Origin of the sequence: Pseudomonas sp. DP-17, from assembly GCF_022380625.1 — a bacterium.
Classification (GTDB): Bacteria; Pseudomonadota; Gammaproteobacteria; order Pseudomonadales; family Pseudomonadaceae; genus Pseudomonas; species Pseudomonas nitroreducens_A.
The window spans coordinates 1,121,467-1,178,372 of the sequence record NZ_JAKSXG010000001.1 but is presented as its reverse complement, the minus strand read 5'-3'; the positions used below and the strand labels follow the sequence as shown (position 1 = coordinate 1,178,372).

Sequence of the window (56,906 nt, the reverse complement as noted above, 5' to 3'; positions counted from 1 at the left end):
GACGGATGAAGGGATCGGTGAAGCCCATAAGCTCAATCCTTTGTTGCGGGCCGGGGTCGGTTGACGACCGGGCCTGTGGGCGCGCGCTGAGTCAGCGCCGCGCCGCCTGTGCGGTTACTGCGGGTCCTTGACGATGGCGACGGCGGTGCCGTTGTCCAGCTTGAGCTGGCCGGAGGTCACCACTTCCTCGCCGGGCTTCAGGCCCTCGAGGATCACCACGCTGCCTTCGCGGCGCTCGCCGGTTTTCACGAAGCGGCGTTCGACTTCCAGCTTCGGTGCCTGGTCGTCGGCCTTGGCGTCTTCCGTCTTTTCGCCGTCCTTCGGCTTATGCGGTACCACCACGTACACCGAGTTGCCATACAGGGTGAAGGCCACGGCGGTCTCGGGGACCACGACGCGCGGGGCACTGTCCGGCAACTGGACTTCGAGGTTGGCGAACATGCCCGGCAGCAACTTGCCGTCGGGGTTGGCCATGCTGGCGCGGACCAGCAGGTTGCGCGTCTGGTTGTCCACGCGCGGGCTGATGGCGTCGATCTGCGCGTCGAAGCTCTGGCCCGGATAGGCCGCCACGCGCACCACCACTTTCTGCCCGCGCTTGAGCAGGGGGAAGTCCTGCTCGGGCAGGAAGAAGTCCACCTGCAGGGTCGAGAGATCCTGCAGGGTGACGATCTCGGTGCCGGGGGACACGTAGTCGCCCACGTCCACCTGGCGGATGCCGATGGTGCCGGAGAAGGGCGCGAGGATGCGCTTCTTGTCCAGGCTCGCCTTGAGCTGGGCGACGGTGGCGGTGGAGCGGTTCAGCTGGGCGGCGAGGCGGTCGTACTCGCTCTTGGAAATGGCCTGGCGGCCCACCAGGCTCTTGCCGCGCTCGTACTCGACCTGGGCCAGCCCGAGGTCCGCCTCGGCGGTGCGCAGGGTGGCCTGCTCGACGTCGGATTCGAGCTGCACCACCGGCTGGCCGACCTTGACCTTCTCGCCGGAGACGAACTGCACTGCGCTGACGGTACCCGAGACTTCGGCGGTCAGGGTCACGCCCTGGATGGCGCGCAGGGTGCCGATGGCTTGCAGGCGGCTCTGCCAGTCGCGTTCTTCGGCCTGGGTGGCGTTCACGCTCACCGGCGGACGCGGCGCCGAGAACATGGCGATCTGTTTCTTGATGGAGAGGTATTTCGAGCCGGCGAGCACCGCAACGATGACGGCAACTACGCCCAGCATGATCAGCATGCGGCGCAACATCTTCCTGTTCCTTGGTACGTGCCTGGCAGCAATCGGGCGCGATCGCTCGCCCACAAATTGCCGGGCGGCCTTCCGTTCGCGCAGATATCGATCAGGCTTTGAAGCCGATACGGGGACGCCCCATTGCGGGGCGGAATTGCGCACCTTATGCCTGAATGCTCGGCGAGTCAAAGGGCTGCGATTACAAGAGGTTTCCCACGAAAAGTAAGGTTGTTTGCGGCAGATATGCGCTGAATCGGTGCAGCAATGGGCAGGGAGGGCGTCGCCACATCCTTGTGGCGGAAGAGGATCAGGCGCTGAGCTTGCGGGTGACGTCCGCCAGTTCGCCGGAGAGGCCGTGCAGGTGGCGGCTGGCGCCCTGGGTGCGCACCACGTTTTCCTCGTTGGTGGCGCCGATGGCGGTGATCTCGGTGAGGTTGCGCGAGATGTCCTCGGCGACCGAGGTCTGTTCTTCGGCGGCGGTAGCGATCTGGCGGTTCATGTCGCGGATTGCCTCCACGGCGTGGGTGATGCTGCGCAGCACTTCGCCGGCCTGGGTGACGCGCTCCACGCCCTGTTCGCTGCGGGTCTGGCCGTTCTCGATGGCGCGCAGGGCGTTCACCGAGCCGGTCTGCACGGTGTCGATGATCTGGTGGATCTCGGCGGTGGACTCGGCGGTGCGTTGCGCCAGGGTGCGGACCTCATCGGCGACCACGGCGAAACCACGGCCGGCTTCACCGGCGCGGGCGGCTTCGATGGCGGCGTTGAGCGCCAGCAGGTTGGTCTGGTCGGCAATGCCGCGAATCACTTCCAGCACCTTGCCGATGCGGCCGCTGTCGCTTTCCAGACGACGGATGACCTCGGCGGTGTTGGCGATCTCGTTGCTCATCTCGGTAATGGTGACGATGGTGGTCTTCATCACTTCGCCGCCTTCCTGGGCGTGTTGGTCGGCATCGTCGGCGGCACGCGCGGCGTCGGAAGCGTGGCGTGCGACTTCCTGGGCGGTGGCGGACATCTCGTGCATCGCCGTGGCCACCTGGTCGGTGCGCGAGAACTGCTCGCGGGTGCCTTCGGCCATCAGGGTGGCGATGGCGTTCAGCTCGCCGCTGGCGGTGTCCAGCTCGGTGGTGCTGTGCTTGAGGCGGGTGAAGGTCTCGGCCAGGAAGTCGCGCAGGGTGTTGGCGGCGCGTGCCAGGCGGCCCAGTTCGTCGCGGCGGCTGGCGTCGACGCGCTCGCCGAAATTACCTTCGCTGAGCTGGGCGATGTGCTCGATCAGGCGGGCGATCGGGCCGATCAGGTTGCGGTTGACCAGCCACAGGCTGAGCAGGGCCAATGCCACGCCCGAGATCAGCAGGATCAGGCTGCCACTGAGGACGGTGTTGTCGGCGCTGGCGGAAATATTCCTGGCTTCTTCCAGAGCGCCGCGATGCAGGCTGTCCACCAGGGCGGCCATCTGTTCGCTGGCGTCGCGGTCGATGCCTTTGACGGCGGCGTCACCGGCACGCGGGTCGCTGCCGGCGGCGAGGTAGGCGTCGCGCCCCTTGCGGTAGGCCTGGCCAAGCTGGCGGTGCTCGTCGCGCAGACGAGTCACCTGCATCTTGAGTTGCGCGTCGTCCCCGGCGTTCTGTTCCAGACGCTGCAGGAGCTCCTGCACGGCGCGCTCCTGGTCCTCGAAGCGGGCCCAGTACTGGTTGAGATCAGCCGGCTGCTGGCCGCGCAGGAGGATGTTTTTCCATTCCTGCACCTGGACCTTGAAGGCCAGGTTGGCCTGGTCCACCAGTTGCGAGGATTGCAGCGGGCCGTCAAGCAGGCGCTGGTAGGCGCTGACGCTGCCGGAGAGGAAGTGGAAGCAGGCGAGGGCGATCAGCAGCACGAGCAGCAGGCTGCCGCCCAGCAGCGAAAGGATCTGGGTACGCAGGGAAGTGTGGGGCATCTGGGTTACGCCTCTAAGACGCAGGGTGGGAATCGGTCAGCCTTTTTGTCGGCCAGGTGCGCGGGTTTCTGAGCCCGAGCGGATGAGTGGTAGGGGCAGCAGATGCTCTGGGACGGGCGTTCAGCTGGATGCCACGGGTTGCTGGTGGCGTAGGAGCGGATTTATCCGCGGTGACTATCCGGCCTGCTCGGAGCTGCCGGGAAACGATCGCGGACAAAGTCCGCTCCTACCCTCGCCAGTTATTTCGTTGCCGCAGCCTCACGCCAGGTGCAGGTGGTTGTCCCAGAAGGCCGGGGGCAGGTCCAGCGGGGTGCCGGCGATGCGTTCGCTACGGCAGTCGTAGACGCGGCAGCGGCCCTGGCCGGAGGTGACGACGAAGCCGTCCTTCACCGCACCGACACCGGCGCAGTCGGGCAGCGGTGCGTCCAGTCGAACGGCGCCGGTATCCAGGTTCCAGATGAAGAAGCGGTTGCCGCGCGGAGCGGTGAGCGCTACCAGGCGCAGTTCGTCGTGCACGGCGACGCTGGCGGTGTACTGGGTCATTGCCAGGCGTTGCTCATCGGCCAGCGGGAAGGGCTGGAAAGGCTGGCCGGGGCGCTTGATGGCGAGCAGGTCGGCGCGATCATGAGCATCGCCCATGTACTGCTGGCCGGCGACTATGGTGCCGTCCGCGGCGATGGCCAGGTGGCGCACGCTGTTCATCTGCTGCGGCAGGGTCTCCTTGGAGATCAGCGCGCCGTCACGCTGCATCAGCACCAGGCTCGGTTCCATGGCGTCGAGGTTCATCTCCACGCGGCTTTCGGCTTCGGTACGAATGCCGCCGTTGGCCACCACCAGGGTCTCGCCATCGGGCATCCAGGACACCTGGTGCGGGCCGAGGCCGTGGGTGGAGACTTCGCCGGCGTGGCTCAGGCGCTCGCCATCGAAGCGGTACACGCCGAGCAGCCCGCGGCCGGGATCGGTGGTGTCGTTCTCGGTGGCGTAGAGCCACTCGCCGTCCTTGTGCCACACGCCATGGCCGTAGAAATGCCGGTCGGCCTGCGAATCGACGGTCTGCAGCAGGCGGCCATCGTTGAGATCGATCAGGTAACTGTGTCGGCCCGGCCGGCGAGCGACGAACAGCGCCAGCGGCAGGCTGGGGTGCTGCACCACGTCGTGGCAGCGCAAGCCGACCTCGGTGGCGAAGGCGCAGCTGCCGTCCAGGCGATAGCCCACGGCGTAGTGCTTGCCGTCCGCGTCGTCACGGGCGGACAGCACCAGGGGCTCCTTGCCCTTGCGTGACAGCGTCCAGCCGCCGAAGGTCAGGGCGCCGAGCAGCAGGCTGCCCAGGCCGATCACGTGACGTCGCAACATGGCGTTCACCTCTATCACTTCTGCATTTCATCGATCCTGCGGGCTGGCGCCAGGCGGCGCGCAGCCGATCGAATCAATCCCCGTCGTTGGCGTTGAAGCCCAGCTGCACACCCAGGGCCTTGGCGAGGTCGCTCTCGTGCAGGCGATGGACGACGTTGAGGCTGTCGTACAGCTCGTTGAGTTGCTTGAGGCCGGCTTCGTCCTTGAGCATTTCACTGAGCGGTTGGTTGATAGCCTTCAGCTTGCCGTGAACATCGGCGTAGGCTGCATCGATCTTGCCGGCCAGCTCTTTCTGCTCGGCCGGCAGCAGGGCGCGCAGGCCCTTCTTGTCGGTGCCGTCCCACAGCGCCTGGGCACCGGTCAGGCTGGAGTCCAGGCTGGCCAGGGAGGCGTCGCTGCGCCAGCCTTCGGCCTGGAACGGCTGCGGGATGCCCTTGCTCTGGCGGCCCAGCGGGGTGCCGAGCTTCTTCTTCAGCATGTCCAGCGCAGTGACCTGCACGCGCAGCAGCTCGGCGATGGCCTCGTGGGCATCGGCGTAGCGCTCGTTGGGGAACTTGGAGAGCTGGGCGAGCATGCCGCCGTCCTGCTTCCACTGCGCCAGGATGCTTTCGGCCAGGGCTTGCTGATGCGCGCCGATGGCTTCCAGCAGCGGGCAGTAGCGCGCCTTGGTCTCGGCGTTGGCCAGGTCGATCTTCGCGTCGAAAAGGATGTATTCGTAGGCGGTCAGCCCCTGCACCACGACGCTGGACTTATCCAGGGTCGCCGGGGAGATCGCGTTGCCGCTGCCCAGCAGTTGCTCCACCTGGCGCGCCACGAGGTTCTTCTTGTCCGGCCAGAACTGCACCTGCCAGGAGCGGTTGCCCTCGGCCAGCGGGCCCACCAGCAGCGGCTGCAGCTCGGCCCAGGCCTTCTGTGCGGCCATGAAGTCGGCGCGGGCCTTGGTCAGGTCTTCTTTGCCCTGGCAAAAGGCAAGGGCACTGGCGGCCAGCGCGCGGTCGGCGTCGACCCAGCGGCTGTAGGTCGGCAGGATCACCTGCTGGGCCAGCGTGGCGCTGGTGGTGGCCTGCGGGTCGGTGGGCGAACAGGCGCCCAGGGCGATGGCGAGGCTGGTGATCAGCAGTCGGGGGCGGAACATGGTGGGCTCGGCTCCTTAGAGTGAGTTCAAAAACGCCAGCAGGGCATCGCGCTGCGCGGCGTCGAAGTTCAGTACGCGTTGCCTGGCCGCTTCGGCTTCGCCGCCATGCCAGAGCACGGCTTCGAGCAGGTTGCGGGCGCGGCCGTCATGCAGGAACTGGGTGTGGCCGTTGACCGTCTCGGTCAGGCCGATGCCCCACAGCGGCGCCGTGCGCCAGTCGCGGCCGCTGGCCAGAAATTCCGGGCGATTGTCCGCCAGTCCCTCGCCCATGTCATGCAGCAGCAGGTCGCTGTAGGGGCGGATGACCTGGTTGGCCAGCTCGGGCTCGGCGGCATTCGCGCCGGTGGTGAACTTGGGCGTGTGGCAGCTGGCGCAGCCGCTGTCGAAGAACAGCCCCTTGCCGGTGAGTACCTGCGGGTCGTCGACCTTGCGGCGCGCCGGTACGGCGAGGTTGCGCGCGTAGAAGGCGACCTGGTTGAAGATGTGCTGGCTGACTTCCGGCTTGCCGCCGTCGATGGCGTTCAGGCAGTCGACCTGGGCTTTTGTGCAGTCATCACTGGGCAGCAGGTCGCTGGTCAGTCCCATGTCGCCGGAAAAGGCGTGGGCGTTCTGCTGGGCGACGTCGGGTTGCCCGGCCTTCCAGCCGAAGCGGCCGAGGACGGTCTGCTGTTTCGCATCGTCCCAGACCCGGTTCGGCCGGCCGCGGATGCCGTCGCTGCCCTTGGCCTGGAGTTCGGCATTGGCGAGGATGTCCGCCTCGCTGATGGATTCCAGCAGGCCCAGGCCGATCATTGGCGGGGCGACGCGAGCGGAGAACAGCGTTTGCGGGTGCATCGGTCCGTAGCCCAGGTCGCTGATGCGCAGCTTGGGCTTGCGCAACTCGACCACGGTGCCGTCCTTGAAGGACACCTTTACCGGCTCATAGTCCACCCGCACCTTGCCTTCTGGCGCGACGCCGGGGATCGCCGAGTCCTGGAACTGGCCGCCGTACACCGGCTCGGGCACCACGCCCAGGCGCTCGAGCGTGCGTGCATCCGCGGCGCCGGCGGGAATCGACAGGCGCACCAGCATCGATACCGCATTGACGTCGTCAGGCTCCGGCGGATGGCCGCGGCCGTCCTTGATGTGGCAGTTCTGGCAGGCGTTGGTGTTGAACAGCGGGCCGAGGCCGTCGCGCGCGGTGGTGGTGCTCGGCGCGATCACCCAGGGGTTGCGGAAGAAGCTGTTGCCCACGGCAAAGTCCAGTCGGCGGCTCGGCGTGAGGTTGCCCGAAGGCATGGAATAGGCGTTGCGGTCGCTCTGCTTCACTGTGGTGGCACCGCCGGAAAGCGCTTCGCCAGGTTCGGCCACGGCGTGCTGGGAAGTCTCCGGCTTGCATGCGGCAAGGGCGAGGGCAGACAGCAGCGGCACGAGGCACAGGACGGTACGGCGGCGGAGCATTGGCGGGGTTCCAGAGCGATGTATGGCAGCGCGCCATGGTATCAGGGGCGTCAAATGCAAATATGAAAAATTTGTATTTGAGAACGACATCGTTTGCCGGCGAGAAACGACAAAGCCCCGCAGTGCGGGGCTTTGTCTTGGATTCAAGGCCGCTGCGGCGTGGAGCCGCAGCGCCTTCAACCGTTGAGGACAGGTCGATCAGAACTGGTGATCGGCGTTGTCCGGCTTCAGGTCCTGCACGCCGACAGCGGTGGCGGCCTTCTCGATGGCGCCGGTCTGCTTGACCAGCGAGGCGATGGCGTCGCGGATCTTCTGCTGATCGTCCTTGTCGTCCGGAGCGATCATCTGGTCGAAGTGCACACCGTCCTTCTCGGCACGGTCGACGATGACCTGCATCTTGGCTTCGGTGTTGGCCAGGTCGTTCTTCAGCTCGGTGTCGGCGGCGGCGTCGACCTTGGCGACCAGGTCGGACAGGCTCGGGCCCTTCACGACGCTGCCGTCGGTGCGCTTGTATTCGCCGGTGTAGATGTTGCGAATGCTCTTGGCGTTGAAGAACAGGGTGTTGTGGGTGTTGTCGCTGAAGCAGTCGTGCTCGTCTTCGGTGGAGTTGGCTTCCAGCGCGACCTTCATGCGCTCGCCAGCCAGCTCGCCCAGGGACAGGGAGCCCATGCCGAAGAACATCTTGCGCAGGTTGTTCTGCGCGGTGTCGGCCTCGACCTTGGCGCGATAGTTGTCAGCGACGCCGGACTTGAAGTTGCCGACCATTTCTTCCAGGTCAGCCACCAGCAGGTCGGTGGCGGCCTTCAGGTAGGCGGCGCGACGGTCGCAATGACCATTGGTGCAGTCCTTGCCCTGGGCGTAGTCGGTGTACTTGCGGTCGCCCGCGCCCGGCTTGGTGCCGTTCAGGTCCTGGCCCCACAGCAGGAATTCGATGGCGTGGTAGCCGGTGGCGACGTTGGCTTCGGAACCGCCCAGCTCGTTCAGGCCCTTGAGCTTCTCGCCGGTGATTTCCTTGACGTCGATCTTGTCTTCGCCGACCTGGATCTCGGTGTTGGCGATGATGTTGGCGGAAGCACCGGCGTTGCCTTCGGCGTGCTGGTAGTCCTTGGCGACGTAGTCGATCAGGCCTTCGTCCAGCGGCCAGGCGTTAACCGCGCCTTCCCAGTCGTCGATGATCGAGTTGCCGAAGCGGAAGGCTTCGCTCTGCGAGTAGGACGGGCGGGAAGCGATCCAGGCTTCGCGGGCGGCCTTCAGGGTTTCCTCGCTGGGCTTGGCGATCAGCGCGTCGACGGCGGTCTGCAGGGCCTTGGCAGTGGTCAGGGCGTCGCCGTAGGTGGCTTCGGCGATGTCCAGGTAGTTCTTCACCACGGCCTTGACCGCGGCCTCGTCGACCTTGGCGGCCGCCGGTGCAGCGCTCTGGGTGCTGGGCGCCTGCGCGGCGGCAGGGGCTTCGGCTTTCTTGTCATCGCCGCAGCCGGCGAGGGAGATGGCGATGGCGAGCAGGCTGGCAGTGGCCCAGGGCATACGAGTCATGAAGGGTTCCTTTGCATGGAAAAGAGGCGCACGAAAAAGGACTGCGCAAGAAAATCTGCAACATAATGCGAAAGATTTGCATTTTTGAAAAGAGAGATCGGTGGCGCCGTTTGGTCACGGAGCCAGCAAGTTGCCAGCAGCCGGGGATTTACGTGTAGGGGCAATGGTATTTCTCTGACAGGCCCAGCTCGGGATCGCCCTCTCCCTAGCTCTCTCCCTGAAGGGAGAGGGGACTGGTTCGGCGCCGGCTGAAACCTCAGCGTCAGCTGGAACGGATGGCTCCCTCTCCCTTCAGGGAGAGGGCGGAGAGAGGGGGCGCGGCGCGATATTTCAGGCAGGGGCGGCTGTCAGTGGCGCTCGACGGACCCATTGGGATTGCCGCCGGCCGCTTCGGCCAGGCGCCGGGCCTGCCTGAGGTAGAGCGTCAGCTCGCGCGCCGGCAGCGGCTTGCTGTAGAGGTAGCCCTGACCTTCGTGGCAGCCCTGGGCAATGATATAGGCCTCCTGCTCGACCGTCTCCACGCCCTCGGCGATCACCTGCATCCCCAGGCTCTTGCCGAGCTGGATGATGGCGCGAACGATGGTGGCGTCGTCGTCGTCCAGCAGCAGGTCCTGGACGAAACTCTTGTCGATCTTGATCTTGTCCAGCGGCAGGCTCTTCAGGTAGCTCAGCGAAGAGTAGCCGGTGCCGAAGTCGTCAATGGCGATCAGCGCGCCTGCGCGACGCAGGCTGAGCAGGTGCTGGGCGGCGGTGGAGATGTCCTCCATCAGGCCGGTCTCGGTGACTTCCAGTTCCAGCGAGCGCGGCGGCAGGCGGTGCATCTGCAGGAGGTTGCTGACCACCCGCGGCAGGGCGTTGTGGCGCAGCTGCACGGTGGACAGGTTGACCGCCAGGCGCAGGTCGTCGAAGCCCTGGTCGTGCCATTCGCGCAATTGGCGGCAGGACTGGTCGAGCACCCATTCGCCGATGCTGAAGATGCTGCCGTTCTGTTCCGCCAGCGGGATGAACAGGTCCGGCGCGACCCAGCCCTGGGTCGGGTGCTGCCAGCGCAGCAGCGCCTCGACGCCGACCACTCGGTGATCGCGGTAGTCCACTTGCGGTTGATAGACCAGGTGCAGTTCGTTGCGCGCCAGGGCTTCGCGCAGGTCCTTCTCCAGTTCGCGGCGGCGGCGCATCTCGCTGTCGACGCTGGCGATGTAGAACTGGTAGCGGTTGCGTGAGCGGCTCTTGGCCAGGGTCATGGTCTGCTCGGCTTTCTGCAGCAATTTTTCGGTGGTCTCGCCGTCCTCGGGGAACAGGGTGATGCCGATGGTGGCGCGCAGGTGCACCAGATGCTGGTCGAGCTCGAAGGGGGCTTCCAGATCATCGAGGATCTGCTGGGCCAGTTCCGCCGCTTCGTAGGGCTGTTCGATATCGGCCTGGACCAGGGCGAACTGGTCGCCGCCCAGCCGCGCCAGGGCGCCGAGGTGGGCGCTGCGGGTGCGCAGGCGGTCGGCGAGGGCGATCAGCAACTGGTCGCCGAACTGATAGCTGTACTGCTCGTTGATGCCCTTGAAGTCATCCAGGCCCAGGCAAAGCACGGCGACGCGGCGCTGCAGGCGCGAGGCGCCCTCGAGGATCTGGTCCAGACGCTGTTGCAGCAGCTTGCGGTTGGGCAGGCCGGTGAGAAAGTCGTACTGGGAGATGCGCAGCAGGCTGTCTTCGGCTTCCCGGCGCAGGTGACCGTTGCGCTCGATGGAGGCCAGCAATTGGTTGGCGGTGTTCACCCACAGGCCCAGTTCGTCCTTCTCGTGGCCCTCGGGCATCGGCAGCTTGTGCTGGCTGGGGCGGTCCGGATTGATCGAGGCAAGGTGCTCGATGATCTTCGACAGCGGCTTGGTCAGCGCCCAGTGGTAGACCATGAACAGCACCAGGCTCAGGGCCATGGCGCGCAGGATGCCGGAAATGAAGATGATCACCGAGGTGGCGAGGAAGTCGTCGCCGTAGGGCGCGGTGTCGAGGATGATCTTCAGGTCGCCGTAGTACTCGTTGGAGCCGCCGCGGCCGGCGAGGCGGATGGAGTAGTTCTGCTCGGCGCCCAGGATCGGGTCGGTCAGCCAGCGGGTGCCGGAGTCCAGCAGCGGCCGGGACTTTTCCGCCAGCATCGGTTCTTCGGGGTGGCCGATGGCGGCGTAGCGCACGGCTTCGTGCTGGAACAGGCCTTCCAGGACCTGCATCGCCATGTCGCGGTCGAGGCTGTAGACGGCCTGGGTGGACGGATCGCGGACCATCGCCAGGATGCGCTGTGCGTCGTTGTGCACGGCCTGGCGCGCCTTGTGGGCGTCGTAGACGATCTGGGCACAGCTGAGGACCACCCCGACCACGAGGGCCGCGAGCAATACCATTCTCAGCAGCTTGAGGGAGAGGCTGTGCCGGGGATCCAGTTTCAAGGGCGTTCCTTGTTTCTCGCCAGGGCGAACGACTGGGCCTGAGTATTGGCAATTGGCGCAATGACGTCAAAGGGCCATCGTTCTGTTTTGCGACTGTACCGGCCTTTCAGGTTAGCTGACACACAGGTGTTACGCGCCCCTGACGAAAAAACCCGGCGCAGGGCCGGGTTTCTTCGTATCAAGCGGGGTGCGATCAGGCAGCGAACTGCTCGGCCACGAAGTCCCAGTTGACCAGGTTCCAGAACGCCTCGACGTACTTCGGACGCAGGTTGCGGTAGTCGATGTAGTAGGCGTGTTCCCACACGTCGCAGGTCAGCAGCGGGGTGTCGCCGCTGGTCAGCGGGCAGCCGGCGCCGATTGTGCTGGCCAGGGCCAGGGAGCCGTCGGCCTTCTTCACCAGCCAGCCCCAGCCGGAGCCGAAGGTGCCGATGGAGGTCTTGCTGAACTCTTCCTTGAACTTGTCGAAGGAACCGAAGGCGGCGTTGATGGCGTCAGCCAGGGCGCCGGTGGGCTGGCCACCGCCGTTGGGGCTCAGGCAGTTCCAGTAGAAGGTGTGGTTCCACACCTGGGCGGCGTTGTTGAAGATGCCGCCGGAAGAAGTCTTGACGATCTCTTCCAGGCTCTTGCCTTCGAACTCGGTGCCCGGAACCAGGTTGTTCAGGTTCACGACGTAGGTGTTGTGGTGCTTGTCGTGGTGGTATTCCAGGGTTTCCGCGGAAATGTGCGGCTCAAGGGCGTTCTTCGCGTAAGGCAGCGGCGGCAATTCGAAAGCCATGGTGTTTCTCCTATCTCACTCAGTCTGGGCTAGGGCTAGCGCGGCGAACGCGCGACCGGTACACGGGGCCGGTTGAAGTATGGGTCGCGGCATCCGGGCGTAGCTGCAATGCGTCCGCAAGGGACCAGGACAGCGCGCCAGTTGCGTCCGGAAGGCAAGGCCTGCCAGCGCCGCGAAGGTCGGATCATAGCACCCGACCTGTGGCATATCCACGCAGCATCTGTAGGGTCAAAGGCCGTGCGGCAGGGGCCACGCCGGTGCGTGCATCTCACTATGCTCCGACCGGCATGACGGATCGACGTTCGGACTTTTTCCCGTCAGTTGGCAAATACCAGTTGCGCCGCCATGCCCAGCATCATCACCGCCACCATCAGGTCCACCAGGCGCCAGGTGGCCGGCCGCGCCAGCCAGGGGGCGAGCCACGCGGCGCCCAGGGCCAGCGTGAAGAACCACAGCAGCGAGGCGCTGGCCGCGCCCATGGCGTAGGCGCCGGGCGCCGCCTGCTGGGCTCCGAGGGAACCGATCAGCAGCACGGTGTCGAGGTACACGTGGGGGTTGAGCAGGGTCACCGCCAGGGCGGCCAGCAGCACGGTGCGGCGCGAGCGCGGGCCGGTCTGCGTGGCGTCGGCCATGGCCTCGGGGGCGATCGCCCGGCGCAGCGCCTTCACGCCATACCAGCTCAGAAAGGCGACTCCACCCCAGCGGGCGATGGCCAGCAGCGTCGGGTTCTCGGCGAGGATCTTGGCCAGGCCGAAGACTCCGGCGCTGACGAGGATGGCGTCGCACAGCACGCACAGTGCGGCGACCGACAGGTGATGCTCGCGGCGCAGACTTTGGGCGAGGACGAAGGCGTTCTGTGCGCCGATGGCGATGATCAGGCCGGCGGCGACCAGCACGCCGTTAAGGTAGCTCTGCCACATGAGGAGTCTCCAGGCGGCGAAAGCGAAGGGGCCGGCGCGCCGATTGCGGTTGTGGGGAGGGGAATGCTGGCGATTGTCCGGCTTTGGCCTGTATAAGAAAAACCAATACTGCTGATATCTCATTAGGGAAATTCATAATGTTCGATTACAAGCTGCTCGCCGCCCTGGCCGCCGTGGTGGAGCAGGGCGGTTTCGAGCGCGGCGCCCAGGTGCTGGGGCTGTCGCAGTCGGCGATTTCCCAGCGCATCAAGCTGCTTGAGGCTCGGGTCGGCCAGCCGGTGCTGGTGCGCGCGGCGCGGCCGCAGCCGACCGATCTGGGCCAGCGCCTGCTCAACCATGTGCAACAGGTGCGCCTGCTGGAGGGCGATCTGCAGCAGTGGGTTCCTGCGCTGGATGACGGTGCGGCGCCGGAGCGCCTGCGCCTGGCGTTGAACGCCGACAGCCTGGCGACCTGGTGGGCGCAGGCGGTCGGCGACTTCTGCGGCGAGCGCCACGTGCTGCTGGACCTCGTGGTCGAGGACCAGGAAGTTGGCCTCAAGCGCATGCGCGCCGGCGAGGTGGCCGGGTGCGTCTGCGCCAGTGCGCGCCCGGTGGCCGGTGGTCGCTGCGAGCCGCTGGGCGCCATGCGTTATCGCGGACTGGCCAGTCCGGAATTCATCGCCCGGCATTTCCCCAGGGGCGTGACGCCGGCGGGGCTGGTGCGCGCCCCGGCCATCGTCTACGGCCCGGATGATCAACTGCAGCACCGCTACCTGAAGGACCTTGGCGTCGACGGCCACTTCAGCTATCACCTGTGCCCGTCTTCCGAAGGCTTCGTGCGCATGACCAGCGGCGGCCTCGGCTGGGGCCTGGTGCCCGAGCAGCAGGTCAGCGGCGAGCTGGAGCGCGGTGAGCTGGTGGACATGCTGCCGGGGCGGGTGATCGACGTGCCTCTTTACTGGCACCACTGGCGCAACGGCGGCGAGTTGCTCGCCGCGCTGACCCGGCACCTCCTGGCGAAGGCGCCGGGTCTGCTGGTGCCGATCAGCCGCGAATGACGATGCTGCCGCTGCCGGGCAACTGCTCGATGCAACGTGCGCCGAAGAGCCTCGACGGGGTGAAGTAACCGACGGTGTTCGGGGTGGCCAGCAGGTGGCGTACTGCGAACAGCACGCCATGGATGGTCACGTCGTAGCCGTTGGCGGTTTCCAGCCGCGCGGTACGGCGCTCGCCGCGGGCGTTGCGTACTTCGCCCCAGACCCAGGTGCGCAGTCTGCTGCGGGCCAGTTCGTCGGGGCCGTGGACGCGCCTGTCCACCTGCTCCTTGAGCCAGTCCTGCACGCGGTCGCGGCCCAGCAGCGGGCGCAGGCTGTCCATCACCCGCATGCCGATGGCAGCGGCCGGGGGCACCGGCAGGTAGACCTCGATATCGGCGATGCCGGTGGAGTAATAGGCAGTCGCTACGTCGCCCCAGGGGATGGTCACCGCGTGCTTGAGGCCGCGGCCGAAGTCGATATCGCGCCGCTTGTAGCCCAGCGGCACGTCGCGCAGGCGCCCGGCTTCGCGCACCTTGCCGCCCAGCTTGAGACCTTCCACTGTGGTCTTGGCGGTGCCCGGCGACAGGCCGCTGCCGCTGTCGAAGCCCAGCGCCAGATGCGTGGCATCCGGCATTGCCTCCTTCAGGCAGGCGGCGAGGCAGTCGGTGGGGATCACGTCGAAGCCGACGCCGGGGCAGATCACCATGCCCGCCCTGCGCGCCACCTCGTCGAGGCCGTGGGCGTATTCGAAGACGGAAATCTCGCCGGTGATATCCACGTAATGCGCGCCGCTGGCGATGCATGCTTCGATCATCGGCGCGGCGGTGGCGGAGAAGGGCCCGGCGCAGTTGGCGACCACGCCGACATCCGCCAGCGCGGCCAGGGCGGCGGCGCTGTCGTTCAGGTCGAATACCCGGCATTCCAGTCCCAGCGAGCTGCCCAGCGCATGCAGGCTGGCCGGGTTGCGGCCGCCGAGTATCGGTTTCAGGCCCTCGCGCTGCGCCTGCTCGGCCACCAGCCGGCCGGTGTAGCCGTTGGCGCCGTAGATCATCCAGTGGGGCTTGCTCATCATGCGGCCTCGATAGAAAGCGAACAGTGCAGCAAGGGTAGCCGCAACCGCCCGGCCCATGTCGCCGATCGCAAGTCGTGCAACCCTGGCGCGGCGGCGCGGTCTGCAAGGATTCGTTTCTGGCGTGCAATGCCAGGGTAGTGCGGTGCGGCGGCTGGTAGAGTCGCCGCATTACAAGAACAGGAGTGGCGTGCATGAAGATTCTGGTCACCGGAGCCAGCGGGTTCATCGGCGGGCGTTTCGCCCGTTTTGCCCTGGAGCAGGGGCTGGCGGTACGGGTGAACGGACGCCGCGAGGAGGCGCTGCAGCCGCTGGTCGCACGCGGGGCCGAGTTCATGGCCGGCGACCTGGCGGACCCGGCGCTGGTCCGCGCGCTTTGCAGCGACGTCGACGCCGTGGTGCATTGCGCCGGCGCCGTGGGCGTGTGGGGCAGCCACGATTACTTCCACCAGGCCAATGTGGTGATGACCGAGTCCGTCGTCGAAGCCTGTCTGAAACAGAAGGTGCGCCGCCTCGTGCACCTCTCTTCGCCGTCGATCTACTTCGATGGCCAGTCCCACGTCGGCATCACCGAGCAGCAGGTGCCCAAGCGTTTCGCCAACCATTACGGCTCGACCAAGTACCAGTCCGAACTGGTCGCTCTCGGCGCCCAGGAGTTCGGCCTGGAAGTGCTGGCGCTACGGCCGCGCTTCGTTACCGGCGCCGGTGATACCAGCATCTTCCCGCGGATGATTGCCGCGCACCGCAAGGGCCGCCTGCGCATCATCGGTCAGGGCCTGAACAAGGTGGATTTCACCAGTATCCAGAACCTCAACGACGCGCTGTTCGCCAGCCTGATGGCCGGCGACGAGGCGCTCGGCCAGGCCTACAACATCAGCAACGGCCAGCCGCTGCCGCTGTGGGACGTGGTCAACTATGTGCTGCGCCGACTGGACATGCAGCCGGTTGAGCGGCACATGTCCTACGCCCTCGCCTACAACCTGGCGCTGCTCAACGAGAGCGTGTGCAAGGTTCTGCCGGGCCGCCCGGAGCCGACCCTGCATCGCCTGGGCATGGCGGTGATGGCCAAGGACTTTTCCCTGGATATTTCCCGCGCCCGCCGGTATCTGGACTACGACCCGCAGAACAGCCTGTGGGATGCGCTGGATGAGTTCTGCGACTGGTGGCGGTTGCGCGGCGCCTGAGGGCTCTTCGTAGGATCGGGGACGCCTGGTCCTTGCTCGCGAACAGGCCCGGAGTCGGTGCCGTGCGGTTCGCCAGCCAGCTCGTTCCTGCAAGGGCAAGCATCTAGCGCGGTGCGCGAGCACCGCCCCGCAGCGGGCCGGAGTATTGCTGCTCGCCGCCCTGCATTGGCAGGAAGCTCGGCTCCTGCACCATGCGGGGCAGCTTCACACCGCTCAGCTCGCCGAGGCGTTCGCCCAGCTGGCGCGTTTCTTCGCATGCTGAGTCGGCGCAGGCGCGCAGCATTCGCTCGATGGCGTCGCTCTGCTGGTAATGGATTTCCAGTGCCTGTTCTTCACGCAGGCGGCGACGCAGTTCACGCATGCAATCCAGGATGGCCTTGTTGAGTTCGATCACCCGACTTCCTCCCCCGCGAAGGGCGCCAGAGCGGCGCCAAGTACCAGAATCGGGAGCAAGGGGCGTGCCACGATGTCGCAAAGCCACTATTGGCGGGTCGCCTGGGGAACTGCGACCTCCGTCACGGGTCTTCTGTGCGCCGACGAGGTGCGTGACGCCCTGTGATGGCACGCTGCCCTGAAGCGTCACGCGAACGGATATACTGCGCCTTGCGCAGGCAACACGCCGCTTTATCCCCACAGGTTCATTCCATGCGTAACGACACGTTCGACGAATTCGATGATGTGCCCCACCTGTCCACCGACGCCGCCGACCGCGACGAGTTCGGACATCACCCGCGCCGCGTGGTCGAACCCAGCGGGCGCCCCGTGCGCCAGCCGGTGAAGCGTGGCGGCGGGACCGGTGCGCTGTGGGCGCTGGTCGCGGCCATGGCCATCGCGCTGGCGGGTGTCGGCTGGTGGAGCCACCAGCAATTGATGCTGATGGAACAGCAACTGATCGCCACCCAGGAAAGCTTCGCCAAGATCAGCGAGGAAGCCGCCGGTCGCCTGGATGACATCCGCGGCAAGTTCGTCGCCAATGAATCCAACGTCATGTCCGACCGTGAGGCGCTCAAGCTTCAGGTCAAGCAGCTGCAGGCGCGTCTCGCCGAGCAGGCCAAGCTGCAGCAGGCCTCGCTGTCGGAGTTCGACGGCGCCCAGGGCAAGCGCCTTGCGCAGGTCAGCGCCGACCTCAAGGCCCAGCAGGAAAGCGCCGCGCTGCTGATGTCGCAGCTCGACGTCAAGCTCAAGTCCATCACCGACGAGCAGGCCAAGTTCAAGAACGTGCAGGCTGATCTGGCCGCCGCCAACCAGCAGATCCAGGCGCTGAACACCGAGATCGCCAACCTGAAGAAGCAGGGCAACCAGAGCCAGGCGATCAAGAGCATGCAGGATGACCTGATGCTGCTGCGGGCCGAGGTCGACGGCCGCCAGGGCCAGGCCAGCAACGATACCAAGGAGTTCGACGTGTTTCGCATCCAGGTGATGCGCAACATCAATACCCTGCAGCAGCAGGTACAGAACCTCCAGCAGCAACTCAGCGCCCGCTGACCCGCCACACCTGAAAAGCCCTCGCACTGAAAGGTCCGGGGGCTTTTTGTTGGCCATCCCTCTTTTGGGGTAGTGATGGCAATTCTTGTCTTGAATCAGTTTCAGGACCGGCTTCGAGGCGAATAATCGCAAACAAATGAGAGTCATTCCGATTCTCTCTTTGTTCGCTCATTCGTCCGGAGGCTACCCCATGCACGATCTTCAAGCGCAACGCCGGTACCGCATCGCGGCCTACCGGCCCGGGATCGGTGCCGCCTTCCGCCAGCGGCTGTTTTCCATGGGGCTGTTACCTGGCGCCGAATTGATGGTGCGCCGCGTGGCGCCGCTGGGCGATCCGGTGCAAGTGGATACCCGCCAGTGCAGCCTGGTGCTGCGCCGCCGCGACCTGGCTTTCCTCCAGCTCGAAGCGCAGGACTGATCCCTCATGGACGAACTGCGCATCGGCCTGATTGGCAACCCCAATGCGGGCAAGACCACCCTGTTCAACCAGCTCACCGGCTCGCGCCAGCGGGTGGGCAACTGGGCTGGCGTCACCGTGGAGCGCAAGGAAGGCAGCTTCCGCACCGCGCGGCACAACGTGCGCCTGGTGGACCTGCCCGGCACCTACTCGTTGACCACGCTGTCGAGCCAGGCCTCGCTGGACGAGCAGATCGCCCGACGCTGCATCGTCGATGGCGAGGTGGATGTGCTGGTCAATGTGGTGGACGCCACCAATCTCGAACGCAACCTCTACCTCACCGTGCAGCTGCGCGAAATGGGCCTGCCCTGCGTGGTGGCGCTGAACATGCTCGACATCGCCCGCACCCAGGGCCTGAACATCGATCGCGAGGCGCTGGCGCGAGAGCTGGGTTGCCCGGTGGTGCCGCTGGTGTCGACTCGGGGCGAAGGCATCGACGCGCTGAAGGACGCCATCGATGCCGTGAGTGCCCAGCCGCCCTTGCAAGTGCCGTATCCCGCAGCACTGCGCAACGCCGTGACTCAGCTGCTGCCAACGGATGCGCCGCCAACCCAGGCGTGGATGGCTTTATTGGCGTTGGAAGGCGACCTGCACAGCGCCCGCCAGCTCAAGCTCGACCCGGCGAGCCTGCTGGCCGCGCGTGACGCGATCCGCTGCACCTGCGGCGAAGACCCGGAACTGCTGCTGGTGGATGCGCGCTACCGGCTGATCGGCGAACTCTGCGAGCGCGCCAGCAACCACCGCGAAGCCGCGCCGCACCGCCTGACCCAGATGCTCGATCACGTCGCGCTGAACCGCTGGCTGGGCATCCCGGTGTTCCTCTTCGTGATGTACCTGATGTTCTTCTTCGCCATCACCCTGGGCGGGGCGTTGCAGCCGATCTTCGACCAGGGCTCCGCGGCGCTCTTCATCGACGGCATCCAGTGGCTGGGCGCCCGTACTGGCGCGCCGGACTGGCTGACCGCGCTGCTGGCCCAGGGCCTGGGCGGCGGCATCAATGCGGTGCTGCCGCTGATCCCGCAGATCGGCCTGATGTACCTGTTCCTCGCGCTGCTCGAAGACTCCGGCTACATGGCCCGAGCGGCCTTCGTCATGGACCGCCTGATGCAGGCGCTCGGCCTGCCGGGCAAATCCTTCGTGCCGCTGATCGTCGGCTTCGGCTGCAACGTGCCGTCGATCATGGGCACCCGCACCCTGGACAACCCACGCGAGCGCCTGATGACCTCGATGATGGCGCCGTTCATGTCCTGCGGTGCGCGGCTGGCGATCTTCGCCGTGTTCGCCGCCGCCTTCTTCGGCCAGAACGGCGCGCTGGCGATCTTCTCGCTGTACCTGCTGGGCATAGTCGTGGCGGTGCTGACCGGCCTGCTGCTCAAGCACACGCTGATGCGCGGCGAGGCCTCGCCCTTCGTCATGGAGCTGCCGCTGTACCACGTGCCGCACCTGCGCAGCCTGCTGCTGCAGACCTGGACGCGCCTGCGCGCCTTCATCGTCCGCGCCGGGACCGTGATCATCCTGGTCAGCCTGGTGATTGGCGGCCTGAACAGCGTCACCCTCGATGGTCGTCCGGTGCAGGGCGACATCGCCGACTCGGCGCTGTCCAGTCTCAGCCACAAGGTCACGCCGCTGCTCAAACCCATGGGCGTGCACGAGGACAACTGGCAGGCCACGGTCGGCCTGGTCACCGGCGCGCTGGCCAAGGAAGTGGTGGTCGGCACCCTGAATACCCTTTACACCGCCGAGCACATCCAGGGCGAAGCCTTCGATGCCGACGGCTATGACCTCTGGGGCCAGCTGAAACAGGCCGGGGTGGATACGCTAAATGGCCTTCGCGACTCTTTCAGCCTCAGCGTGCTGGCCAACCCGGTCGCCGCGAGCATGGCCGACGGCGAGATGGAGGAGGGCTCCATGGGCACCTTCGCAGCCAAGTTTGGTAGTCCCTTGGCTGCCTACAGCTATCTGGTGTTCGTGTTGCTCTACGTGCCCTGCGTGGCAACCCTGGGCGCACTGACCCGCGAGAGCGGTCGCGGCTGGATGACCTTTGCCGTGTTCTGGGGCCTCAACGTGGCCTACTCGCTGGCGACCCTCTGCTACCAGGTCTTCAGCTTCGCCGAGCATCCGCAGTACAGCACGGTGGCCATCGGTCTGGTGCTGGCGTTCAACCTGGTGCTGTTCCTGATCCTGCGCTGGGTCGGCCGGCGCGGTCTGGAGTTGGACGGCGAGCGTGACCTGCGTTCGGCCCCGGCGGGGAGCTGCCACTGATGGCCACGGCAATCGCAGTGCGTAACCTGCTGGGGGAGATGGGCGAGGCGGATGTACCGACCCTGGCCCAACGCCTCGGCGCTTCGAAGGCCCTGCTCGAAGCATTGCTGGAGCGGCTGCTGGCGATGGGCGTGGTGGAAAAGGTCGCCGCGGAGCCCGCGGCCTGCGGGAGCTGCAAGGGCTGTGCGGAGGCGACGCGGTGCGCGACGACGGGGTATCGCCTTTCCCGTCATGATAGAGCCACTCCTTTGCACTGGGTCAGCTCTTCGTAGGAGCGAGCTTGCTCGCGAACCGCCGCTCCGGGTTGACCATTGTAGGAGCGGACTCTGTCCGCGATGTGCTACAGGCCAACTCGGAGTTGGCGGTAATCGATCACGGACGGAGTCCGCTCCTACGCAGGGTTGTTGCCGTGTGCGGAAAATGAAAGGGCGCCTTCAAATGAAGGCGCCCTTTTCATTGGCGTTGTAACCAGCCCTTACAGGCGCGGGTAATCCAGATAGCCGACCGGGCCCTTGGCGTAGAAGGTCTCCGGGTGCGGCTCGTTCCAGGCGGCGCCTTTCTGCAGGCGGGTCACCAGGTCCGGGTTGGCGATGAACGGGATGCCGAAGGCCACTGCGTCGGCCTTGCCGCTTTCCAGCCACTCGGTGGCGGTTTCCTGGGTGAAGCGCTCGTTGGCGATGTACACGCCACCGAAGATTTCCTTCAGTTTCGGGCCGATGCTGTCGTCGCCGGCCTTCTCGCGGGTGCAGATGAATGCCACGCCGCGCTTGCCCAGCTCGCGGGCTACGTAGCCGAAGGTGGCCAGCGGGTCGGCGTCGCCCATGTCGTGGGAGTCCATGCGCGGCGCCAGGTGCACGCCAACGCGGCCGGCGCCCCACACCTCGATGGCGGCGTCCGTGACTTCCAGCAGCAGGCGGGCGCGGTTCTCGATGGAGCCGCCGTACTGGTCGGTGCGCTGGTTGGTGCTGCTCTGCAGGAACTGGTCGAGCAGGTAGCCGTTGGCACCGTGGATTTCCACGCCGTCGAAACCGGCGGCCTTGGCGTTCTCGGCGCCCTGGCGGTAGGCCTCGACGATGTCGGCGATCTCTTCGGTTTCCAGGGCGCGCGGGGTGACGAACTCCTTGATCGGACGCACCAGGCTGACGTGACCGGCCGGCTTGATGGCACTCGGCGCTACCGGGGTTTCACCGTTCAGGTAGAGCGGGTCGGAGATGCGGCCCACGTGCCACAGCTGCAGCATGATGCGGCCGCCGTTGGCGTGAACGGCCTTGGTGACGTTGGTCCAGCCGCGGACCTGGTCTTCGGACCAGATGCCGGGGGTGTCCGGGTAGCCCACGCCCATCGGGGTCACCGAGGTGGCCTCGCTGAGGATCAGGCCGGCGTCGGCGCGCTGGGTGTAGTACTCGGCCATCAGCGCGTTCGGCACTCGGCCTTCGTCGGCGCGGCAGCGGGTCAGCGGGGCCATGACGATACGGTTGGGCAGTTCCAGGTCACCGATGACGATGGGATCGAAAAGCGTGGTCATTGCGTTACTCCGGGGCGTGAGGGTGGAGGATCAATCGAGGACGGGTTGCGTCTGGTTGGGCTTGCCGCTGAAGGCGATCATCACCGCGATCAGCGCGAGTACGGAGAGCACGGCGCCGGCCAGTGGCACGCGGGTCAGGCCCAGGCCGTGGTCGATGACGCTGCCGCCGACCCAGGCGCCGATGGCGTTGCCGACGTTGAAGGCGCCGATGTTCAGGGTGGCGACGAGGTTGGGTGCGGCACCGCCGACACGGACCACGTTGACCTGCAGGGCGGGCACCGCGGCGAAGGCGGCAGCGGCCCAGATAAAGAGGGTGATCTCGGCCGGAATCAGCGAAGCGCTGGTCCAGCTCAGGACGGTGGAAACCAGCGCCATGGTGGCAAACACGCCGGCCAGGGTCGTGCCCAGGCGCCAGTCGGCGAGGCGGCCGCCGAGGATGTTGCCCAGGGTCAGGCCGAGGCCGATCAGCACCAGGCTCCAGGTGATGCCGCGCGGCGAGACCTGGGTGACTTCGCCCAACAGCGGTGCGACATAGGTGAACAGCGCGAAGACGGCGGCGGAGAACAGCACCGTGGTGCCCAGCGCCAGCCACAGCGGGCCGTTGCGCAGCGCGGCGACTTCCTTGCGCATGTCTACCGCTTCTTCATCGTGCCTCTTCGGCAGCACGCTCCACAGGCCGATCAGCGCGAACACGCCGATCAAGGTGACCGCCCAGAACGGCGAGCGCCAGCCGGCGATCTGGCCCAGCGCGGTGCCGGCCGGTACGCCGAGCACATTGGCCAGGGTCAGGCCGGTGAACATCAGCGCTACGGCGGAAGCCTTGCGGTTGGCCGGCACCAGGCTGGCGGCGACCACCGAGCCGATGCCGAAGAAGGCGCCGTGGCACAGCGCGGTGATGATCCGCGCCAGCATCAGCAGGCCGTAGTTGGCGGCCACGGCGCAGAGCAGGTTGCCGAGGATGAAGATGCCCATGAGCATCAGCAGCGCGGTCTTGCGCGGCAGGCGGGCGGTGAGCAGGGCCATGATCGGCGCGCCGATGGCGACGCTGAAGGCATAGCCGCTGACCAGCCAGCCGGCGGCGGGAATGGTCACGGAGAGATCGCCCGCGACCTCGGGCAGCAGGCCCATGATCACGAATTCCGTGGTGCCGATGGCAAACGCGGACAAAGCGAGGACGAGAAGCGAAGTGGGCATGCGCCTGCTCCTGGAGAATGGGATTGTCTTGGCTGGCAGTAGCCGGTTAAAGCGCTTCGCTCAGGTGGCGAACAAAGGCCTGGATGGTCTCTTCATTGCGTTTGAAGAAGTTCCACTGGCCGACTTTTCGACTGGTCACCAGACCCGCGCGCTGGAGGGTGGCCAGATGCGCGGAAACGGTGGATTGCGATAGACCGGTGCGCTGGTCGAACTTGCCGGCGCAGACGCCGATCTCGAAGGATTGGTGCTCCTGCTCGACGAAGTAGCGCTCCGGGTCCTTGAGCCAGTGCAGCATGTCGCGCCGCACCGGATGGGCCAGGGCCTTGAAGATTTCGTCGAGGTCGATGCCAGGATCGAGAGTGGGTTGTTCAGTCATGGGGCACATCGGTATATCGCGTTGAGACGAACTATATATCGGTCAAAAACGATATGAATTCGTTTGGGGCGATAGTAATGATCGACACCCGTGATAGTAGCCGTTGACCACCCGCGCTACTCTCTGCCCATGAACTACCTCGCGCACCTTCACCTGGGCGGCGACCGGCCCGCCCAACTGCTCGGCAGCCTCTATGGCGACTTCGTCAAGGGGCCGCTGGCCGGCCAGTGGCCCGCCGAAATCGAAGCGGGTATCCGCCTGCACCGGCGCATCGACGCTTTCACCGACAGTCATGCCTTGATACACAGTGCCAAGTCGCGCTTCCCCAGCGAGCGCCGGCGCATGGCCGGCGTGCTGCTGGACGTGTTCTTCGACCACTGCCTGGCCCGCGACTGGGGGCGATTCTCCGGTGAGCCGCTGGAGCACTTCACCCAGCGGGTCTACGGTGTACTGGGCCGCACGCCCGGCCTGCCCGAGCGTCTGGCGCGCATTGCACCGCGCATGGCCGCGCAGGACTGGCTCGGCAGTTATCGGCAGTTCGAGGTGTTGCAGGATGTTGTCTCCGGCATGTCCCGACGCCTGTCGCGGCCGTCCCTGCTGGAGGGCGCCTGGGAGGAGCTGGATCGTCTTTACGAGCCCTTGAGCGGCGATTTCCGTGAGTTTTATCCCGAACTTCAGGAATTCGTCAGAAACCCGCCGAAATCGATGGACGGTCCGGGCTGACTTGATATGCGTCAACCGCCCGGCGGCCCATAGCGTGTGCAATAGACACATCTGAAGGACGACGAGAGGAGCAGCATGATGAAGTCGTTAATGGTCGCAACGGATCTGTCCGGCCGTTCCGAAAAGGCTTTGCACCGTGCGGCAGCGCTGGCCAAGCGCTACGCCTGCCCCTGGACCGTGCTCTACGTGGTCGACGAAGACCAGCCTTCGGCGCTGGTCGAGCAGGAAGTCACCCAGGTGCGCCTGATGCTCGAAGCGCGGCTGGTGGAGCTCACCGAACTGGGCGGCAGCTGCCCGAAACTGCTGGTGGAGCGCGGCGATCCGAATCAACAGATCCTCGCCGCGGCGAAGAAGCAGGACTGCGAGTTGCTGGTGATGGGCGCGCACCGCAAGAGCGTGCTGCGCGACATCTTCGTCGGCACCACGGTGGAGCGGGTACTGCGTGCCGGGCAACTGCCGGTGCTGGTGGTCAACCAGCCGGCCGGCGGCGAGTACCGCGACCTGCTGATAGCCCTCGATACCTCGCCGGCCTCCGCCCACGCGGTGGAAGTGGCCGATGAACTGGGCCTGCTCGAAGGCGCCGTGCGCCGGGGTGTCTACGCTTTCAGCCCGCTGGCCAAGGGCATGATGCAGTACTCCGGAGTGAGCGAGGAGCGCATCGACGAATTCGTCGGCAGCGAATCGCGCCAGGCAGTGGATGAGCTGAAGAAGTTCCTCCACGAACGTCACCTGGAGGAACGCATCGATGAACAACTGGTGGCCGTCGGGCTGCCGGGCAACGTGTTGCAGCGGATGGTCGACAATCATCGGCCCGATCTGCTGGTCATGGGGACTCGGGGTATGGGCGGGATCAAGCGTGCCCTGATCGGCAGTGTTGCCGACTACGCTCTGCGCGAACTGGATTGTGACATCCTGGTCGTGCCGCCGGAGGCTTGAGCCTTCGGCGCCTGGAGACTGTTTTCAGGCTGCGTCGGGCGGCTCGAGGGTGCCGCCCGGCGCAGTTTGAAAGCCGTTTCGTCAGAGTGGGAACCCGTCGGCCGTAGGTTACGGCGGGCTCCAAACCTTCTTCGCTTTCCCTGCCGCTTTGCTGGCAAATCTCAGGCCGCGATGGCCGACTCTTCCTGAACTTCACACACCACTGCCTGGATCGCGGCATGCGCCTGTCTGGCCAGCAGGTTGCGGTCCTGGTGCGCGCTGGACAGCGCTGGCAGCAGGTGGATTTCCACCACACCCCGATCATGGTCGAACAGACGCTTGAGGTGGCTGACCAGATCATCGTCACCGATGAAGGGTGCCAACTCGCACGCCTGGCCGTTGCGGCGGTAGCGCAGCGCCACCGGCTGCACCGGCACCCCAGCCTCGATGGCGCTGGCCATCAGGCGCCCGTGGAAGGTGCGCAGCCCCTGGCCGTTGGTGGTGGTGCCTTCGGGGAAGACCAGCAGCGAGCGGCCGCGCGACAGGTGCGTGGCCAGCTGTGCATTGATCATCCGCGAATCTCCAGATCCCCGGCGGATGAACAGCGTGCCGGCTTTTTCCGCCAGCCAGCCGGCCAGCGGCCACTGGCGCACTTCCGCCTTGGACAGGAAGGTCAGCGGCAGCAGCCCTCCCAGCAGCGGAATATCGACCCAGGACACATGGTTGGAGACCCACAGCATCGGCTGCGCGGGCAACTCGCCGTGCACCTTCAGCTCGAAGGGCAGGGCGCCGGACAGTCGCGCCAGGAACCAGCGCGTCAGGCGCTGGCGCAGGGGCATGCGATCGCCGGGCAGACGTTCCAGCAGGCTGACGAAGCTGGCCAGCGCGAGGCCCACCAGCAGCAGTGACAGCAGGCGGGCAACGCGCAGCCAGGCGCGCAGGCTGCGCATCAGACTGCGGCCTTGAAGTGGCGGGCGTAGCGCGGGCAGAGCTCGTCACGCTTGAGCAGGATGAACACGTCGGCGACGCCGAAGTCCGGGTCCCAGCAGGGTTCGCCACAGATTTTCGCGCCCAGGCGCATATAGGCCTTGAGCAGTGGCGGCAATTCGGCGGTGAGGTTCTCCGGAACATCCATCGGCGGCAGCGGCGTCTTGGGCTCGGCGCGCAGGTTTTCCTGGCACAGGTAGCGGTCGCGCAGGCGCTGCATCACCGCGCGGGCCTGGATGCCGCCGTCGCGCATGGGGATGCTGGCGCAACCCATCAGGTAGCGGTAGCCGCCTTCGTTCAACACTTCGGCCAGCTCGCTCCAGAGCACCGCGATGGTGCCGCCGTTGCGGTAGTCCGGGTCGACGCAGGTGCGGCCGATTTCCAGTACCGGGCCCTGCAGTTCGCCAAGGCCGTCGAGGGCGAATTCCTCTTCGCTGTAGAAACGGCCCAGGCGCCGGGCGGCGCGATGGTCGAGCAGGCGGGTGGTGGCCACCAGCGCGCCGGTGTTGAGGTCGCGCACGCCGATGTGGGCGCAGTGGCGGTCGTAGTCATCCATGTCCAGGCCCTGGTCCGCGCCCTTGAGCTGGGCATCGAACTCGCTGCTGAACACGCGGTAGCGCAGGGCCTGGGCTTCGCGCAGGGCGCGGGCGCCGCGCAGACGCACGGCCTTGAGACGGCGTTCTGCCGGGGTGTCACAGGAGAGGGCGATCTGACTCATGCGAGTGCCTCCGTGAACCGGCCATGCGGGTTGCGGCCGGTCGGCTATGTTGTGCAAGCTCAGGCTAGGAATGACCGGTGTCACGCCCATGACGGTGCGGTGATGCTTGTATGACAAGAACAACGACCTCGAAGGAAGGAGCGCCGCGATGCCCTGGAAATGCCTGCTCGGCCCGCAGGACCGGCTGACACCCGGACTGCCGCTGGACGACTGGTACGCCGAACTGCTCTCTCGCGCAGGGTGTGCCGGCAGCTTCGAACTGGCGGTGCTCGGCGGCCGTCTGGCGACTTCGCCGGGGCTGGCCTTCCTCGCCGGCTACCAGGCGGCGCTGCGCGCCCTCTGGCCGGCTGCGCCGCGCAGCCTGGGCGCGTTGTGCGTGACCGAGAAGAAGAGCGTGCGCCCCGCCGATCTGCAGACCCGCCTCGAAGGCCTGGTGCTGCACGGCCGCAAGGACTTCGCCACCGCCGCCGACAGCGCCGCCTGGTGGCTGGTCGCCGCGCGCGACGAGGAGGACGGCGAGCCGCCGCGCATCGCCATGACCGTAGTGCAGGCCGGCGCCCCCGGCGCGAAGCTGGAAGCGCTGCCGGCCCTGCCGCTGATGCCCGACATCCCACACGCCCGCCTGCTGCTTGACGGTGCCCATTGCGAACGCCTGCCCGGCGATGGCTGGGAGGCCTACAGCAAACCCTTCCGCACCCTGGAAGACACCCATGTGCTGGCGGCGGTGTGCGCCTGGCTCTATGGCCTGGCCGTGGAACACCAGTGGCCGGCGGAACTGGTGCTGCGCCTGACCGGCGTGCTCGCCGGTTGCGCCGAAGTCAGCCGGCAGCCTGCCTCGCAGCCGGAAACCCACCTGCTGTTGGCCGGCGTGTTCAGCCTGTTCGAAGGTCTTGCCGCTGCACTGGATGCCGCTTTTGCGTCTGCTGATGCGGAGCTGGCAGCGGTGTGGAAACGGGACAAGGGCGTGCTCGCCATCGCCGGTGCGGCACGGGCCAAGCGACTGGAGAAAGCGAGGGTGGCAATAGGCCTTGACCCACGTCAGTGAGGGCCTGGGGAGGGGACGTTAGCCTTACGGAAATTTCTGAGATACCAAGAAATTTCCGCAGGGCTACCCACTGTTTTCCCTCCCACTGTTTTAGGAAATCCCCTCATGCGACGCGAACCCATCGTGCTGTTCGACGACGGTAAACACCAATGCCTGTGTTTCGACGATCTGGTCAGTGGCGATGGTGTGCAATCCAACCAGTTCCTCATCGTCGACCACGACAAGCGCCTGCTGCTCGATCCGGGCGGCGACCTGACCTATACCCCGCTGTCCCTGGAACTCTCCAAGCTGTTCCCGCTGCAGGACCTGGACTACATCTTCGCCTCGCACCAGGACCCGGACATCATCGCCGCGCTGGACAAGTGGTTGCTGCACACCCGCGCCAAGGTGATCTGCTCCAAGCTCTGGGCGCGCTTCCTGCCGCACCTCACGGCGAGCTACCTGGCGGTCAGCCACGGCATCTCCACCTATGACCGCGTGATCCCGTTGCCGGACCGTGGCGAGTCGGTGCAACTGGGCCGCTGCCAGCTGAAGATGATCCCCGCGCACTTCCTCCACTCGGTGGGCAACTTCCAGGTCTTTGATCCGGTCAGCAAGATCCTCTTCTCCGGTGACATGGGCGCCTCGCTGGTGGACGACGCCAGCCCGGTACAGGACTTCGCCGCCCACGTACCGCACATGGAAGGCTTCCACCGCCGCTACATGGCCTCGAACAAGGTCGGCCGGCTGTGGGCCAACATGGTTCGTCGCCTGGACATCGAGATGATCGTCCCGCAGCACGGCCGGCCTTTCGTGGGCAAGCCCATGATCGGTGCCTTCCTCGACTGGATCTCCGACCTGCAATGCGGCATGGACCTGATGGGACCGGACGACTACCAGGTGCCACGCTGACCGGTTCCAGGCTGACCGATTGCGCCAATCGTCCTTGATTACGGCACGATCGGCGCTTAATCCGTCATCTTCACCGTGCTAGGGTGCGGGCCGACCTGATAACAAGAGGCCCGCCGATGCCCTTCGCCCCCTTCCGCCCAGCGCTGCGCGCGCTGGCGCTGGCCACCTGCCTGCTGAGCAGCCACGCCCACGGCGCCGAAACCTGGCCCGAGGCCGACTGGCCCCATGGCGCAACGCCCAGCGGCGTTGCCGTGCAGGAATTCGAGAACTACGCCTTCCCCACCCGCGACGACGACACCCGCAAGGGCGTGCGCACCGACGCCGTGGTGGTCATCCGTGACGGCCAGTTGATCTACGAGCGCTATGCCGGCCCGACCCGTGCCGAAACTCCGCACCTGGCCTGGTCGATGAGCAAGAGCGTTATGGCCAGCGTGCTTGGCGTGGCCTTTGGCGAGGGCAAGTTCCAGCTCGACGACCCGGTCGCACAGCATTACCCGCCCTTCGCCAACCACCCTGATATCAAGATGCGCGACTTGCTGCACTGGGCCTCGGGCCTGGCCTGGCAGGAAGAGTACGAGTACGCACCGGTGCGCTCCTCGGTGGTGGCGATGCTCTACACCCGTGGCCGCGATGACATGGCGAAGTTCACCGCCGGCTTCCCCGCCGACGCCGAGCCGGGCAAGCGCTTCCGCTACTCCAGCGGCGACAGCAACGTGCTCTCCGCTACGCTCAAGCAGATGGTCGGCAAGGACTACGCGAACTATCCCTGGACCGCGCTGTTCGAGCCGCTGGGCATCCAATCCGCAGTCTGGGAGCGTGACGCCAGCGGCACCTTCGTCGGCTCCTCCTACGCGTACATGACCGCCCGCGATCTGGCGCGCATCGGTCTGCTGATGGAACGCGGCGGACGCTGGAAGGACCGCCAGCTACTGCCACAGGACTGGCTGAAGTTCGTCCTCGCACCGTTCCCGGAGTACCAGCCCGATCCGAAGAAACCCAATGAGGCGGTGCCCGGCGGGCAATGGTGGCTCAACCGCCCGGTGGCCGGCGCGCCCGCGCCCTGGCCGGATGCGCCCGAGGACACCTTCGCCGCCCTCGGCCACTGGGGCCAGGCGCTGTATGTGATCCCCGAACAGAAGCTGGTGATCGTCCGCTACGCCGACGACCGCGACGGCAGCTACCAGCACGACACCTTCCTCAAGCTTGCCCAGGTGGCCTTCGCCCACGGGGAGGTGCAGCCATGATCCGTCGTCATCCGATCCTCACCGCGTTGGTCCTGCTGCTACTCGCCCTGGTGACCACGGCCTGGCAGAACCGTGTCCATCTCGCCGCGTTCCCCGGCATCATCGGCGCCTATACCGCCAAGGAATACTGCTCCTGCCGCTACGTTATGGGGAACTCGGCGGACTATTGCCGGGCCTATACCAGGCAGTACGTGCCGACCAGCGCCTTCCTCGACGACGAAGCGCGCAAGCGGGTGACCGCCCGCGGCCTCGGCAGTACGCAGACAGCCGCCTGGCTCGGTGCGCGCGAGGGATGCCAACTGATGCCCCAGGCGGATGACTTGCCCGAATCGGGCAGCCACTGACGGGCGCGTTCCACGGAGCGGGGCGGCCCGCTTCGGAGGATCAATGCGTTACCTGATGTGTATATTGCTCGTGCTGACGAGCCCCTTTGCGCTGGCCGAATGGCAACTGGACGGCGACACTTCGCGGATCAGCTTCGTCTCGGTCAAGCGCGGCAAGATGGCGGAGGTGCAGCGCTTCGACCGCCTCTCCGGGCAGATCGACGACAAGGGCGCGGTGCGCGTGCTGGTGCCGCTGGAGTCCATCGACAGCGGCCTGGCGCTGCGCGACGAGCGCATGCGCAATTCCTTCTTCGAGATCGAGCGCTTCCCCGAGGCGATCATCAGCAGCCAGCTCGACCTGAGCCGTTACGAGGACCTGCAGGTCGGCCAGTCGCGCCAGGAAACCGTCGACTTCAACCTCGACCTGCATGGCCAGCAGCGCCGGCTCAAGTCCGAGGTGCTGGTCAGCCGCCCCAGCGAGACCCGCATCGAAGTGACGACCCTGGAGCCGCTGGTGCTCAAGCTGATCGACTTCGACCTGGAAGAGAAGCTCGAGCCGCTCAAGGAAGTCGCCAACGTGCCTTCCATCACCCCTGAGGTGCCGGTATTCGCGGTGCTGGGGTTCAGCCAGGTGATCAAGCAGGCGCCGTGATACGCACGCCATGGCCCTGTAGGAGCGGGCCATGCCCGCGATCCGCCGGCAGGGCCGGCGCCTTCCTCAACTCCGATGTTGGTCCTGTATTGCTGCGTTGGCTTGGGGATTTCTGCGCCGCTTCGGCGTGCGCGCGGACTTCTTGTTTCGCCCCCTCGGGCGAGTCCCTTTTGGCAAACGTCGGATAGCCGCCCTCCCAAAAGGAACCAAAAGGTCTTGCCCCGGACATCCGGTTTTTCGCTTAGGCGAAAAATTCCCTCGTTGAAGCGAAGTTTCAGGGGCCCGCGCTGACGGGCCATCCCTGGCCCGACAGCGCTCTCGCGACATCCATGTCGCTCAACCCCTGAAACTCCGATTCAACGAGGCCTCCTGAACGGGGCCGTTCGGAGTGCGCTGAGGTTTATCTGGAACTCTTCAAGTGCCAGAGCCAGAGCCAGAGCCATGCCGAGATATGTGGCTTTTCGTAGGAGCGAGCTTGCTCGCGAACCGCACGGCACAGCGCCAATCGCGAAGACGGTCGGTCTCAAGCCCACGCCGCAATCGCCGGCACCTCGTGCTGGAAGCGAAACCCGGACCCCACGCTGCAACTGGAAGCGCCGATGAGCACGAAGGTGAGCAGCAGGATGGCCTTCATGGCGTGGCTCCTCTGATTCAGGATCGAACAGCCTCCAGTCTAGGCCGCGCCGCTCGATGTGCGCCGAAGGTAAGGAAGCTGCCCAACGCGAACAGCCAGGCGCTGACCCCGCCGTAGCCGAGCACCCAGCCGAAACCTTGCGTCAGTGCTGCGCGGGCGCCGTCCGGATCGTCCGTGCCCAATCGCCCGCTGGCGATGCTCGCCGCCAGTTGCAGTTTCTCGCTGCCGTCCACGCCTTGTAACGCAGCAGCGACGCCCCAGAGCAGGATCAGCCCCATCACCGCGATGTTGATCGCCAGGGAGATCATCCGCGCGCTCATGTCGATGCCCGAGGCCATGCCGGCGCGGGCGGCGTTCACGGCGGCGGTGGAGGTGTTGGTCACCGTGGTGTTGGTCAGGCCCAGGCCGATGCCGGCCACCACGCAGCCAGGCAGCAGGGTCAGCCAACTGGAGTGATCCACGGCGCTGCCCCAGAGCATCAGAAAGAAGCCGGCGCCGATCACGAACATCCCGCCGGGGATCACCCAGCCGGGCTGGAAGCGATGCGCCAGGCGCTCGGCAATCGGCGGCACCACCAGGGTCGGCAGGGTGTACGCGAGCAGCGACCAGCCGGCCTTCACATCGTCGTAGCCGAGCACGCCGTGGTAGTAGACCGGCAGGTAGATCATCAGCGGCCAGAAGCTCACGTTCATCCCCGCCGAGGCGAACATCGCGCCGGAGAAGGCGCGGATGCGCAGCACCGTGAAGTCGAACATCGGGTGGGCGACGCGGCGCTCGATGAGAACGAAGGCGATCAGGCAGGCGAAGCTGAGCAGCAGGATCGCCAGCGCTGCCGGACTGGCGAAGCCCATGTCCGCGCCCTGGGTGATGTAATACACCGTGCCGAGCACCGCCAGCGACAGCGTGAGCATGCCGCCGACATCCAGCCGTTCAGCGGCCGGATCGCGCGATTCCACCGCGCCGTACTGCGCCAGCGCCAGCGTGAGCAGGGCAAGCGGCCCGTGCACCAGGAACACCCACTGCCAACTGGCCAGGGCGACGATGACGCTGCCGACGATCGGCCCGAACCCCAGGCCGATGCCGAACACCACGCCCCAGGCGGCAAAGGCGCGCACGCGCTCGGCCGGGTCGCTGAACTGGCTGGTGAGCACGGCCACCTGGCAGATCAGCATCACCCCGCCGGCGGCGCCCTGCAGGAAGCGCCCGGCGATCATGGTCGGCATGTCGCTCGCGAGCCCGCAGAGCAGCGAGGTGGCACCGAACAGCGCCAGGCTGATGACGAACAGGCGCTTGCGGCCGAAGCGGTCGGCCAGGGTGCCGGCGGCCATCAGCACGCTGGTGACAGCGATGGTGTAAGCGTTCATCACCCATTGCAGGTCCTGGAAGTCGCCGTGCAACACACGCTCCAGGGCCGGCAGGCTGGCCGGCACGCTGGAAATTTCCAGGCCGAACATCATCGAGGACAGGCACACCGCCGCCAGGGCGATGAGGTTTCTGGGATTGTGGTGGGCAGTCATGGGAGTGGGCTCCGTGTGGCGAGCCACCATTGTCGAAAAGAACAGGGTTCCCCATTGGTGCTATTTCGTCCCATCATTGCGTCTTCTCAGGATTCAAATGGGGCGCGCTATGGACGACCGACTCGATGGCATCGCCACCTTCGTCCAGGTGGTCGATGCCGGCAGCTTCGCCGTGGCGGCGGAGCGCCTGAACCTCACGCGCTCGGCGGTGGGCAAGGCCATCGCCCGGCTGGAGGCGCGCCTGGGCGTGCGCCTGCTGCAACGCACCACGCGCAGCCAGAACCTCACCGACGACGGCCAGGTGTTCTACGACAGCTGCGTGCGGGCGCTGGCCGAGCTGGACGCCGCGCACACCGCGCTGGAAGGCGGGCGCCTGGAGCCGCGCGGGCGCTTGCGGGTCAGCGTGCCGATCTCCTTCGGCCACCTCTGCGTGGCGCCGCTGATGCTGGCGCTGGCGCGGCAATATCCGTCGCTGAAGATCGACCTGTCCTTCACCGACCGCCGTGTCGACCTGGTGGAGGAGGGCATCGACCTGGCCGTGCGCATCGGCCCGCTGAGCGACAGCGCCACACTTGCCGCCCGCAAGCTGGGCGTGCAGTACACCGGTATCGGCGCGGCGCCGTCGTACATCGCCGAGCATGGCATGCCGGACCACCTCGACGATCTTGTCGGCCACGCGTCCATCAGCTACTCCGTCGCAGGTGTCACCTCGCCCTGGGACATGCGCGACGACGACGGCTACGCCAGGCGCATCGAGATGGACCCGCAACTGAGCATGGACGACCTGCAGGCCATTACCGCCGCCGCCATTGCCGGCTTCGGCCTGGCGCGCCTGCCGACCTGGCTGCTGGCGCGGCACGTGAAGCGTGGCGAACTGGTGGTGGTGAAGGGACGCTGCAGGTTGCCGCCGCTGGATATCCATGCGGTGTGGCCCAAGACCCGCTATATGCCGTCGAAGATTCGCTGCGCCATCGATGCGCTGGTGGCCGGGATTCCCGCGTTGCTCGCCGACTGAACCATTGGCGCTGGCGCCTGCCCAATGGGCTCGCCGCTCGGCGGTTTGCAAGCGGACGGCGGGCCGCTATCGTTGGCCGTTGATCCATCCGTATTTCATGTAAGGGATTTCATGCGCTCGCTGTTCGCCTTCGTCTTCGCGGCCTGCTTCGCCGCTTCCGCCCAGGCTGCCTGGTACCTCGACTACGAGTCCTCGCGGCTGACCTTCGTCACCACCAAGAACGCCGACATCGCCGAGGTGAACCGCTTCCTGGTGATGCACGGCAAGGTGGAGGAACAGGGGCAGGTGGAGCTGCGCATCGAGATGGACTCGCTGAGTACCGGTATCCCGCTGCGCGATGAACGTCTGCGCGAGAAGCTGTTCGACACCGAGAAATTCCCCGAGGCGCGCATCACCTCGCGCATCGACCTGCGCCCGATCACCGATCTCGCCAGCGGCGTGCAGCTGGAAATGCGCCTGCCGCTGCGCCTGGAGCTGAATGGGCAGGCGAAGGACTACCGCACCGACGTGCTCATCACCCGCCTGGACGAGCACCGCTTTCAGGTGGTGACCCTCGCGCCGTTGGTGATCAACGCCGCTGACTTCGGCCTCGCGCCGGGGGTGACGCAGCTGCGCAAACTGGCCGGGCTGAAGAGCATCGGCCTGTCGGTGCCGGTAGGCGCCGTGCTGATCTTCGCCTCGCGGTGAGCGGCCCGATCTTCCCCTGGCGGACGGGCAACCGTTTCGCCCTGCTCTGCGATGGCGAGCGCTTCTTCCCGCGCATGTTCGAAGCCATCGACAGCGCCGGGCGGCAGATCGAACTGGAACTTTACCTGGTGGAAAGCGGCAGCTGCGCCGAGGCGTTGCTGGACCGGTTGTTGGCCGCGCTGGCGCGCGGTGTGAAGGTGCGCTGCCTGTTCGACGCCTTCGGCAGCCTGAAGCTGTCCAGCGCCTGGTCGCGCCAGTTCGTGGAGGCCGGCGGCGAGCTGCGCTATTACAACCCGCTGAACTGGAAGGCCGGGCTGCGCAACCTGTACCGCGACCACCGCAAGCTGTTGTTGGTGGACGAGCGCATCGCCTATGTCGGCGGCACCGGCGCCACCGACGAGTTCTGGTCGGCGCGGGATAATCGCAGCGACTGGCACGAAGTGATGGTGGAGATGACCGGCCATGTCGTCGGCGACTGGCAGCGTCTTTTCGAGCGGCAGTGGAATGCCTGCCTTGGCGTGCGCGCCTGGAAGCCCCGCGAGGAAGTCCTGCTGACCCGCCTGCCGCCGCTCCCCAGCTACGGGGAAGGCCTGGCGCGGGTCGCCTATGCCGACGCCGGGCAGCACCGCGACATCCTCCAGGCGCTGGTGCGTTCGTTGCGTGGCGCGCACCAGCGGGTGTGGCTGGCGACGCCATACTTCCTGCCGACCTGGAAAGTCCGCCGCGCGCTGCGCAAGGCGGCCCAGCGCGGCGTCGACGTGCGTCTGCTGCTCACCGGGCGGCTCACCGACCATGCGCCGGTGCGCTACGCCGGCCAGCGTTACTACCCCGGTCTGTTACGCGCCGGGGTGAAGATCTTCGAGTACCAGCCGCGTTTCCTTCATCTGAAGATGGTACTGGTCGATGACTGGGTCAGCGTCGGCTCGTGCAATTTCGATCATTGGAACCTTCGGTTCAATCTGGAGGCCAATGTAGAAGCGTTCGATCCGGCCTTCACCGCGGCGGTTGCCGATTGCCTGGTCGCCGACTTCGCGCAGAGCCGCGAGATCGACCTGGCTTTCTGGCGCGCGCGCCCTTGGTGGAAACGCCTGCGCGAGCGCCTGTGGGGCTCGCTGGACCGACTGGTGGTGAACTTCCTCGACCGCCGCCGATGATGTCGTAGTGCGTCCAGCTGCCGTTCGTCTAGTCGAGAGGAGAGAAGCGTGGACGGGTTGCAGAAGAAGGAGCGTTTCATCGGGCTGGAATGGCTGCGCTTCCTGATGGGCCTTTACGTGGTGATCTACCACACGCTGCACAGCTACCCGGCCGAGCAGAAGTTCGCGGGCCTGGATGACCTCACCGCGCTGGGCTTCTTCGCCACCAGCACTTTCTTCGTGCTTTCCGGCTTCCTGCTCTGCCACGTCTATGTGACCGACGGGCAGTTGCGCGAGAGCCCGCGCAGCTTCTTCACCAAGCGCCTGTCCAACCTCTACCCGCTGCACATCTTCTCGATCCTCCTGACCATCGGCGTGCTGCTGGTGGTGAGCGGGCTGGGCATCGGCCCTGACCTCGATCAGGCGACGCCGCGCTTCGTCATCTACGACACCAACGAGGCGATTGGCCGGCTGCAGCCGGAGCTGTTCCACCACTGGATGAGCGACCGTGAGCTGCTGTTCAACAGCATTCTCCAGCTCACCATGATGCAGGCCTGGAACCCGTACTACCTGACCTTCAATGCGCCGCTCTGGTCGCTGTCGACGCTGTTCTTCTTCTACCTGTGTTTCCCTTTCGTCGCACCGCGCCTGGCGCGCCTGCAGCACAAGTGGCGCTGGTTGCTGGTGTTGTGGCTGCTTTACCTGATCCCGCCGATCCTGGTGGTCGCCAGCGAGCAGTACGGCATGCCCTGGACCGGCCTGCTGCACCGCAACCCGCTGCTGCGTCTGCCGGAGTTTCTCAGCGGGATCCTCGCCTACGGGCTGTTCCGCGAGTACAAGGATGCCGGTCGCCTGCCAGGGCGAGGGATGCTGGCGGCGATGGGCGCCTTCGTGCTGGCGAATTTCCTCATCGCCGATTACCTCTACACCCACGGCGCCAAGTTCTGGTACTTCCTCCTGCACAACGGCCTGCTGCTGCCGGCGCAGCTGGTGCTGGTCTACCTGAGCGCCTTGCCGCGCGATCCGAAGAGCAGTTTCGTCCGCCACTGGTCGCCGCGGCTGGGAGCGGCGTCGCTGTCGCTTTTCGCCCTGCACGTGCCGCTGTTCACTTTGTTTTCGCGGACCGAAAAATTGATCCGGGCGCCGGGTGATTGCCTGGCGGATTGGGCCTTCTGCGTCGAGTCGGCCACCCACCAGCAGCTGTCGCTGTGGCTGTATCCGCTGTTTCTGCTGTTCATGGTCACCAGCTGCGTGCTGGTGCAGGAGCGCTGCGTGGTGCCGGTGCGCAAATGGCTGGTGCGGCATCTGTTGCCGGCGCCGCCCGCCAGGCGACGACGGGTAGCGACGGAGCCGTGATCCCCGGTCCGGGCTGTTCGCGAGCAACCTCGCTTCTAAGAAGAGCACGGCCCGATCCAGTAAGCGAGCGTGCTCGCGAAGCGGATGCTATGTCGGGCCTCGCCAGCTCTGCCGACTTGCGTTGCCCGTGCTAGGTTTTCAGCAGCACCGCCGCTATGGCCCCTCGCGGACGACGACCACCATGCCCCAGGACATCCGCCTGCTCAGCGGCGACGCCATCCGCCCCTTCATCGATGACCTGGCGCGACTGCGCATTACCGTGCTCCGCGAGTATCCGTACCTCCACGATGGCAGTCCGGAGTACGAAGCCGGGTACCTCGACAGTCATGTGCGCTCGGCCTGGAGCCTGTGCGTACTGGTGATCGACGAGGGCCGGGTAGTGGGGGCTTCGACCGGGCTGCCGCTGCTGGACGAGGCCGAGGCTTTCCAGCAGCCGTTCCTGACGCAGGGCTGGAATCCGGAGCGAATCTTCTACTTTGGCGAGTCGGTGGTTCTGCCGGAGTACCGCAACGCCAATCTCGACCTGCTCTTCTTCGAGGAACGCGAGCGCTTTGTGCGCGGGCTGCATCGCTTCGACTGGTGTGCCTTCTGCGCCCTTCGGCGGCCGCCGGAGCACACCGCGCGACCTGCCGGCTACCGCTCGCCGGACGCCTTCTGGCTGCAGCGTGGCTTTACGCCGCAGCCCTCCCTGCAGACGGAGTACCACTGGCGTGATATCGGCGAGCAACGGCAGACAGCCAAGTCGATGATGTTCTGGCTCAAGGAACTCACCTGATGGACATCGCCGTTCAGAACACTGGATCAGCGATCGGTATGCGCCGGTGACCCGGCCTGGCCGAGAAGTGATCGACCCGGACTTTCGACGGGTGGCAAGGCGCAAAGCGCTGGTTATGCTCCGGGTATAACCATAAGAGGGACTTTCCATGCTCCGAGTGGCCCTGTGCGCCCTTCTCCTGATGCTCGCTGGTTGCAGCTCGCCCGGTGCGTTCTTCGGCGCGGTGGACGGGCCGCCGTTCGGCGCGCTGCCGGCGGATGCGCAGCAGGCCACGGTGTATATCTACCGGCCGCAGAACCAGTGGTCCGACGAAGAGCTGGAGGCACCCGGCCTGTTCATCAACAACGAGCTGATCGGCAGCCTGCCGAGCAACGGCTACTTCGCCCTGAGCTTCGCCCCTGGCAGTTACCCCTTGCAGATGCGGCGCCCGCTGCTGGGCAGCTTCTGGACCTTCTTCGCCGGCGGCAGCCTGGACTTCACCCTGATCGCCGGCTTCACCCTGGAAGCCCGTGCTGGCGAGGTGTACTACCTGCGCTACGACGAAACCCACACGCCACCCAAGTACGAGCACACGGCAGGGCAGGGGGCCGGCCCGCTGCAACTGGTGGGCAAGGAACTGGGCTCGCGGGAAATCCCCGCCACGCGGCAGGTGCAGGAGCCGGTGAGCATCGCCGCCGGTGGCAAGGAAGTCGAAGGGCCGGGCTTCTTCGAGCGAATCGGGCTCTGAAGCGAAACTTCCGCTCAGCCCCCGGCACAGGCATGTCTTACCCATAGCTTGCTAAGGAAATTTCGGCCGTCGCTTTGGGAATCCAGGCGATATCGGGCTTTCTTGCAGCGGCAGAAGAATCGTGACTCCACATTCAGGGAGTCACGCTATGGAACAAGCCGACAGCAACAAGATCGGGGTGGTGGCGGCCACTCTGATGGTGGCGGGCAACATGATGGGCTCGGGTGTGTTCATGCTGCCGGCCAACCTTGCCACCACCGGCGGCATCGCCCTTTATGGCTGGTTCATCACCATCGTCGGTGCGGTTTCGCTGGCGCTGGTGTTCGCCAAGCTGTCGGCCATCGACCCGGCGGCGGGTGGCCCCTACGCCTATACGAAGAAATCTTTCGGCAACTACATGGGCTACCAGACCAACCTGATCTACTGGTTGGCCAACGTGGTGGGCAACGTCGGCCTCGCGGTGGCAGGCCTTGGCTACCTGTCGCACTTCTTCCCCAGCCTGAAGGACCCGCTGGTCTCTGCCATGGCGCAGATCGCGGTGATCTGGTTCTTCACCTACGCGAACATCCTCGGGCCCTCGGTGGTCGGCAAGCTGCAGTCGTTCACGACGGTTTTTGCACTCTTCCCCATCATCGGCATGGCCTTGCTCGGCTGGTTCTGGTTCAGCGGCGACATCTACGAGGCTGGCTGGAACGTCTCCGGCAAGAGCGGCTTCGAAGCCGTGGGCTCGACGCTCAACTACACGCTGTGGGCGTTCATCGGCGTTGAAAGCGCCTCGGTATCGGCGGGCGTGGTGCGCGATCCGGCGCGCAACGTGCCTATCGCGACTGTTGGGGGCGTGCTGATCGCGGCCGTCTGCTACGTACTCAGTTCCACGGCGATCATGGGCATGATCCCGAACAAGGACCTGCTCGCTTCCAGCGCGCCATTCGCCGATGCCGCGCGTCTGGCGTTGGGCGATACCGCCGCCAACGTCGTCGCTCTCTGCGCTGCCATCGGCTGTCTCGGATCGCTCGCCGGGTGGACGCTGCTGGTCGGGCAGACCGCCAAGGCGGCGGCGGACGACGGCCTGTTCGGCAAGGTGTTCGCCAAGGTCAACGCCAAGGGGGTGCCGTCGGCGGGGTTGGCCATCGTCGCGGCGATCATGAGCATCCAGGTGCTGGCGACCATGTCGCCCACCGCCAGCGAGCAGTTCGGCAAGATCGCCTCCATCGCGGTGATCATGACCTTGCTGCCGTACATTTACTCGGCCATCGCCATCAAGGTGATGGGCTACGGGAAAATGCCCGCCCGCCAATATGGCTTCTACACCTTCGTCGGCATTATCGCGGCCATCTACAGCCTCTGGGCGATGGTCGGCTCCGATGGCGAGCAGACCCGCTGGTCGCTGATCTTCGTGGTCTCCACGATCATCTTCTACGAGTTGTCGATCAACAGCATGCGCACCGTCGAGGAAACCGGCGTCCATCCGGGCGGCGTTTCGCCGGGCTGGATCCGCTTCGGCACCCTGGCGCTGACCATCATCGCGCTGGCGGCGATGTTCTGGGTCTCGGTCGGCCGCCACGACAACCTCAACCTGCGCCCGCGGGTACCTCAACCTGCTGCCGCTGCGGTAACCGTGCCGGCTGCTCCCGCAGCCGCCGTACAAAACCCCAACTGATCCCGTCGCCTGCACGCATTCTCCGATAGTGCTGAAGGCGGGGCAGGCGTCTGCCTGGCTGGCGGCTCGAGAACCGCCAGCCGAACCAAGGAGTTGCCATGTCTGAGTCCGTTACCAAGAACACGCTGGATATCCTGGTGTTGATGGTCCACGAGGGGCTGGAGCAGCCCTCGTCCGCAGGGCGAGCTGCGCGTGCGCTGGTCGAGGATCTGCAGCGGCGCGGAGTGTCCGTGCTGCTTGCGCAGAGCGCCGAGGACGCCTGCGCAGTGATCGAATCGAATCCGGCGCTGCAATGCCTGCTGCTGAACTGGGAATTGCCCGGCGGTGCGCTGTCGGTGCTGCAGACGCTTCGTCAGCGCCATGCGCAACTGCCGGCCTTTCTCATGGCGTCGCGCGGTGATGCGGCATCCATCGATCTGCAGGCGCTGCGCCTGTCGGATGACTTCATCTGGCTGCTGGAAGACACCACCGACTTTATCGGCGGGCGCATCATTGCGGCTGTCGAACGGTATCGCGAGGCGGTGCTGCCGCCGATGTTCAAGGCGCTGATGAAGTTCTCCCGTGTCTATGAATACTCCTGGCACACGCCGGGCCACACGGGTGGAACGGGCTTCCTCAAGGCGCCGGCTGGCCGCGCCTTCTTCGATTTCTTCGGTGAGGAGCTGTTGCGTTCGGACCTGTCGATCTCCGTCGGCGACCTGGGCTCGCTGCTCGATCACAGCGGTCCCATCGGTGAGAGCGAGCGCTACGCCGCGCGGGTGTTCGGCGCCCACCGCAGCTACCACGTCACCAATGGTTCCTCGACCTCCAACCGGGTCATCCTGATGGCCAGCGTCACCCGTGACCAGATCGCGCTGTGCGACCGCAACTGCCACAAGTCGGCGGAGCATGCGATGACCATGTCGGGGGCGATCCCGACCTACCTGGTGCCGTCGCGCAATCACCTCGGCCTGATCGGCCCGATCCTGCCGGAACGCCTGACCGCGGTGGCGGTGAAGCGTCACATTGCCGACAACGCATTGGCACATCCGGGCATCGATCCCACGCCGCGCCACGCGATCATTACCAACTCCACCTACGACGGCCTTTGCTACAACGTGGCGCGGGTAGAAGAGCTGCTCGGGCAGAGTGTCGACCGCCTGCACTTCGACGAAGCCTGGTACGGCTATGCGCGCTTCAACCCGATCTACCGCCAGCGTCACGCCATGCATGGCGACCCCGCCGAGCACACGGCAGACCGTCCCACGGTATTCGCCACCCAGTCCACCCACAAGCTGCTGGCGGCCTTGTCCCAGGCCTCGTTCATCCATGTGCGTGACGGGCGCAATCCGGTGGAGCATGCGCGTTTCAACGAGTCGTTCATGATGCATGCGTCCACCTCGCCGCAGTACGCGATCATCGCCTCCAACGATGTGTCGGCGGCAATGATGGACGGGCAGGGCGGCGAGGCCCTGACCACCGATGCGATCCGCGAGGCGGTAGCGTTCCGTCGCTTGCTGGCACGCCTGAACAACGACTTCGCCGAGCAGGGCGACTGGTTCGTCGATGCCTGGCAGCCCGATGAGGTGCGCGATCCGAAAACGGGTCGCAAGGTACCGTTCTTCGAGGCGGACGAGGAACTGCTGGTCCGCGATCCGCAGTGCTGGACCCTGGCGCCGGGAGCGCAATGGCACGGTTTCGGCGAGATCGAAGACGGCTACTGCATGCTCGACCCGATCAAGGTCTCGGTGGTGACGCCCGGTGTTGCACCGGGAGGTGGGTTGATGCCCGTGGGCATACCTGCCGCAGTCCTCACGGCTTATCTGGCGCAACAAGGCATCGTGGTCGAGAAGACCACCGATTTCACCCTGCTGTTCCTCTTCTCCATCGGCGTCACCAAGGGCAAGTGGGGCACGCTGGTGAACGCCTTGCTGGGCTTCAAGCGCGATTACGACGCCAATCTCCCACTCTCGCGGGCGCTGCCGCAGCTGGTCGCGAGTTGGCCGGAGCGTTACGCCGACATGGGGCTCAAGGACCTCTGCGACCGGATGTTCGAAGCCATGGCGGAGCTGCAGACCACCACGCTGATGGGCCAGGCGTTCTCGTTGCTACCCGAGCCGCGGATGACGCCAACCGCCGCCTATGAGCAACTGGTGAAGAACAACATTGAGCGGCTGGCCCTGGAGGAAATGAGTGGCCGCACCGTCGCCACGGGAGTGGTGCCTTATCCGCCGGGCATTCCGCTGTTGATGCCGGGTGAGAATGCTGGCCCAGGCAGCGGCCCGGTACTGGGTTACCTGAAGGCGCTCGAAGCCTTCGACCGCCGCTTCCCAGGCTTCGCCCACGATATCCATGGCGTCGAGGTCGAGGACGGTTTCTACCGTATCGCCTGCCTCAAGGACTGACCCCAGCCGAATGAAAAGCCGACGCCGGAGTGCGCTCCGACGTCGGCTTTTCCTGTCTGGGTGTCCGTTTTCTGGGGTATGAGATGAACTCATAGCTCCTTGAGTTTTTATGGTTACCGGGCCGAATTGGCCCGGTGCTAAAAATCGTCGCACCAGCTCATCGACAACAACAAAGAGCGACGCGACATGATCACTTTCCTGCTTTCCCCGCCCTGGATCCGTCCTCCGCATTCCGCCCTGTCCGGTGCCGTCGCGCAGCCGTCCGACTCGCCTGTCGATTCCTGACCCTCCACCATTTTTCACACGACTTTCTCCCGGCGCCCCTGCGCTGGTTTTGCCACGGGCCGCGTACGCGGGCCCGGGCTTTCCTGCACCCCCCACGGTTCCCATGAGGTACCCCATGAAAAAGCTCGACCTGTATATCGGTGAAGGTTTCGAAGGGCCCGGCGTCAACGCCGCGCACATCAACATCCTGCTCGGCCCGCGCAACGGCCCGGCCGGCCAGGCATTTGCCGGCAGCCTCGCCTCGCCCAGCCAGGGACACTGCCCGTTCATGGTGATTGCCCAGCCGAACATTCCGGTCAAACCCATGACCCTTTACGTGAACAAGGCCGAGATCAACGGTGACCTGCACGCCAACGCCACCTGGGGCGCGTCCCAGGCCGGCATCGCCAAGGCCGTCACCGAGGCGCTGCTGGACGGCACCCTGCCGCCTGAAGCCGAGGACGAGTGGGCCATCGTCACCGCCAACTGGGTCAACCCGTCCTGCGATGACCTGGATGCCGTCTACCTGAACAACTACAACGCCTGCCGCACCGCGATCCGCGCGGCGCTGAGCTGCGAGCCCGAGCGCGCGCAGCTGGCCGACGTGGTCAATGCCATCGCCAACCCTTTCTACACCCCCAAGGCCTGAGGTCCGCAGCATGGAATACATCCGTCTCGGCCACTCCGGCCTGCAGGTTTCCAAGCTGTGCCTGGGCACCATGAACATGGGCACCCCGGACTGGAAGCCGTGGATCTTCGATGAGCAGAAAAGCGAGCCGATCGTGAAGCATGCGCTGGATGCCGGCGTGAACTTCATCGACCTCGCCGACTTCTACTCGGCCGGCGTCGGCGAGGAAGTGGTCTGCCGCATCCTCAAGCGCCTGGTGCGCCGCGAGGACGTGGTGATCACCACCAAGGTCGGCTATGGCACTCGCCCCGGCATCAACGCCAGCGGCCATTCGCGCAAGCACATCATGGATGGCATCGATGCCTCCCTGAAGCGCATGGGCATGGATTACGTCGATATCTACATGCTGCATTTCTACGACGTGAACACCCCGGTGGAAGAAGTGATGGGCGCGCTGAACGACATCGTTCGCGCCGGCAAGGCCCGCTACATCGGCGTGTCCACCATGCTCACCGGCCAGCTGGCGAAGATCCTCATGGCCTGCGAGCGCAACGGCTGGGTCAAGCCGATCAACATGCAGCTGCAGCTCAACTGCGCCTACCGCGAGGAAGAGCGCGAGATGATCCCGTTCTGTCGCGATCAGGGCCTCGGAGTCTCGGTGTTCAGCCCGCTGGCGCGGGGCCTGCTGACCGGCGAGGCGAACTCCACGCGCAACCAGACCGACTTCTTCACCCAGCAGATGTATGCCGACGAGGCCTCCTTCGAGATCGCCCGCTCCGTGCAGCGCGTGGCCCAGCGCCGTGGCGTGTCCAATGCGCAGGTCGCCCAGGCGTGGGTGCTGCAGCATGCTGGCGTGGATTGCATGCTGGTTGGCGCCGATACCACTGCACAATTCGACAGCGCCCTGGCCGCGCTGGAGACCCGTCTGGACGACGAGGAAATCTACGAGCTGGAGCGCAACTACACGCCCTGCGACGTGATCAACGACTACACCGCCGGCAAGCGCATCCTGCGCGCCGCCCGCCCCATGCGTGAGGCTTTTTCGCTGACGGAGGCGGTGGCATGAGCGTGCTGTTGAAAACCGGCCACTACATCGACGGCCAATGGGTCAGCGGCGGCGCAACCTACCCGGTGCGCAACCCTGCCAACGGCGCGTTGATCGCCGAAGTGGCTCGTGGCGGCGCCGAGGAAACCGACGCCGCCATCGCCGCCGCCGAACGCGCCTTGCCGGCCTGGCGCGCGCTGACTGCCAAGGAACGCAGCGCGCGTATCCGCCGCTGGGGCGAACTGATGCTGCAGCGCCAGGATGACCTGGCGCGTCTGCTCAGCACCGAGCAGGGCAAGCCGCTGATGGAGGCAAAAGGGGAGGTCGTCTACGCGGCGAGCTTCCTCGAGTGGTTCGCCGAGGAAGCCAAGCGCGTGTATGGCGACGTGATCCCCTCGCACAAGGATGATGCGCGCATCGTGGTGATCAAGCAGGCCATCGGTGTAGTCGCTGCGATCACGCCGTGGAATTTCCCGCTGGCGATGGTCACCCGCAAGGTCGGCCCGGCGCTGGCGGCCGGTTGCACGATGATTCTCAAACCGTCGGAAGAGACGCCACTGTCTGCCTTCGCCCTCGCGGTGCTGGCGGAAGAGGCGGATATTCCGGCCGGCGTATTCAACATCGTTTCCGGTGACGCGCCGGCTATCGGCAGCGCGATCCAGGCGTCCGGTGCGGTGCGCAAGCTGTCCTTCACCGGCTCGACCCGCACCGGCAAGCTGCTGATGCGCCAGGCGGCGGAAACGCTGAAGAAGGTCTCGCTGGAGCTGGGCGGCAACGCGCCCTTTATCGTCTTCGACGATGCCGATATCGAAGCTGCCGTGCGCGGCGCCATGGCCTCGAAATTCCGCAACACCGGGCAGACCTGCGTGTGCGTCAACCGCTTCTATATCCAGGACGGCGTGTACGACGATTTCGTTTCCCGGCTCACCGAAGCCGTGCGCGCGCTGCGCGTGGGCAATGCGCTGGAAGGCGAGACCGAGCAGGGCCCGCTGATCAACGAGGCAGCCCTGGCCAAGGTCGAGCAGCATGTCGGCGATGCGCTGGAGAAGGGCGCGAAGCTGCTCTGCGGCGGCCGTCGTCATGCATTGGGCGGCACCTTCTACGAGCCCACCGTGCTGGCCGAAGCGAGTCCGAACATGCTGATCGCCAGCGAGGAAACTTTCGGGCCCGTTGCAGCCTGCTTCCGCTTCCGCGACGAGCCTGAAGTCCTGGGTCTGGCGAATGACACTCCTTACGGGCTCTCCGCCTATTTCTACAGCCGCGACATCGGCCGCGTCTGGCGCATGGCCGAAGGCCTGGAAGCCGGCATGGTCGGCATCAACGAAGGAATCATTTCCACCGAGGTGGCGCCCTTCGGCGGCATCAAGGAATCGGGCCTGGGCCGCGAAGGTTCGAAGTACGGCATCGAGGACTACGTGGAAACCAAGTACCTGCTCATGGGCGGCCTGTCCGCCTGACGCTCCACCAACAAGGCGTTCTGCCTCATCCACCGCGCCGTTCAGGGCGCGGCGGCTCAACCTCGCGGTGTTTCCAATAACAAGAAATCGGAGACGATCATGTCGGGTCAACCAGTCAAAATCGATGACCTGCCCATCGGCAGGTTCCACATCAAGATCGCCGGCCTCACCTTCGGCGCCCACTTCACCGATGGCTACATCCTCGGCCTCATCGGTATTGCCTTCACCCTGATCAACCCGCAGATGGCGCTGACGCCCTTCTGGCAGGGCCTGATCGGCAGCTCCGCGCTGCTCGGGCTGTTCTTCGGCAGCCTGTTCTTCGGCTGGATTTCCGACCACCTCGGGCGGCAGAAGATCTTCCTCATCAGCTTCGTGTTGATCACCATCGCCTCGGTGATGCAGTTCTACGTCGAAACCGCGATGCAGCTATTCCTCTGCCGGGTGCTGATCGGTATCGGCCTGGGCGGCGACTTCAGCGTCGGCCACGCCATGCTCGCCGAGTTCTCCCCACGCAAGCACCGAGGCGTGTTGCTGGGCTCGTTCAGCGTGATCTGGACCTTCGGCTACGTCGCCGCCACCTTCGTCGGCACCGCGCTGCTGCCGCTGGGCGATGAGGCCTGGCGCTGGATGCTGGCCTCCTCGGCGATCCCGGCGGCGATGATCCTGATCGCCCGCATCGGCACGCCCGAGTCGCCGCGCTGGCTGATCCACAAGGGGCGCGTCGAGGAAGCCCGTGCCATCGTGCACAAGCACCTGGGCGCGAATGTGGAGATCGACGAGGACGTCATCAGCCGCAAGCACGCCGGCTACAGCGCGCTGTTCAGTCGCGAGTACCGCAAGCGCACCGCATTCAACTGCCTGTTCTTCATCTGCATCGTCATGCCGTACTTCGCGATCTACACCTTCCTGCCGTCGATCCTGCAGAAGATGGGTCTCTCCGAAGGCTTCGGCACCGAGATGATGCTCAACGCGCTGCTGGTGGTCGGAGCCCTGCTGGGCATCGGGTGCACCATCAGGTTCACCCGCCGCGGCTTCCTCATCAACTCCTTCCTGATCCTCGCCGCGTCGCTGTTCCTGCTGGTGCTGCTGCCGGGCAGCATGGCCTGGCTGATGGTCGCGTGCTTCGGTCTGTTCACCCTGGTGTTGTCAGCGGTCAGCAACCTGGTGGGTGTCTACCCGGCGGAGAGCTTCCCGACCGAAGTCCGCGCCGGCGGCATCGGCCTGGCCACGGCGGCCAGCCGCCTGGGTTCGGCATTGAGCACCTTCCTGCTGCCGGTCAGCGTGGCGGGCATCGGGCTCAACCCGACCATGGCGATCCTCGCCGGCATCCTGTTGCTGGGAGCATTCATTTCCATCGCCTGGGCACCGGAGACCAAGTACCTCACCCTCACCGATGCCTGTCGCAGCGATGCCGGTGAGGTGGAGACCCAGGAGTCGGCCAAGAGCGCAAGCCTGGCCTGACCCGGAGCAGGGAAACTCGAAAGGGCGTATCGGGAAACCGATACGCCCTTTTTTCGTCCGGGGAGACCATTGGCGACGGGCCGTTCCTCAGTCTTTGGAGCTGCTTCTGTAGGAAATTGGCGCAACTGACTGAAGGTCTCTCCGTATCGTTTTTTTCTCGATTTCAGCGTGCCGGATGCCGATTAAGGTAACCACTCCTGCCTCGAAATGGCTTGTCGCGCAAGGCTTCAAAAGCCGGGCGCCCCAGGCGATCTGTCCTCAACAAGGAGTGGTTATGCATTTTCGTCCAGCAGTTGCAGCCCTGGCATTCAGTTGCCTGCCGTTGTTCGCATTCGCCGATGAAGTCAGTGAAAAAACCAGCGATGAAATGAAACGCCATCGGGAGGAGATCAAGACCCAGCTCTCGGACGTGGAATACAACCGTCGCCGTGTCGTCGAGCGCAACATTCAACTGGCGCCGGCAGAGGCCGAGGCCTTCTGGGGGATCTACAACAGCTATCGCGCGGAAGCGGACAAGATCGATACCGATGCCCTGGCACTGAGTCTGGACTTCGTTCGCAGCCTGGAACGGGGATCAGTGGGGGAGGAGCAGGCGCGGGACCTGCAGAAGCGCGTCTTTGAGCTGGAAGATCGCCGTCAGCAGCTCAAGGAAACCTATGTCACGCGAGTGGCGAAGGAGGTCTCGCCGGTGCGCGCCCTGCGATTCCTGCAGATCGAGAGCCAGCTCGATGCCCTGGCTTTGATCCAGACCAATCGCTCTCTGCCATTGGCGGAGTAATTCCGCTGACTTCAGGCCCGGCGTCTGTCGGGCCGCTCTTCCGCATTCTGAGGTCGCCTTCATGAAGAAATTCTTGCCAGTGGCTGTGTTGTTGGCTTCTGCCCTGTTGGGCGGTTGCATGACCGACCAGCAGTTTCTCGCCCAGAACCAGAGCGCGGCGATCAATGCCACCGTCTCCCGCGCGAAGTTCGAACTCAATTGCCCTGATGTGACGGCATCCGTCCTGTCGAGCAAGGTCACCCAGATTCAATTCGCCTACGCGAACAACCGCACCGAATACACCATCGGTGCCCGTGGCTGCGGCCGTCAGGCGGTTTACATCACCTACTGCCTGGACCCGGATACCTGCAATGCCATCAGCGATACCGCACGGGTCAGCGAATGATACAGCCGGAACCTGATGCCTTTCACAACGACGAGCCCAAGGAGGGTTCAACCATGCATATGTTCAAATCCCTGCCGCTGATCAGCGCACTGGCGCTGGCGTTCGCTACTCCCGTGATGGCTGCCGATATTCCTCTGGGCGGTGCCGTCGAGGCCGATGAAGTAGTGACCAAGGTCATTTCCGTCGATGCCAAGGATCGCCGCATTGTCGTCGCGGATGCCGCGGGCAAGCCGGTGACCGTCCAGGTCACCGATGCCGCCCAGGACCTGGATCACCTGAAACCCGGTGATGCCATCGGGGCCCTGGTCATCCACTCCGCCGCCTTTGATCTCGACACCAAGGTCCAGCGTCAGGCGCCAGGCGGCTTCGAGGCGGATGGCGCCGCCATCGCCACGCCGAGCAACCCGCATCCGGGCGGCGACGCATTCCGCATGGCTCGCGTGCAGCTGAAGATCGTCGGGGTCAACCTGAAGAAGCATCAGATCATCTTCGAAGGACCCGATGGCAGCAACAAGACCGTCTCCGTCGACGATCCGAAACTGCGCAGCAAGATGGCCGAGTTGAAGGCAGGCCAGATGCTCAACGTGACCTATGAGGACACCCTGCAGATCGTCACCGCCCACCCGGCCGCCCAGTCGACGGCGCCGGCCAAGTCCACCAACTGATGTCATCGGGAGTTCCCGCCGCGGCGGGAACTCCTTTCTCCCGTCCCTCGCCTTCGGGCACTTCGCTGTGGATTGACTATGCGCCTGACTCATCTGGGCTGCCCCTGCGCAGTACTACTTGCGACCGTATTCCTGACCGCCTGTGATCGGGCGGAAAAAACGCCCGCCGGGGCTGCTCCAGTCGCTGTCACGACCGTCGTGGTGAAACCGGTCAACCTGCCAGCGAGCATGACCTTCGTCGGCCATACCCAAAGCCCGCAGGCCGTGGATATCCACGCCCGAGTCGATGGCTTCCTGCTCAAGCGCAATTACACCGAAGGCAGCGTGGTGAAGGCCGGCGACCTGCTCTTCGAGATCGACCACGCGCCGTTCCAGGCGCAGCTCGACTCGGCCAGGGCGCAGTATGCGGCGCAGAAAGCCAGCTACGAGCGTGCCAAGGCCAACCTGGATCGCGTACTTCCGCTGGCGGCGGAAAACGCGCTGAGCCCGAAGGATCGCGACGATGCCATCGGTACGGCCAAGGCCGCCGAAGCTTCCATGGAGGCGGCACTGGCCCAGGTCAAGACGCAAGAGCTGAACCTCTCCTACACCTACGTACGGTCGCCGGTCGATGGCATCAGCGACTACGCCCACGTCAACGACGGGACCTATGTCAACGCCAGCAACAGCCTGCTGACCTCGGTGTCCACGCTGGACCCGATGCGCGTGGTGATGAGTGTGAGCGAGGAACAGTTCCTCGCCCTGCGCGACCAGCGCGACAGCGGCCGCCTGGTGCTGCCAGCCGACGGTCGCCTGGAAGCGGATCTGCAGATGGCGGATGGTTCGAGCTACCCGGCGACCGGTGTGGTGACTTTCGCGTCGTCCACCTTCAACCAGCAGACCGGCACCTTCATGGTCCGCGCCGACTTCGCCAACCCCAAGGGCAGTCTGCGCCCCGGCCAGTTCGTGCGCATCACCCTGAAGGGGGCGAACTACGCCAATGCCATCCAGCTGCCGCAGCGCGCTGTCATGCATGGTCCCAAGGGCGATTTCGTCTATGTCGTCAATGCCGACAAGGCGGAGGAGCGCCCGGTACAGATGGCCGAACCGTCCGGTGAGTTCTGGCGAGTCGAGAAGGGGCTCAAGGGGGGGGAGCAGGTGGTGGTCGACGGCGCCGGAAAACTCATGCCCGGCGCTCCCCTGAAGATCACCGGTGATGCGCCGGCCGGCAGCTTCGGCCCAGCGGCCCCGAAGACAGAGTGAGGCGACCGTCATGCTTTCCCGTTTCTGTATTGACCGTCCCATCTTTGCGATGGTGCTGTCGCTGATCATCATCATCGCCGGCGGCGTTTCCATCTTCGCCTTGCCGGTGGCGCAGTACCCGGACATCACCCCTATCCAGATCACCGTGACGGCGACCTACCCGGGCGCCGACTCGCAGACCATCGCCTCCACCGTGGCGGCGCCCATCGAGACGCAGGTCAACGGCGTCGACAACATGCTGTACATGCAGTCGGTCAGCTCGCCCACCGGGCAGATGACCCTGAACGTGTACTTCGACATCGGCACCGACCCGGACATCGCCCAGGTGCAGGTGCAGAACCGCGTCAGCCAGGCCCTGGCGCAGCTTCCGCAGTCCGTGCAGCAGAACGGCGTGAACGTGCAGAAGCGTTCCTCCAGCTTCCTCATGCTGCTGGCGATCTACTCGCCGGACGGCAGCTTCGACCAGCAGTACGTGGGAAACTACGCCAACCTCTACGTACTCGACGCCATCAAGCGTATCCAGGGCGCCAACCAGGCGCAGATCATGGGCGATGCCGACCTCGCATTGCGCGTCTGGCTCAAGCCGGACCGCATGGCGGAGCTGGGCATCACCGCGACCGACGTGCAGAACGCGGTCAGCCAGCAGAACCAGCAGTTCGGCGCCGGCAACATCGGCCAGGCGCCCTCCCAGGGGCTGATGGAGCTGACCTACCCGCTGGTCACGCCAGGGCGCATGAAAACCGCCAAGGAGTTCGAGCAGATCATCCTGCGTGCCGATGCCAACGGCACCGCCATCGTTCGCCTGGGCGACGTGGCCAGGGCGGAAATCGGCCTGAACCAGTACAGCATGCGCTCGGCACTCAATGGCAAGACGGCGACCATGATCGCGGTCTACCAGCAGGCGGGCTCCAACGCCCTGGAAGTGTCGAAGAACGTGCGCGCCGCGCTGGCCGACATGTCGTCCACCTTCCCTCAGGGCATCAGCTACGCCGTTTCCCTGGATACCACCGAGTTCGTGCGTTCCTCGATCCACGAGGTGGTGGTCACGCTGCTGATTGCCATTCTCCTCGTGGTACTGGTGGTGTTCATCTTCCTGCAGAGCGTGCGCAGCACCTTGATCCCGGTGGCTGCCGTGGTCGTGGCGGTGATCGGCACCTTCGGCGCGCTGCTGGCGCTGGGGTTCTCGATCAACCTGCTGACGCTCTTCGCGCTGGTGCTGGCCATCGGCATCGTGGTGGATGACGCCATCGTGGTGGTGGAGAACGTCGAGCGGAACATGGAGTCGTTCAAGCTGAGCGCCCATGACGCCACCGTGAAGGCGATGGAGGAGGTGACCGGCCCGGTGATCGCCATCGTGCTGGTGCTCTGCTCGGTGTTCATTCCCGTGGCTTTCGTCAGCGGCACGACCGGCCTGCTGTATCGCCAGTTCGCCCTGACCATCGCTTGCTCGGTGACCATTTCCGGCTTCGTCGCCCTGTCGCTTTCCCCGGCGCTTGCTTCGTTGATCCTGAAACCGGGGCAGCATGCACGCTGGAAGGGCTTCCAGTGGTTCAACCAGGCTTTCGACAAGCTGACCCACGGCTTCGTCGGCCTGGTTTCCCTGGTGGTGCGGCGCATGGTAGTGGCGCTGGTGCTGTTCGCGGCCATGTTGCTGGGCATCGCCACGTTGTTTTCAAAGATTCCTACCAGCTTCGTGCCCGAAGAGGACCAGGGCTACCTGCTGGTTGCCGTGATGATGCCGGATTCGGCGAGCCTGGATCGTACCGAGGCGACAACCGAACAGGTCGCTGCCATGTTCCGTTCGCACCCGGCGGTGCAGGATGCATCCGCCATCAGCGGCTACAGCTTCATCGACGGGCAGAACCAGACCAACATGGGAACGGTGTTCCTCAACCTGAAGCCTTCGGAGCAGCGCAAGGGAGATGCAATGTCGGCCGAGGGCATCATCCGTGCCCTGTACCCCAAGCTGGCAACCATTCCCCAGGCCCGCATCATCCCCATCAACCCGCCGTCGATCCCCGGCCTGGGCACCCAGGGCGGCTTCGAATTCTGGGTGGAGAACCGTGGCAACGGCGATGCGAAGGAACTCCAGGCTGCCACCTGGAAACTCATCGGTGCCGCCGCCAAGCGCCCGGAGCTGTCCGGTCTGATCAGCACCTTCCAGGCCTCGACCCGGCAGATGCGGGTCTCGGTGGACAACGCCAAGGCGGAGACGCTGGGCGTGCCGATGGCTGACGTGTATGGCGCGCTGCAGACCCAGTTCGGCTCGGCCTACATCAGCCAGTACGTGCTGGGCAGTCGGGTCTGGCAGGTGATAGTGCAGGGGGATGCGCAGTACCGCAGTTCGCCGACCGACCTGGGCTACCTCTACGTGCGGCAGAAGGACGGCAAGATGATCCCGCTGTCCGCGCTGGTGAAGACCGAGTTCACCTCGGGGCCGAGCCTTGTTACGCGTTTCAACAACTTCCCCGCAGCCAAGATCACCGGCAATGCCGGCCCTGGCTACAGCTCCGGCGATGCCATCAAGGCGATGCAGGAACTGGCCGTGCAGGAACTTCCGCCTGGCTACAGCTTTGCCTGGAGCGGCGAGGCCTTCGAGGAGAACAAGGCGGGCAACACCACGGTGCTGGTGTTCGCCTTCGGCATCGTCATGGTCTTCCTGATCCTGGCGGCGCAATACGAATCCTGGTCGCTGCCGTTGACCGTGCTCAGCGCAGTGCCCTTCGGCATCTTCGGGGCGCTGGTGGCCATCTGGCTGCGCGGCATTTCCAACGACGTGTACTTCCAGATCGGCCTCGTCACCCTGGTGGGGCTGGCAGCGAAGAACGCGATCCTGATCGTCGAGTTCGTCATCCTGCAGCGCCAGGCCGGGCTGTTGCCGCTCGACGCGGTGCTCAAGGCGGTGGAACTGCGCCTGAGGCCGATCATCATGACCTCCCTGGCCTTCATCTTTGGTGCCGTACCTTTGGCGATCGCCACCGGGGCCGGGGCCAATTCCCGTCACTCAATCGGCACCGGCATCATCGGTGGCATGCTCGCGGCCACCAGCCTGGCGCTGGTGTTCGTGCCGCTGTTCTCCTACATCGTCGAACGTTTCAGCGAGCGGCGGGAAAAATCCCAGGCTTCCGCGACCACGGCAGCGATGCCCAGTGCTGACACTACCCAGGAGGCGCACTGATGGCCGCCAGAAAACTCGTGCTGGGGCTGGCTGCCTCGGCTCTTGCCGGCTGCATGGTCGGCCCCGACTACCAACGTCCGCAGGTCGCCATGCCGACGGCCTACAGGGCACACCTGATCACCACCGCCTCCCAGGTTGACGGCCCGTGGTGGAGCCAGTTCGGCTCTTCCACCCTGTCGTCGCTGGTCAAGGAGGGACTGGCGAACAACCTCGACCTGCAACGCGCCACCGCGCGCATCGAGCAGTTCCGTGGCCAGTTGCGCACGGTACGGGCGGGACTGTTCCCACAGCTGGGGGTGGGCGCAGGGGCCAAGCGGGCACTGAGTGACCAGTTCATCGACACGCCGCTTGCCGGGTTCGATGGGGTGGGCAACCAGTACCAGGCCGGCCTGAATGCCAGTTGGGAGATCGACCTCTGGGGCAGGTTGCGTCGCCAGAGCGAAGCGGCGAGCGCGCAATTGCTCGGTGCGCAGTACGCCCAGCGCGGCGTTGCGCTGAGCCTGGCCAGTTCGATCAGCGAGGGTTACCTCAACCTGCTAGCACTGGACGAGCAGCTCGTCATCGCCGAGCAGACCGCGCAGGCGCGCAAAGAGGCCCTGGACATCTTCCAGAAACGCTATGACCGCGGTGTGATCCGGCAGATCGAGCTCAGTCAGGCGCAGAATGACTACTGGGCGACCCAGGCGGCGATTCCACCCTTGAAGGCGAAGATCAGTTCGGCTGAGAACTCCCTGTCGCTGCTGCTGGGCCGAAACCCTGGCCCTATCGTGCGCAACGAACGCCTGTCGTCCCTGCATGCGCCGCAGGTGCCGGACGTTCTGCCGGCCACCTTGCTGTCGCGGCGCCCCGACCTGCTGCAGGCCGAGCAGGCCGTGGTCGCCAGCAACGCCATGGTCGGCGCGGCGCAGGCGCTGTATCTGCCGGACCTGAACCTGTCGGGGATGATCGGCTTCAGCCGGGGCGAGAGCGGGCAATTGTTCGAGAGTGCATCGAAGGTCTGGAACCTGGCGCTTGGCCTCAACCAGACGGTGTTCGATGCCGGTGCCATCTCTGGGCAGGTGCTCCAGGCGAAGTCCGAATATCAACAGTCGGTGCTCGCCTACAAAGGCGCGGTGCAATCGGCGCTGGCCGACGTGAACGATGCGCTGGTGGGAGCTCGGGAGACGGCGGCGCAGTTGGCTGCGGTCGAGCAGCAGGTCTCGGCTCTGCAAACCTACTCACTTCAGGCGCGTCGCTTGTACGAGGGCGGCTATTCGACCTACCTGGATGTCACCACGTCGGAAGAAAAGCTCTTTGATGGGCAGTTGCAGGAAGTGGACAGCCGATTGGCCGCGCTGAACGCCTTCAACTCGCTGTACCTGGCGGTCGGTGGTGAAGTGGGCTCCGATGCGTCGATGCTGTTCAAGCCGATCGTGAATCGTTGAGGCGACAGAGGAGATAGTTCAGTGGCATTGGCATTATCACGTCGACCGGGGGAAGAGCTGCGGATCTTCTGTGGCGAGGATGTGAATGACGAAGAAATCCTTGCGGCGGTACGGGGCGAGGGGCTGGTGGTGCGGGTGGAGGGTGTTTACACATCGCTTTCCCGTGTGCCGATGAGGGGGGTGATGGTGCGCCTCTCGATTCGTGCACCGCGCTGCATCGAGGTGTTGCGCGGTGAGTTGCTCGGCAGATCGAAACTCCCCAGCGTCTGAAGGTCCGGGCACGGGGCGCCTCTCGCCCAGAGAGACGCCCCGGGTGATCAGTTCTGCGGGACTACGCGCGCCTCGTTACCACTGCCCTCGACGTACACCGCCATGCCCTGGCCCAGGCTGGGGTTGACCGGCTGGGTCACCGAAACCAGTACGCCGCTGCGCATGCGCACGATGATCTGCTGGGCTTCCCTGGGCTGGTCGTAGTGTTTCTTTTCCTCGTAGTTGCCACCCAGTGCCCCGCCCAGTGCGCCGGCCACCATGGCTACGTCGCGGCCCGTGCCGCGGCCGACCAGGCTCCCCAATGCCGCCCCACCCACGCCGCCGAGCACGGCGCCGAGGCCGCTGTCATGGTTGGTCTGCATCTGCGTGAGAGATATCTGCTCGATGCGCCCGGTGCGGATTTCCATCTCGCCCGGCCCGCCGTTGCTGGCGTCCACCGTTGCACAAGCGCTGAGGGAGAGGGCGAGCAGGGCGCCGGCGAGCCAGGTTGTTACTGGTTTCATTGATCTGTACCTCGAAGATGGGAGCCGTTGCAGGTGCGCCTTCATTGGCGCGCCAGATTTCCGAGGTTAAGGCGAAGTTCCGGGTGAATCTGCCGGGGAAGGTGAGTACCGGAAATGTCGCGGCTGACTCCAGGAAGCTTCCGGCAGCCTGGGGCCGGGCGCAGAGTCAAGAATGGGCGCGCACGCCGGTCGAGGCATGCGGCAGAGGCTTACCGAGGGGCTCCGTTACTCCTGCCTCTGCCTTGCGCCAGGTCCTGATTTTCGTGAATCGGGACCTGGCTTTTTTATGGGCGCCCTTGTTCCCTCACGGATTTCGCTCAGCATTGAGCCAGGACTGAAAACGCTCCACTTTCGACAGGCCCAGCCTGTCGCTGGCGATATCCAGCCAATAGCCGTAGGGACCGATGACCTCGACCGGTGTGATGGGCAACAGGTTGCCGCTGGCCAGTTCCCTTTCGATCATCTGCCGGTCGATCACCGCCAGCCCGCCCCCGGCCAGAGCCGTGTGGATGACCTGGTCCAGGGTGCTGAACTCGATCCCGCTGGCGGCATCGACATCGCTGCGGCCGACTGCTTCCAGCCAGTTTTCCCAGACCCGCAGTCGCTTGCCCTCGTGCAGGATGTGCAGCAGCGGATGCTGGTTGAGGTCCGGTGGCTGGTCGCCGTCGAACAGTTCCGGGCTCGCCACGGCAATGTGGCGCTCCATCACCAGCAACTCGCTATGGCAGTGGGTGGCCTGCGCCAGGCCGAAGCGAATGCGGCAATCCAGTTCGCTGGCGCTGTCTTCGCCCTGTTGGTTGGTGATGCTCAGGCTGATGTCCGGGTAGCGCTTGAGGAAACTGCGCAGGCGCGGCGACAGCCAGCGTGTGCCCCAGGTCGGCGGCGCGAGGATGCGCAGGCGCTGGCGCAGATTGGGCAC

At 65.5% G+C, this 56,906-nt stretch carries 52 protein-coding genes (2 of these 52 only partly in view); 32 read left to right on the top strand and 20 right to left on the bottom strand.

All coding sequences use genetic code 11. The features are described 5' to 3' along the window. The 10 genes from MJ122_RS05545 to MJ122_RS05500 form a co-directional block, all read right to left on the bottom strand. Positions 1-28: the 5' end (the start) of a multidrug efflux RND transporter permease subunit gene (locus tag MJ122_RS05545; protein ID WP_239742738.1), read on the bottom strand. 3,032 nt of this gene lie to the left of the window's left edge; the window shows 28 of its 3,060 coding nt (coding positions 1-28); its start codon is at positions 26-28; its stop codon lies beyond the left edge, outside the window. 86 nt (positions 29-114) lie between these two features. After that, positions 115-1,236, bottom strand: a complete 1,122-nt coding sequence (locus MJ122_RS05540) for an efflux RND transporter periplasmic adaptor subunit (protein WP_239742736.1) — start codon at positions 1,234-1,236, stop codon at positions 115-117. Between the two features lie 289 nt (positions 1,237-1,525). Next, positions 1,526-3,148 (bottom strand): methyl-accepting chemotaxis protein, encoded by a 1,623-nt coding sequence (locus MJ122_RS05535; RefSeq protein WP_239742734.1) that lies wholly within the window; start codon positions 3,146-3,148, stop codon positions 1,526-1,528. 258 nt (positions 3,149-3,406) lie between these two features. Then, a complete protein-coding gene (locus tag MJ122_RS05530; protein ID WP_088419153.1) occupies positions 3,407-4,501 on the bottom strand; it encodes a DUF1513 domain-containing protein in 1,095 nt (364 codons plus the stop codon). Positions 4,502-4,574: 73 nt separating this feature from the next. Then, a complete protein-coding gene (locus tag MJ122_RS05525) occupies positions 4,575-5,636 on the bottom strand; it encodes an imelysin family protein (RefSeq protein WP_088419155.1) in 1,062 nt (353 codons plus the stop codon). A gap of 15 nt (positions 5,637-5,651) precedes the next feature. Beyond that, positions 5,652-7,076 carry a di-heme oxidoredictase family protein gene (locus tag MJ122_RS05520; protein ID WP_239742732.1) on the bottom strand — a complete coding sequence of 475 codons (1,425 nt, stop codon included), beginning with the start codon at positions 7,074-7,076 and terminating at the stop codon, positions 5,652-5,654. Between the two features lie 198 nt (positions 7,077-7,274). Further along, positions 7,275-8,609, bottom strand: coding sequence for an imelysin family protein (locus MJ122_RS05515; protein WP_088419159.1), 1,335 nt, complete (start codon positions 8,607-8,609; stop codon positions 7,275-7,277). Positions 8,610-8,956: 347 nt separating this feature from the next. Then, positions 8,957-11,038, bottom strand: coding sequence for a GGDEF domain-containing phosphodiesterase (locus MJ122_RS05510; RefSeq protein ID WP_088419161.1), 2,082 nt, complete (start codon positions 11,036-11,038; stop codon positions 8,957-8,959). Positions 11,039-11,231: 193 nt separating this feature from the next. Next, a complete protein-coding gene (gene sodB, locus MJ122_RS05505; RefSeq protein WP_017519659.1) occupies positions 11,232-11,813 on the bottom strand; it encodes a superoxide dismutase [Fe] in 582 nt (193 codons plus the stop codon). 317 nt (positions 11,814-12,130) lie between these two features. After that, on the bottom strand, positions 12,131-12,733 hold the full coding sequence (locus MJ122_RS05500; protein ID WP_239742730.1) for a LysE/ArgO family amino acid transporter: 603 nt from the start codon (positions 12,731-12,733) through the stop codon (positions 12,131-12,133). Positions 12,734-12,870: 137 nt separating this feature from the next. Here MJ122_RS05500 and MJ122_RS05495 point away from each other — a divergent pair, with 137 nt between their 5' ends. Then, positions 12,871-13,770 (top strand): LysR family transcriptional regulator ArgP, encoded by a 900-nt coding sequence (locus MJ122_RS05495; RefSeq protein ID WP_088419165.1) that lies wholly within the window; start codon positions 12,871-12,873, stop codon positions 13,768-13,770. On the opposite strand, the gene MJ122_RS05490 is transcribed toward MJ122_RS05495, so the two are convergent. Beyond that, the gene (locus tag MJ122_RS05490) at positions 13,757-14,818 is read right to left on the bottom strand and encodes a trans-acting enoyl reductase family protein (protein ID WP_239742728.1); all 1,062 of its coding nucleotides are present in this window, start codon (positions 14,816-14,818) and stop codon (positions 13,757-13,759) included. The genes MJ122_RS05495 and MJ122_RS05490 overlap by 14 nt on opposite strands. 194 nt (positions 14,819-15,012) lie before the next feature. Between MJ122_RS05490 and MJ122_RS05485 the strand changes: the two genes are divergently transcribed. Further along, positions 15,013-16,002 carry an NAD(P)-dependent oxidoreductase gene (locus MJ122_RS05485; RefSeq protein ID WP_239742726.1) on the top strand — a complete coding sequence of 330 codons (990 nt, stop codon included), beginning with the start codon at positions 15,013-15,015 and terminating at the stop codon, positions 16,000-16,002. Between the two features lie 103 nt (positions 16,003-16,105). Here MJ122_RS05485 and MJ122_RS05480 read toward each other — a convergent pair whose 3' ends face one another. Continuing rightward, positions 16,106-16,393, bottom strand: coding sequence for a hypothetical protein (locus MJ122_RS05480; protein WP_239742841.1), 288 nt, complete (start codon positions 16,391-16,393; stop codon positions 16,106-16,108). Between the two features lie 254 nt (positions 16,394-16,647). Between MJ122_RS05480 and MJ122_RS05475 the strand changes: the two genes are divergently transcribed. The 4 genes from MJ122_RS05475 to MJ122_RS05460 all read left to right on the top strand — a co-directional run bounded on the left by MJ122_RS05475 (position 16,648) and on the right by MJ122_RS05460 (position 20,478). Next, the gene (locus MJ122_RS05475; RefSeq protein WP_088419171.1) at positions 16,648-17,487 is read left to right on the top strand and encodes an ATPase; all 840 of its coding nucleotides are present in this window, start codon (positions 16,648-16,650) and stop codon (positions 17,485-17,487) included. A gap of 190 nt (positions 17,488-17,677) precedes the next feature. Further along, a complete protein-coding gene (gene feoA, locus MJ122_RS05470) occupies positions 17,678-17,905 on the top strand; it encodes a ferrous iron transporter A (RefSeq protein ID WP_088419173.1) in 228 nt (75 codons plus the stop codon). Positions 17,906-17,911: 6 nt separating this feature from the next. Next, the gene (feoB, locus tag MJ122_RS05465) at positions 17,912-20,206 is read left to right on the top strand and encodes a Fe(2+) transporter permease subunit FeoB (protein ID WP_239742724.1); all 2,295 of its coding nucleotides are present in this window, start codon (positions 17,912-17,914) and stop codon (positions 20,204-20,206) included. Continuing rightward, positions 20,206-20,478, top strand: a complete 273-nt coding sequence (locus MJ122_RS05460; RefSeq protein ID WP_239742722.1) for a FeoC-like transcriptional regulator — start codon at positions 20,206-20,208, stop codon at positions 20,476-20,478. The genes feoB and MJ122_RS05460 overlap by 1 nt, the downstream gene beginning before the upstream one ends. 203 nt (positions 20,479-20,681) lie before the next feature. On the opposite strand, the gene MJ122_RS05455 is transcribed toward MJ122_RS05460, so the two are convergent. Genes MJ122_RS05455 through MJ122_RS05445 form a run of 3 tightly spaced genes read right to left on the bottom strand, consistent with a single transcriptional unit; the run spans position 20,682 to position 23,301 of the window. Further along, on the bottom strand, positions 20,682-21,731 hold the full coding sequence (locus MJ122_RS05455) for an alkene reductase (protein WP_088419179.1): 1,050 nt from the start codon (positions 21,729-21,731) through the stop codon (positions 20,682-20,684). 30 nt (positions 21,732-21,761) lie between these two features. Further along, a complete protein-coding gene (locus MJ122_RS05450) occupies positions 21,762-22,925 on the bottom strand; it encodes an MFS transporter (protein ID WP_239742720.1) in 1,164 nt (387 codons plus the stop codon). Between the two features lie 46 nt (positions 22,926-22,971). After that, a complete protein-coding gene (locus MJ122_RS05445; RefSeq protein WP_017519671.1) occupies positions 22,972-23,301 on the bottom strand; it encodes a helix-turn-helix transcriptional regulator in 330 nt (109 codons plus the stop codon). A 129-nt stretch (positions 23,302-23,430) separates the two neighbouring features. Between MJ122_RS05445 and MJ122_RS05440 the strand changes: the two genes are divergently transcribed. Together MJ122_RS05440 and MJ122_RS05435 are read left to right on the top strand one after the other, a co-directional pair. Further along, positions 23,431-24,024, top strand: a complete 594-nt coding sequence (locus tag MJ122_RS05440) for an ACP phosphodiesterase (protein ID WP_239742839.1) — start codon at positions 23,431-23,433, stop codon at positions 24,022-24,024. 75 nt (positions 24,025-24,099) lie between these two features. Beyond that, positions 24,100-24,960: a universal stress protein gene (locus tag MJ122_RS05435; protein ID WP_239742719.1), complete on the top strand. Its 861-nt coding sequence runs from the start codon at positions 24,100-24,102 to the stop codon at positions 24,958-24,960. Between the two features lie 161 nt (positions 24,961-25,121). On the opposite strand, the gene MJ122_RS05430 is transcribed toward MJ122_RS05435, so the two are convergent. Together MJ122_RS05430 and olsB are read right to left on the bottom strand one after the other, a co-directional pair. Next, positions 25,122-25,889, bottom strand: a complete 768-nt coding sequence (locus MJ122_RS05430) for a lysophospholipid acyltransferase family protein (RefSeq protein ID WP_239742717.1) — start codon at positions 25,887-25,889, stop codon at positions 25,122-25,124. Continuing rightward, entirely contained in the window at positions 25,889-26,644 is a 756-nt protein-coding gene (gene olsB / locus MJ122_RS05425) for an L-ornithine N(alpha)-acyltransferase (protein ID WP_088419191.1), read from the bottom strand. The genes MJ122_RS05430 and olsB overlap by 1 nt, the downstream gene beginning before the upstream one ends. Positions 26,645-26,792: 148 nt before the next feature. On the opposite strand from olsB, the gene MJ122_RS05420 reads away from it, so the two are divergent. The 5 genes from MJ122_RS05420 to MJ122_RS05400 all read left to right on the top strand — a co-directional run bounded on the left by MJ122_RS05420 (position 26,793) and on the right by MJ122_RS05400 (position 30,799). Continuing rightward, positions 26,793-27,689 (top strand): acyl-CoA/acyl-ACP dehydrogenase, encoded by an 897-nt coding sequence (locus MJ122_RS05420; protein WP_239742715.1) that lies wholly within the window; start codon positions 26,793-26,795, stop codon positions 27,687-27,689. A 105-nt stretch (positions 27,690-27,794) separates the two neighbouring features. Further along, complete coding sequence (locus tag MJ122_RS05415; protein WP_239742714.1) at positions 27,795-28,580, top strand: MBL fold metallo-hydrolase; 786 nt, start codon at positions 27,795-27,797, stop codon at positions 28,578-28,580. Positions 28,581-28,696: 116 nt separating this feature from the next. Continuing rightward, entirely contained in the window at positions 28,697-29,824 is a 1,128-nt protein-coding gene (locus MJ122_RS05410) for a serine hydrolase (RefSeq protein ID WP_239742712.1), read from the top strand. Continuing rightward, a complete protein-coding gene (locus MJ122_RS05405) occupies positions 29,821-30,168 on the top strand; it encodes a hypothetical protein (RefSeq protein WP_017519679.1) in 348 nt (115 codons plus the stop codon). Before MJ122_RS05410 ends, MJ122_RS05405 begins: the two co-directional genes overlap by 4 nt. Before the next feature lie 43 nt (positions 30,169-30,211). Next, positions 30,212-30,799: a YceI family protein gene (locus MJ122_RS05400; RefSeq protein WP_088419201.1), complete on the top strand. Its 588-nt coding sequence runs from the start codon at positions 30,212-30,214 to the stop codon at positions 30,797-30,799. Between the two features lie 651 nt (positions 30,800-31,450). On the opposite strand, the gene MJ122_RS05395 is transcribed toward MJ122_RS05400, so the two are convergent. Next, on the bottom strand, positions 31,451-32,950 hold the full coding sequence (locus tag MJ122_RS05395) for an MFS transporter (protein ID WP_239742710.1): 1,500 nt from the start codon (positions 32,948-32,950) through the stop codon (positions 31,451-31,453). 109 nt (positions 32,951-33,059) lie between these two features. Here MJ122_RS05395 and MJ122_RS05390 point away from each other — a divergent pair, with 109 nt between their 5' ends. From MJ122_RS05390 to MJ122_RS05300, 19 genes are all read left to right on the top strand, one after another. Continuing rightward, a complete protein-coding gene (locus MJ122_RS05390; protein WP_239742708.1) occupies positions 33,060-33,965 on the top strand; it encodes a LysR family transcriptional regulator in 906 nt (301 codons plus the stop codon). Between the two features lie 111 nt (positions 33,966-34,076). Beyond that, complete coding sequence (locus MJ122_RS05385; protein WP_017519684.1) at positions 34,077-34,652, top strand: YceI family protein; 576 nt, start codon at positions 34,077-34,079, stop codon at positions 34,650-34,652. Next, on the top strand, positions 34,649-35,806 hold the full coding sequence (locus tag MJ122_RS05380; RefSeq protein WP_088419209.1) for a phosphatidylserine/phosphatidylglycerophosphate/cardiolipin synthase family protein: 1,158 nt from the start codon (positions 34,649-34,651) through the stop codon (positions 35,804-35,806). The genes MJ122_RS05385 and MJ122_RS05380 overlap by 4 nt, the downstream gene beginning before the upstream one ends. Before the next feature lie 48 nt (positions 35,807-35,854). Further along, on the top strand, positions 35,855-37,141 hold the full coding sequence (locus tag MJ122_RS05375) for an acyltransferase (RefSeq protein ID WP_345772973.1): 1,287 nt from the start codon (positions 35,855-35,857) through the stop codon (positions 37,139-37,141). Positions 37,142-37,322: 181 nt separating this feature from the next. Next, entirely contained in the window at positions 37,323-37,916 is a 594-nt protein-coding gene (locus MJ122_RS05370) for a GNAT family acetyltransferase (protein WP_239742707.1), read from the top strand. A gap of 148 nt (positions 37,917-38,064) precedes the next feature. After that, entirely contained in the window at positions 38,065-38,643 is a 579-nt protein-coding gene (locus MJ122_RS05365; protein ID WP_088419215.1) for a DUF2846 domain-containing protein, read from the top strand. Between the two features lie 148 nt (positions 38,644-38,791). After that, the gene (gene adiC, locus MJ122_RS05360; RefSeq protein ID WP_239742705.1) at positions 38,792-40,303 is read left to right on the top strand and encodes an arginine/agmatine antiporter; all 1,512 of its coding nucleotides are present in this window, start codon (positions 38,792-38,794) and stop codon (positions 40,301-40,303) included. 98 nt (positions 40,304-40,401) lie between these two features. Beyond that, positions 40,402-42,687: an Orn/Lys/Arg decarboxylase N-terminal domain-containing protein gene (locus MJ122_RS05355; RefSeq protein ID WP_239742703.1), complete on the top strand. Its 2,286-nt coding sequence runs from the start codon at positions 40,402-40,404 to the stop codon at positions 42,685-42,687. Positions 42,688-43,087: 400 nt separating this feature from the next. Further along, on the top strand, positions 43,088-43,600 hold the full coding sequence (fae, locus tag MJ122_RS05350) for a formaldehyde-activating enzyme (RefSeq protein WP_239742701.1): 513 nt from the start codon (positions 43,088-43,090) through the stop codon (positions 43,598-43,600). Between the two features lie 10 nt (positions 43,601-43,610). Further along, positions 43,611-44,645: an aldo/keto reductase gene (locus tag MJ122_RS05345; protein WP_239742699.1), complete on the top strand. Its 1,035-nt coding sequence runs from the start codon at positions 43,611-43,613 to the stop codon at positions 44,643-44,645. Beyond that, a complete protein-coding gene (locus MJ122_RS05340) occupies positions 44,642-46,081 on the top strand; it encodes an NAD-dependent succinate-semialdehyde dehydrogenase (RefSeq protein WP_239742697.1) in 1,440 nt (479 codons plus the stop codon). The genes MJ122_RS05345 and MJ122_RS05340 overlap by 4 nt, the downstream gene beginning before the upstream one ends. Positions 46,082-46,180: 99 nt before the next feature. Beyond that, a complete protein-coding gene (locus tag MJ122_RS05335) occupies positions 46,181-47,542 on the top strand; it encodes an MFS transporter (RefSeq protein ID WP_088419227.1) in 1,362 nt (453 codons plus the stop codon). 175 nt (positions 47,543-47,717) lie between these two features. Further along, a complete protein-coding gene (locus tag MJ122_RS05330) occupies positions 47,718-48,320 on the top strand; it encodes a transcriptional regulator (protein ID WP_239742695.1) in 603 nt (200 codons plus the stop codon). Positions 48,321-48,381: 61 nt separating this feature from the next. Continuing rightward, the gene (locus MJ122_RS05325; RefSeq protein ID WP_088419231.1) at positions 48,382-48,705 is read left to right on the top strand and encodes a hypothetical protein; all 324 of its coding nucleotides are present in this window, start codon (positions 48,382-48,384) and stop codon (positions 48,703-48,705) included. 53 nt (positions 48,706-48,758) lie between these two features. Further along, positions 48,759-49,370 carry a hypothetical protein gene (locus tag MJ122_RS05320; protein WP_239742693.1) on the top strand — a complete coding sequence of 204 codons (612 nt, stop codon included), beginning with the start codon at positions 48,759-48,761 and terminating at the stop codon, positions 49,368-49,370. A 78-nt stretch (positions 49,371-49,448) separates the two neighbouring features. After that, positions 49,449-50,612, top strand: a complete 1,164-nt coding sequence (locus MJ122_RS05315; protein WP_275590558.1) for an efflux RND transporter periplasmic adaptor subunit — start codon at positions 49,449-49,451, stop codon at positions 50,610-50,612. Between the two features lie 10 nt (positions 50,613-50,622). Beyond that, positions 50,623-53,790, top strand: coding sequence for a multidrug efflux RND transporter permease subunit (locus MJ122_RS05310; protein ID WP_239742688.1), 3,168 nt, complete (start codon positions 50,623-50,625; stop codon positions 53,788-53,790). Continuing rightward, positions 53,790-55,214 (top strand): efflux transporter outer membrane subunit, encoded by a 1,425-nt coding sequence (locus MJ122_RS05305; RefSeq protein ID WP_239742686.1) that lies wholly within the window; start codon positions 53,790-53,792, stop codon positions 55,212-55,214. The genes MJ122_RS05310 and MJ122_RS05305 overlap by 1 nt, the downstream gene beginning before the upstream one ends. Positions 55,215-55,235: 21 nt before the next feature. Continuing rightward, positions 55,236-55,484 carry a carbon storage regulator gene (locus MJ122_RS05300; protein ID WP_088419239.1) on the top strand — a complete coding sequence of 83 codons (249 nt, stop codon included), beginning with the start codon at positions 55,236-55,238 and terminating at the stop codon, positions 55,482-55,484. A 47-nt stretch (positions 55,485-55,531) separates the two neighbouring features. Here the strand turns inward: MJ122_RS05300 and MJ122_RS05295 are convergent, their stop codons facing one another. Both MJ122_RS05295 and MJ122_RS05290 read right to left on the bottom strand, forming a co-directional pair. Next, positions 55,532-55,987 (bottom strand): glycine zipper 2TM domain-containing protein, encoded by a 456-nt coding sequence (locus MJ122_RS05295; protein ID WP_088419241.1) that lies wholly within the window; start codon positions 55,985-55,987, stop codon positions 55,532-55,534. A 304-nt stretch (positions 55,988-56,291) separates the two neighbouring features. Then, positions 56,292-56,906, bottom strand: partial view of a LysR substrate-binding domain-containing protein gene (locus tag MJ122_RS05290; protein WP_239742684.1) — the 3' portion only. It continues 261 nt past the right edge of the window; only the last 615 of its 876 coding nucleotides appear in the window; its start codon lies off the right edge, out of view; the stop codon is at positions 56,292-56,294.

Coding starts and splice junctions, on each gene's coding strand:
- MJ122_RS05540 (WP_239742736.1), bottom strand. CDS start 1,236: ATGTTGCGCCGCATGCTGATCATGCTGGGCGTAGTTGCCGTCATCGTT.
- MJ122_RS05535 (WP_239742734.1), bottom strand. CDS start 3,148: ATGCCCCACACTTCCCTGCGTACCCAGATCCTTTCGCTGCTGGGCGGC.
- MJ122_RS05530 (WP_088419153.1), bottom strand. CDS start 4,501: ATGTTGCGACGTCACGTGATCGGCCTGGGCAGCCTGCTGCTCGGCGCC.
- MJ122_RS05525 (WP_088419155.1), bottom strand. CDS start 5,636: ATGTTCCGCCCCCGACTGCTGATCACCAGCCTCGCCATCGCCCTGGGC.
- MJ122_RS05520 (WP_239742732.1), bottom strand. CDS start 7,076: ATGCTCCGCCGCCGTACCGTCCTGTGCCTCGTGCCGCTGCTGTCTGCC.
- MJ122_RS05515 (WP_088419159.1), bottom strand. CDS start 8,609: ATGACTCGTATGCCCTGGGCCACTGCCAGCCTGCTCGCCATCGCCATC.
- sodB (WP_017519659.1), bottom strand. CDS start 11,813: ATGGCTTTCGAATTGCCGCCGCTGCCTTACGCGAAGAACGCCCTTGAG.
- MJ122_RS05500 (WP_239742730.1), bottom strand. CDS start 12,733: ATGTGGCAGAGCTACCTTAACGGCGTGCTGGTCGCCGCCGGCCTGATC.
- MJ122_RS05495 (WP_088419165.1), top strand. CDS start 12,871: ATGTTCGATTACAAGCTGCTCGCCGCCCTGGCCGCCGTGGTGGAGCAG.
- MJ122_RS05490 (WP_239742728.1), bottom strand. CDS start 14,818: ATGAGCAAGCCCCACTGGATGATCTACGGCGCCAACGGCTACACCGGC.
- MJ122_RS05485 (WP_239742726.1), top strand. CDS start 15,013: ATGAAGATTCTGGTCACCGGAGCCAGCGGGTTCATCGGCGGGCGTTTC.
- MJ122_RS05475 (WP_088419171.1), top strand. CDS start 16,648: ATGCGTAACGACACGTTCGACGAATTCGATGATGTGCCCCACCTGTCC.
- feoA (WP_088419173.1), top strand. CDS start 17,678: ATGCACGATCTTCAAGCGCAACGCCGGTACCGCATCGCGGCCTACCGG.
- feoB (WP_239742724.1), top strand. CDS start 17,912: ATGGACGAACTGCGCATCGGCCTGATTGGCAACCCCAATGCGGGCAAG.
- MJ122_RS05460 (WP_239742722.1), top strand. CDS start 20,206: ATGGCCACGGCAATCGCAGTGCGTAACCTGCTGGGGGAGATGGGCGAG.
- MJ122_RS05455 (WP_088419179.1), bottom strand. CDS start 21,731: ATGACCACGCTTTTCGATCCCATCGTCATCGGTGACCTGGAACTGCCC.
- MJ122_RS05450 (WP_239742720.1), bottom strand. CDS start 22,925: ATGCCCACTTCGCTTCTCGTCCTCGCTTTGTCCGCGTTTGCCATCGGC.
- MJ122_RS05445 (WP_017519671.1), bottom strand. CDS start 23,301: ATGACTGAACAACCCACTCTCGATCCTGGCATCGACCTCGACGAAATC.
- MJ122_RS05440 (WP_239742839.1), top strand. CDS start 23,431: ATGAACTACCTCGCGCACCTTCACCTGGGCGGCGACCGGCCCGCCCAA.
- MJ122_RS05435 (WP_239742719.1), top strand. CDS start 24,100: ATGATGAAGTCGTTAATGGTCGCAACGGATCTGTCCGGCCGTTCCGAA.
- MJ122_RS05430 (WP_239742717.1), bottom strand. CDS start 25,889: ATGCGCAGCCTGCGCGCCTGGCTGCGCGTTGCCCGCCTGCTGTCACTG.
- olsB (WP_088419191.1), bottom strand. CDS start 26,644: ATGAGTCAGATCGCCCTCTCCTGTGACACCCCGGCAGAACGCCGTCTC.
- MJ122_RS05420 (WP_239742715.1), top strand. CDS start 26,793: ATGCCCTGGAAATGCCTGCTCGGCCCGCAGGACCGGCTGACACCCGGA.
- MJ122_RS05415 (WP_239742714.1), top strand. CDS start 27,795: ATGCGACGCGAACCCATCGTGCTGTTCGACGACGGTAAACACCAATGC.
- MJ122_RS05410 (WP_239742712.1), top strand. CDS start 28,697: ATGCCCTTCGCCCCCTTCCGCCCAGCGCTGCGCGCGCTGGCGCTGGCC.
- MJ122_RS05405 (WP_017519679.1), top strand. CDS start 29,821: ATGATCCGTCGTCATCCGATCCTCACCGCGTTGGTCCTGCTGCTACTC.
- MJ122_RS05400 (WP_088419201.1), top strand. CDS start 30,212: ATGCGTTACCTGATGTGTATATTGCTCGTGCTGACGAGCCCCTTTGCG.
- MJ122_RS05395 (WP_239742710.1), bottom strand. CDS start 32,950: ATGACTGCCCACCACAATCCCAGAAACCTCATCGCCCTGGCGGCGGTG.
- MJ122_RS05390 (WP_239742708.1), top strand. CDS start 33,060: ATGGACGACCGACTCGATGGCATCGCCACCTTCGTCCAGGTGGTCGAT.
- MJ122_RS05385 (WP_017519684.1), top strand. CDS start 34,077: ATGCGCTCGCTGTTCGCCTTCGTCTTCGCGGCCTGCTTCGCCGCTTCC.
- MJ122_RS05370 (WP_239742707.1), top strand. CDS start 37,323: ATGCCCCAGGACATCCGCCTGCTCAGCGGCGACGCCATCCGCCCCTTC.
- MJ122_RS05365 (WP_088419215.1), top strand. CDS start 38,065: ATGCTCCGAGTGGCCCTGTGCGCCCTTCTCCTGATGCTCGCTGGTTGC.
- adiC (WP_239742705.1), top strand. CDS start 38,792: ATGGAACAAGCCGACAGCAACAAGATCGGGGTGGTGGCGGCCACTCTG.
- MJ122_RS05355 (WP_239742703.1), top strand. CDS start 40,402: ATGTCTGAGTCCGTTACCAAGAACACGCTGGATATCCTGGTGTTGATG.
- fae (WP_239742701.1), top strand. CDS start 43,088: ATGAAAAAGCTCGACCTGTATATCGGTGAAGGTTTCGAAGGGCCCGGC.
- MJ122_RS05345 (WP_239742699.1), top strand. CDS start 43,611: ATGGAATACATCCGTCTCGGCCACTCCGGCCTGCAGGTTTCCAAGCTG.
- MJ122_RS05340 (WP_239742697.1), top strand. CDS start 44,642: ATGAGCGTGCTGTTGAAAACCGGCCACTACATCGACGGCCAATGGGTC.
- MJ122_RS05335 (WP_088419227.1), top strand. CDS start 46,181: ATGTCGGGTCAACCAGTCAAAATCGATGACCTGCCCATCGGCAGGTTC.
- MJ122_RS05330 (WP_239742695.1), top strand. CDS start 47,718: ATGCCGATTAAGGTAACCACTCCTGCCTCGAAATGGCTTGTCGCGCAA.
- MJ122_RS05325 (WP_088419231.1), top strand. CDS start 48,382: ATGAAGAAATTCTTGCCAGTGGCTGTGTTGTTGGCTTCTGCCCTGTTG.
- MJ122_RS05320 (WP_239742693.1), top strand. CDS start 48,759: ATGCATATGTTCAAATCCCTGCCGCTGATCAGCGCACTGGCGCTGGCG.
- MJ122_RS05315 (WP_275590558.1), top strand. CDS start 49,449: ATGCGCCTGACTCATCTGGGCTGCCCCTGCGCAGTACTACTTGCGACC.
- MJ122_RS05310 (WP_239742688.1), top strand. CDS start 50,623: ATGCTTTCCCGTTTCTGTATTGACCGTCCCATCTTTGCGATGGTGCTG.
- MJ122_RS05305 (WP_239742686.1), top strand. CDS start 53,790: ATGGCCGCCAGAAAACTCGTGCTGGGGCTGGCTGCCTCGGCTCTTGCC.
- MJ122_RS05295 (WP_088419241.1), bottom strand. CDS start 55,987: ATGAAACCAGTAACAACCTGGCTCGCCGGCGCCCTGCTCGCCCTCTCC.